The 57,671-nt window shown below is 71.8% G+C and carries 42 protein-coding genes (1 of these 42 running past the window's edge); 9 read left to right on the forward strand and 33 right to left on the reverse strand.

Annotated features, from left to right (window positions below):
* Nucleotides 1-778 precede the first annotated feature (778 nt).
* The 3 genes from ACWER9_RS21565 to ACWER9_RS21575 form a co-directional block, all read right to left on the reverse strand.
* The gene (locus ACWER9_RS21565; RefSeq protein WP_452303536.1) at nucleotides 779-1,408 is read right to left on the reverse strand and encodes a hypothetical protein; all 630 of its coding nucleotides are present in this window, start codon (nucleotides 1,406-1,408) and stop codon (nucleotides 779-781) included.
* Between the two features lie 13 nt (nucleotides 1,409-1,421).
* Nucleotides 1,422-3,200: a DUF4012 domain-containing protein gene (locus ACWER9_RS21570; protein WP_452303537.1), complete on the reverse strand. Its 1,779-nt coding sequence runs from the start codon at nucleotides 3,198-3,200 to the stop codon at nucleotides 1,422-1,424.
* A 102-nt stretch (nucleotides 3,201-3,302) separates the two neighbouring features.
* A complete protein-coding gene (locus ACWER9_RS21575) occupies nucleotides 3,303-4,550 on the reverse strand; it encodes a glycosyltransferase family 4 protein (RefSeq protein ID WP_452303538.1) in 1,248 nt (415 codons plus the stop codon).
* Between the two features lie 168 nt (nucleotides 4,551-4,718).
* Here ACWER9_RS21575 and ACWER9_RS21580 point away from each other — a divergent pair, with 168 nt between their 5' ends.
* Nucleotides 4,719-5,273, forward strand: a complete 555-nt coding sequence (locus ACWER9_RS21580) for an arsenate reductase/protein-tyrosine-phosphatase family protein (RefSeq protein WP_452303539.1) — start codon at nucleotides 4,719-4,721, stop codon at nucleotides 5,271-5,273.
* Here the strand turns inward: ACWER9_RS21580 and ACWER9_RS21585 are convergent.
* Nucleotides 5,254-6,717 (reverse strand): polysaccharide biosynthesis tyrosine autokinase, encoded by a 1,464-nt coding sequence (locus tag ACWER9_RS21585; RefSeq protein ID WP_452303540.1) that lies wholly within the window; start codon nucleotides 6,715-6,717, stop codon nucleotides 5,254-5,256. The genes ACWER9_RS21580 and ACWER9_RS21585 overlap by 20 nt on opposite strands.
* Before the next feature lie 337 nt (nucleotides 6,718-7,054).
* On the opposite strand from ACWER9_RS21585, the gene nhaA reads away from it, so the two are divergent.
* Nucleotides 7,055-8,431, forward strand: a complete 1,377-nt coding sequence (gene nhaA, locus ACWER9_RS21590) for a Na+/H+ antiporter NhaA (protein ID WP_452303541.1) — start codon at nucleotides 7,055-7,057, stop codon at nucleotides 8,429-8,431.
* Between the two features lie 21 nt (nucleotides 8,432-8,452).
* Here the strand turns inward: nhaA and ACWER9_RS21595 are convergent, their stop codons facing one another.
* The 10 genes from ACWER9_RS21595 to ACWER9_RS21640 all read right to left on the reverse strand — a co-directional run bounded on the left by ACWER9_RS21595 (nucleotide 8,453) and on the right by ACWER9_RS21640 (nucleotide 16,304).
* Complete coding sequence (locus ACWER9_RS21595; protein WP_452303542.1) at nucleotides 8,453-8,650, reverse strand: hypothetical protein; 198 nt, start codon at nucleotides 8,648-8,650, stop codon at nucleotides 8,453-8,455.
* Between the two features lie 4 nt (nucleotides 8,651-8,654).
* Complete coding sequence (locus ACWER9_RS21600; protein ID WP_452303543.1) at nucleotides 8,655-8,978, reverse strand: hypothetical protein; 324 nt, start codon at nucleotides 8,976-8,978, stop codon at nucleotides 8,655-8,657.
* On the reverse strand, nucleotides 8,975-9,337 hold the full coding sequence (locus tag ACWER9_RS21605; protein WP_452303544.1) for a DUF1622 domain-containing protein: 363 nt from the start codon (nucleotides 9,335-9,337) through the stop codon (nucleotides 8,975-8,977). The genes ACWER9_RS21600 and ACWER9_RS21605 overlap by 4 nt, the downstream gene beginning before the upstream one ends.
* A 39-nt stretch (nucleotides 9,338-9,376) precedes the next feature.
* Nucleotides 9,377-9,964: a TMEM165/GDT1 family protein gene (locus ACWER9_RS21610; protein WP_452303575.1), complete on the reverse strand. Its 588-nt coding sequence runs from the start codon at nucleotides 9,962-9,964 to the stop codon at nucleotides 9,377-9,379.
* 218 nt (nucleotides 9,965-10,182) lie between these two features.
* Entirely contained in the window at nucleotides 10,183-11,148 is a 966-nt protein-coding gene (gene egtD / locus ACWER9_RS21615; protein WP_452303545.1) for an L-histidine N(alpha)-methyltransferase, read from the reverse strand.
* A 20-nt stretch (nucleotides 11,149-11,168) separates the two neighbouring features.
* Entirely contained in the window at nucleotides 11,169-11,945 is a 777-nt protein-coding gene (gene egtC / locus ACWER9_RS21620) for an ergothioneine biosynthesis protein EgtC (protein ID WP_452303546.1), read from the reverse strand.
* Between the two features lie 43 nt (nucleotides 11,946-11,988).
* The gene (egtB, locus tag ACWER9_RS21625) at nucleotides 11,989-13,326 is read right to left on the reverse strand and encodes an ergothioneine biosynthesis protein EgtB (RefSeq protein ID WP_452303576.1); all 1,338 of its coding nucleotides are present in this window, start codon (nucleotides 13,324-13,326) and stop codon (nucleotides 11,989-11,991) included.
* 140 nt (nucleotides 13,327-13,466) lie between these two features.
* A complete protein-coding gene (gene egtA, locus ACWER9_RS21630; RefSeq protein ID WP_452303547.1) occupies nucleotides 13,467-14,702 on the reverse strand; it encodes an ergothioneine biosynthesis glutamate--cysteine ligase EgtA in 1,236 nt (411 codons plus the stop codon).
* Between the two features lie 155 nt (nucleotides 14,703-14,857).
* Nucleotides 14,858-15,655 (reverse strand): hypothetical protein, encoded by a 798-nt coding sequence (locus ACWER9_RS21635; RefSeq protein WP_452303548.1) that lies wholly within the window; start codon nucleotides 15,653-15,655, stop codon nucleotides 14,858-14,860.
* A gap of 16 nt (nucleotides 15,656-15,671) precedes the next feature.
* A complete protein-coding gene (locus ACWER9_RS21640) occupies nucleotides 15,672-16,304 on the reverse strand; it encodes an RNA polymerase sigma factor (protein ID WP_452303577.1) in 633 nt (210 codons plus the stop codon).
* A gap of 538 nt (nucleotides 16,305-16,842) precedes the next feature.
* On the opposite strand from ACWER9_RS21640, the gene ACWER9_RS21645 reads away from it, so the two are divergent.
* Both ACWER9_RS21645 and ACWER9_RS21650 read left to right on the forward strand, forming a co-directional pair.
* Entirely contained in the window at nucleotides 16,843-18,213 is a 1,371-nt protein-coding gene (locus ACWER9_RS21645; RefSeq protein ID WP_452303549.1) for a protein kinase domain-containing protein, read from the forward strand.
* Between the two features lie 124 nt (nucleotides 18,214-18,337).
* On the forward strand, nucleotides 18,338-19,600 hold the full coding sequence (locus ACWER9_RS21650; RefSeq protein WP_452303550.1) for a nucleotide sugar dehydrogenase: 1,263 nt from the start codon (nucleotides 18,338-18,340) through the stop codon (nucleotides 19,598-19,600).
* A gap of 94 nt (nucleotides 19,601-19,694) precedes the next feature.
* On the opposite strand, the gene ACWER9_RS21655 is transcribed toward ACWER9_RS21650, so the two are convergent.
* The 4 genes from ACWER9_RS21655 to ACWER9_RS21670 all read right to left on the reverse strand — a co-directional run bounded on the left by ACWER9_RS21655 (nucleotide 19,695) and on the right by ACWER9_RS21670 (nucleotide 24,951).
* Nucleotides 19,695-22,169 (reverse strand): ABC transporter permease, encoded by a 2,475-nt coding sequence (locus tag ACWER9_RS21655; RefSeq protein ID WP_452303551.1) that lies wholly within the window; start codon nucleotides 22,167-22,169, stop codon nucleotides 19,695-19,697.
* 145 nt (nucleotides 22,170-22,314) lie between these two features.
* On the reverse strand, nucleotides 22,315-22,980 hold the full coding sequence (locus tag ACWER9_RS21660; protein WP_452303552.1) for a response regulator: 666 nt from the start codon (nucleotides 22,978-22,980) through the stop codon (nucleotides 22,315-22,317).
* Nucleotides 22,977-24,197, reverse strand: coding sequence for a sensor histidine kinase (locus ACWER9_RS21665; protein WP_452303553.1), 1,221 nt, complete (start codon nucleotides 24,195-24,197; stop codon nucleotides 22,977-22,979). The genes ACWER9_RS21660 and ACWER9_RS21665 overlap by 4 nt, the downstream gene beginning before the upstream one ends.
* Before the next feature lie 46 nt (nucleotides 24,198-24,243).
* Nucleotides 24,244-24,951, reverse strand: coding sequence for a DUF305 domain-containing protein (locus ACWER9_RS21670; protein ID WP_452303554.1), 708 nt, complete (start codon nucleotides 24,949-24,951; stop codon nucleotides 24,244-24,246).
* A 138-nt stretch (nucleotides 24,952-25,089) separates the two neighbouring features.
* Here ACWER9_RS21670 and ACWER9_RS21675 point away from each other — a divergent pair, with 138 nt between their 5' ends.
* Both ACWER9_RS21675 and ACWER9_RS21680 read left to right on the forward strand, forming a co-directional pair.
* Nucleotides 25,090-26,535, forward strand: coding sequence for an LVIVD repeat-containing protein (locus tag ACWER9_RS21675; protein WP_452303555.1), 1,446 nt, complete (start codon nucleotides 25,090-25,092; stop codon nucleotides 26,533-26,535).
* Nucleotides 26,536-26,680: 145 nt separating this feature from the next.
* Entirely contained in the window at nucleotides 26,681-27,892 is a 1,212-nt protein-coding gene (locus ACWER9_RS21680) for an SLC13 family permease (protein ID WP_452303556.1), read from the forward strand.
* Between the two features lie 21 nt (nucleotides 27,893-27,913).
* Here the strand turns inward: ACWER9_RS21680 and ACWER9_RS21685 are convergent, their stop codons facing one another.
* The 11 genes from ACWER9_RS21685 to ACWER9_RS21735 all read right to left on the reverse strand — a co-directional run bounded on the left by ACWER9_RS21685 (nucleotide 27,914) and on the right by ACWER9_RS21735 (nucleotide 49,450).
* Complete coding sequence (locus tag ACWER9_RS21685; RefSeq protein WP_452303557.1) at nucleotides 27,914-29,503, reverse strand: asparagine synthetase B family protein; 1,590 nt, start codon at nucleotides 29,501-29,503, stop codon at nucleotides 27,914-27,916.
* 4 nt (nucleotides 29,504-29,507) lie between these two features.
* A complete protein-coding gene (locus ACWER9_RS21690) occupies nucleotides 29,508-30,476 on the reverse strand; it encodes a DUF5715 family protein (protein ID WP_452303558.1) in 969 nt (322 codons plus the stop codon).
* Between the two features lie 361 nt (nucleotides 30,477-30,837).
* Nucleotides 30,838-31,635 carry an isocitrate lyase/PEP mutase family protein gene (locus ACWER9_RS21695; RefSeq protein ID WP_452303559.1) on the reverse strand — a complete coding sequence of 266 codons (798 nt, stop codon included), beginning with the start codon at nucleotides 31,633-31,635 and terminating at the stop codon, nucleotides 30,838-30,840.
* Nucleotides 31,632-32,660 (reverse strand): cytochrome P450, encoded by a 1,029-nt coding sequence (locus ACWER9_RS21700; protein ID WP_452303560.1) that lies wholly within the window; start codon nucleotides 32,658-32,660, stop codon nucleotides 31,632-31,634. Before ACWER9_RS21700 ends, ACWER9_RS21695 begins: the two co-directional genes overlap by 4 nt.
* 61 nt (nucleotides 32,661-32,721) lie before the next feature.
* Complete coding sequence (locus ACWER9_RS21705; RefSeq protein WP_452303561.1) at nucleotides 32,722-33,465, reverse strand: ArsR/SmtB family transcription factor; 744 nt, start codon at nucleotides 33,463-33,465, stop codon at nucleotides 32,722-32,724.
* 96 nt (nucleotides 33,466-33,561) lie between these two features.
* Nucleotides 33,562-35,778, reverse strand: a complete 2,217-nt coding sequence (locus tag ACWER9_RS21710) for a hypothetical protein (RefSeq protein WP_452303562.1) — start codon at nucleotides 35,776-35,778, stop codon at nucleotides 33,562-33,564.
* A 297-nt stretch (nucleotides 35,779-36,075) separates the two neighbouring features.
* Complete coding sequence (locus ACWER9_RS21715) at nucleotides 36,076-36,342, reverse strand: hypothetical protein (RefSeq protein ID WP_452303563.1); 267 nt, start codon at nucleotides 36,340-36,342, stop codon at nucleotides 36,076-36,078.
* A 14-nt stretch (nucleotides 36,343-36,356) separates the two neighbouring features.
* Entirely contained in the window at nucleotides 36,357-46,196 is a 9,840-nt protein-coding gene (locus ACWER9_RS21720; RefSeq protein WP_452303564.1) for an RHS repeat-associated core domain-containing protein, read from the reverse strand.
* Between the two features lie 922 nt (nucleotides 46,197-47,118).
* Entirely contained in the window at nucleotides 47,119-47,637 is a 519-nt protein-coding gene (locus ACWER9_RS21725) for a 2'-5' RNA ligase family protein (RefSeq protein ID WP_452303565.1), read from the reverse strand.
* A 56-nt stretch (nucleotides 47,638-47,693) separates the two neighbouring features.
* Nucleotides 47,694-48,299 (reverse strand): response regulator transcription factor, encoded by a 606-nt coding sequence (locus tag ACWER9_RS21730; RefSeq protein ID WP_452303566.1) that lies wholly within the window; start codon nucleotides 48,297-48,299, stop codon nucleotides 47,694-47,696.
* A complete protein-coding gene (locus tag ACWER9_RS21735) occupies nucleotides 48,296-49,450 on the reverse strand; it encodes a sensor histidine kinase (RefSeq protein ID WP_452303567.1) in 1,155 nt (384 codons plus the stop codon). Before ACWER9_RS21735 ends, ACWER9_RS21730 begins: the two co-directional genes overlap by 4 nt.
* Before the next feature lie 132 nt (nucleotides 49,451-49,582).
* Here ACWER9_RS21735 and ACWER9_RS21740 point away from each other — a divergent pair, with 132 nt between their 5' ends.
* Nucleotides 49,583-50,512 carry a hypothetical protein gene (locus ACWER9_RS21740; protein WP_452303568.1) on the forward strand — a complete coding sequence of 310 codons (930 nt, stop codon included), beginning with the start codon at nucleotides 49,583-49,585 and terminating at the stop codon, nucleotides 50,510-50,512.
* 104 nt (nucleotides 50,513-50,616) lie between these two features.
* Nucleotides 50,617-52,350 (forward strand): DEAD/DEAH box helicase, encoded by a 1,734-nt coding sequence (locus tag ACWER9_RS21745; RefSeq protein ID WP_452303569.1) that lies wholly within the window; start codon nucleotides 50,617-50,619, stop codon nucleotides 52,348-52,350.
* A 53-nt stretch (nucleotides 52,351-52,403) separates the two neighbouring features.
* Here the strand turns inward: ACWER9_RS21745 and ACWER9_RS21750 are convergent, their stop codons facing one another.
* The 4 genes from ACWER9_RS21750 to ACWER9_RS21765 form a co-directional block, all read right to left on the reverse strand.
* Complete coding sequence (locus tag ACWER9_RS21750; protein ID WP_452303578.1) at nucleotides 52,404-52,802, reverse strand: DoxX family protein; 399 nt, start codon at nucleotides 52,800-52,802, stop codon at nucleotides 52,404-52,406.
* Nucleotides 52,803-52,947: 145 nt separating this feature from the next.
* Nucleotides 52,948-55,278, reverse strand: a complete 2,331-nt coding sequence (gene lon, locus ACWER9_RS21755) for an endopeptidase La (protein ID WP_452303571.1) — start codon at nucleotides 55,276-55,278, stop codon at nucleotides 52,948-52,950.
* A 134-nt stretch (nucleotides 55,279-55,412) separates the two neighbouring features.
* Complete coding sequence (locus ACWER9_RS21760; protein WP_452303572.1) at nucleotides 55,413-56,282, reverse strand: manganese catalase family protein; 870 nt, start codon at nucleotides 56,280-56,282, stop codon at nucleotides 55,413-55,415.
* 84 nt (nucleotides 56,283-56,366) lie between these two features.
* Nucleotides 56,367-57,098, reverse strand: coding sequence for a sensor histidine kinase (locus ACWER9_RS21765; protein WP_452303573.1), 732 nt, complete (start codon nucleotides 57,096-57,098; stop codon nucleotides 56,367-56,369).
* A gap of 98 nt (nucleotides 57,099-57,196) precedes the next feature.
* Between ACWER9_RS21765 and ACWER9_RS21770 the strand changes: the two genes are divergently transcribed.
* A protein-coding gene (locus tag ACWER9_RS21770; RefSeq protein WP_452303574.1) for a response regulator crosses the window boundary here: on the forward strand, nucleotides 57,197-57,671 show its 5' portion. 134 nt of this gene lie beyond the right edge of the window; 475 of the gene's 609 nt are visible here — the first part of the coding sequence; the start codon lies at nucleotides 57,197-57,199; the stop codon falls past the right edge of the window.

Here is a 57,671-nt window from a genome sequence, read left to right on the forward strand (position 1 = left end):
GGGTAAGGACACCCGCACACCTGTTACGGGTGTGAGCACCTCGTCCGGCGCTGCAGAAAAGGTTTGAGGGGGTTGGCGACCTGACGAGCGGGGGGCTCGTGGCGCCGGGTCCCTGTGTAACGACCGGGGGGCCGGGGGTCATTCCGGGGTTGGCCCTGCGGTCGTTCGTGGGGACGGTAACGACCGGGCGGAGGCCGCCATTCCCACCTACCAGCAGCCCCCACGAGGGCGGCGGGTCGGTGGTGCTGCGATCGTCAGGGTGTGTAACGACCCCGGCCCGGCCACGATTCCAACCCACGAGTGCGCCCGGTCACCACCCAGAGCACCCACAACTGGCCAAACCACCCACACGGCACGCCGCGAGCGACGTCCAGACCACCCGGTCGGGTTTGATCCACTCGGGTTCACGGAAATCGGGGCATCCGGGACGCTGGGACACCCCGATTTCCTGAAACCCGAGTTGGTCATGGCTGCATTGACCAGGCGCCAACCGGGCCAACCGGGCCAACCGGGCCGACCGGGCTAACCGGGTCGACCGGGCCAACCGGGCCGACCGGGCCAACCGGGCCGACCGGGCCGACCGGGCCGACCGTGGCCGACCGTGGCCGACCGGGGGCCGACCGGGCCGACCGGGCCGACCGGGCCGACCGGCCGGATGAAGTTCTCAGAACGTGCGCAGTCCTGGGATTCGGGGTCGGCGTGAACGGGCTGGCGCCCGTCGGAGTGTTCCGACGGGCGCCAGCTTCCGTGCGATCCGGGCGTTTGGCCCGGTGGTGGATCAGTGTGCCGCACTACCGAAGCGCTGGCGGCGACGCCAGGCCAGGGTCAGCAGCAGCATGATCGCTCCGGCGCCGACCAGGCCGCCGCCGAGCTTCATGGGCGTGCCGATGCTGTCGCCCGTGACGGGCAGCGGCTGCTTCTTGTGCAGCACCCGCAGTTCGGTGCTGGCGGTACGACCGGACTCCCGGCCCGTGGCGGTGAAGGTCAGCAGACCCGTCACCGACGGCTTGTAGCTCTTGGTGAAGCGGCCCTGGCCGTTGGTGTACGCCGTGAAGTGCAGGGGCGCGCTCGCCTGGTAGGCCACCGGAGCCATGGCCACGGTGCTGCCGTCGCTGCGGCGAGCCGGAGCCGGACCGCCGGCCGGAGCGGCCAGCGGCGTGACCGTCACGGTGATGTCGACGGTCTCGGTCGGACCGAAGTTGGCGCCGGTCAGCACGACCGTCTCGCCGAGGAAGATCGTCGGCCGGTTGACGGTCAGGGCCGGGGGTTGCGGCGCGTACGGCGGCGGTTGGGTCGGGCCGGTGGTCGCGCTGGGCGTCGGCTGCGGCTGCGCCGCCCCCGCTGCCGTCGGCACAGCCACCACGGCCAGACCGACCGTGAGCGCCATGATGATGCGGGATAGCCGCATGATTGGTTCCCTCCTACTGTTCACAGCTTGGTGCGGAATGAACTTGGGTGGTCCACGGGCTTGCGGTGGGGGTCAGCCACAGCTCGGCCTGCCCGACGCCGGTCTTGGCCGTCAGCACGGTGACCTCCAGCGCCCTCTCGGCGCCGGGGCCGACGTCCACGCTGGCCGTCGCCACCTGGCGGCGGCGTTCGGTGCCGCTGCCAAGCGCCGTCTCGGCCCCATCGAGGCGGCCTTCGAGCACCGCTCCGCCAGCGGGACTGAAGATCGAAACCAAGGTGCGGACGGTGTACGGATCACCAGCCATACCGAGGCCGAGGATGGACTCGCTGAGTCCGGTCTTCGGTGCCGTCGAGCGCAGAGTCACCCTCAGCCGGAGCTCACGACGGCCGTCCGACCGGCATTCGCCGACCGTCAGGTTCGCCGTCGGCTTCAGGTAGTAGCCGAGCTTCGCGCCGCTGCCGTCGTTGAGGAACACGCCGACAGTCGGCACGGTGTCCTGTTCCGGAAGCGTCCCGGCCATCCGGCTGTCGCCGAATGTCCGCTGTTCCTCAGGTCGGGCACTCCAGAACAATATCCGGCGTTCGGTGATAGCACGGTCAAATGCGGACAACAACACCCGCGGGTTGACATTCTTCTTGAAGAAGGTGTCAAACACCGAAGCCGCCGACGCCGCGAAGAACTCGTCCTGCTGTTTGACGTCGAGGCGCTGGTAGCTGTCGTTGAGCAGGGTCTGCACGACCTTCTCGCTGGCGAGCGGAACCCCGCCGGGCACCAGCACCGGACCCGTCGCCTTGAGCAGGTACGACAGCACCACCGGGTCGACGGCGAGCACGCCGTCGACGGTGGTGCCGGTCTTGCGCCGGAACATCTCGCGGTACAACGTCGCGGCGGTCGGGAAGTGCGGGGACAGGTTGACGTCGGCGGGGTAGATGCCGGGTAGGTCCGTCCAGATGGCCCGGGTCTCGGCGGGCACCTTCAGCGCCGGCACGAAGCGGCCGAGCGAGGCAGTGCTGCCCTGCTTGCCCATCTCCACCCGGCCGTCCTCGGCCTCGATCATCGCGTACGCGCCGAACATGCCGCCGGTGGCGCGCAACTCGGCGAGGTTCTGCGAGACGAGCAGGTAGCGGCGCGGGCCGTTGGCGCCGAGTAGCGGCGGGAGCAGGCGGGCTCCCTGGTCGGCAGCCGTGGTGAGGCTGGCCAGCCGGTCGATCTCGTCGCGCAGGTCACCGAGCGCCTGCCGGACCTGGCTGACCAGGCTGCCGGCCGGCACCGCCGCCAGGTTCCGGCGCGTCCGCTGCACCGACTCGTGCACCTCGGTCAACTGGGTGGAGACGGCGGTGAGTCGGGCGAGGTCCACCCGGCCGCCGGTCGGCACCAGGCTGGTCAGGTCCGCCCGGAGCAGGGTGGGGAACGCGTGCCGCGCCAGTTCGTCGATGGCGACGGCGATCTGCGCGACCGCGTCGAGGTCGTCGCCGGCGATGGGCGTACGCCGTCCGAGCTGCCAACTCGGGTCGGCAGTTGCCGCTCGGGCCGCGCCGGCCTGCTCCTGGAGGGCGGCGAGCGTCCGCAGGGCACGGTCGGTGTCGCCGCCGACGACCTGGGCGCTCAGCTCGCGCGCCAGGCCGGCCGCGTTGAGCAGGTGAGTGCGCGCCTGCCAGCCGCGGAAGCCGACCCATCCAGCGGTCGCCAGCAGCAGCGAGCCGACCACCAGGGCGCCCAGGAGGGCCCGTCGCAGTCGGGCGCGCCGACGACGCCGCGACCGGCTCCGCCGCCGGATCGGTCGTTCACTCACCGTCACACCACACTCCCGCTCGCGGAACCGGACAAGAGGTCGATTCCTGACGTTCTTAGCACGTCTCTGAGAACTTCGTACCGTTATTGCGCTTGACGCCCTTTAAGCGAATTTCCCTCGTGGTTCCGCGGCCGGCTGCGCGACTCGCCCGGCCGCCTCGTGCAACAGCCGTTCGATCTGGTCCACGCCGGCCGGCAGGGACATCTCCCGCAGGTACGCGGCCCGCCCCCGTCGACCCATCTCGATGCGGGTCGGCGGCGGAATGGTGGCCGCCAACCAGAACCGGTCGGCAAGCGCCGCCCAGTCCTCAGGTGGGCAGGACAGCCCGGCGCGAGCCCGTTCGACCAGCTCGGCCGTGTCCCCGCCGGTCGACGCGATCACCGGCGCGGCACAGGAGAGCGCGGCCTGGAGCTTGCCGGGCACCGTGCCGCGCAGCTCCGGAAGGTCGCGCGACATGACCAACTGGTAGTCGGCGGCGGCGTACAGCTCGGGCATGTCGACAGGCGAGCGCCGCTCCAGGAAGCGGACGTTCTCCGCACCCAGCTCGGCGGCGAGCCCCCGCACCCGCCGCTCCGCCGCACCCGAACCCACCAGGACCAGATCCATCGTCCGGTCCAGCGCCGCGGCCGCCCGGACCGCGGTCTCCAGCCCCTGGCGCGCGCCGATGGTCCCGGCGTGCATCACCACGCACCGGCCATCCCGGCGGACCAGTTGACGGGCCGCCGCGCCGGGCGTCGCCGGGTGGAAGATCCGCTCGTCGGTCCAGTTCAGCACGGTTCGGACCCGCGCCGGGTCGGCGCCGGCCGCGACCACCAGATCCCGCATCGACGGCGCGGCGACCGCGATTCGCGCCGCGGTCCGGTAGATCCGGGTCATCGTGCTGCCCAGCCGCGCCGCCCAGCGCCCCTCGTCCCCCTCGTCCGCGCCGTCGCGGGCCCAGACGTCCTGCACGTGCAGCACCGCCGGCACCCGTCCGAGCAGCCGGAGCACCCCGGCAGCGGCGAACGTCGTCGCCGGCAGTTGGAAGACGTAGAGCGCGTCCACGTCGCCGAGGTACCGGCGGGCGACGAGCCCCGCGCTACCGGCGAAGGAGAGGTAGCTGGCCATCCGACCGCCGATCGAGGCCGCGCCTCCGGGGTACCGGGGCACCCGTCGGACGCTCAACCGTTGGCTGTGCGTCTCGTGGTGCCACCGCTGTCGCCAGCCGGGATAGACGTGCCCGCCGGGGTAGTCCGGAAAGCCGGTGAGGACCCGCACCTCGTGTCCGCGTGCGGCCAGCTCCTCGGCGAGGCTCCCGGGGATGAACGCCGGCTCGGGCGGAAAGTGGTACGACAGGATGCCGATCTTCATCGGTCCACTCCCGTTCCGCAGCGATCGCCGGCGGCCGGCGCGGCACCACGACCGGCGCGCGTGCCGCCCGCGTACGATGCCGACAACCCCTCCCCGCGCGGCCACCGGCGTCGACGCACCGCCCTCGCGGTGCGCGCGTCCGTGTCCGTACCGACGAGAGGGGCCCCGATGGCTGATCGCGTGTTGTTCGTCTGCCACGCCAACCTGTGCCGGTCGCCGATGGCCGAGTACCTGGCCCGTCGGCTACTTGCCGACCGACCCGTCGAGGTCGCCAGTGCCGGCACGGACACGGTCGACGGGCTGGCCATGCACCCGTACGCCATGGAGGTCGCGACCGAGAGCGGCGCGGACCCGGCGGTGTTCCGGACCCGGGCGTTGCGCCCCGAGTACCTGGTCGAGGCCACGCTCGTGCTGACCGCGACGCGGCGCCAGCGCTCGGTCTGCACGGCGCTGGCACCGGGGGCGCTGCACCGGACGTTCACGCTGCGCCAGTTCGGCCGGCTGGCCGCGGCGGCCGAACCGCCCGCCGACTCGGCCGACGACCCGTTGCGGGCGGCGATCGCCGCCGCCGCCCAGGCCCGGGGACGGCTGCAACCCGCCGCTCCGGACGAGGACGACCTCCGGGACCCGATCGGCGGTACCGCGGCCGACTTCCGACGCTGCGCCGAGGAGATCGAACGGTCCCTGCGACCCCTCGCCGCGCTCATCGGGGCAGCCGGGTGAGTTCCTGGGTGTGGTCGGGGACGCCGTTGACCCCGTCGGCGGTCGCGCTGTGCCGGCCGGACGTGGCCCGGTCGGCCGGCAGCGACGCCTCGGCCGTCGAGGCGACCACCCGGTAGGCCTCGTACTGGTACGCCTCGGCCTTGGCGACCTTGGCCATGTTCAGCACACAGCCGAGGAGCCGAACGGAGACCGAGTGCAGTGACCGGGCCGCCGCGGCGACCTGGGTCCGGGAGGTACGGCCCTGCTGCGTCACCAGCAGCGCGCCGTCGGCCTGCACGGCCACCACCACACCGTCGGTCACCGCGAGTAGCGGCGCGGTGTCGATGATGACGATGTCCGCCGACTCGCGCAACGCCAGCAGCAGGTCCGACATGGCCTTGGAGCCGAGCAGCTCGCTCGGGTTCGGCGGGGCCGAGCCGCTGGGCAGCACCAGCAGCGACTTGTCGCCCCAGCGCTGCACGACGTCGCCCACCTTCACGTCGCCGACCAGCACGTCGGTGAGGCCGACGCCGGCGTCCAGGCCCAGGTAGTCGTCGACCTTCGGGCGGCGCAGGTCCGCGTCGACGAGCAGGACCCGCCAGCCCGCCTCGGCAAGCGCGATGGCCAGGTTGCAGGAGAGCGTGGTCTTGCCCTCGCCCTGCAGGGCGCTGGTCACCGCGATCACCCGGGCCGGCTCGTGCACGTCCACGAAGCGCAGGTTGGTCCGCAGCTTGCGGACCGCCTCGGCGCGCGCCGAGGTCGCCGCGTCGCCCACGATCAGCGGGGCGCTGCGGGCGTTGGCCTCGAACGGGATCTCCCCGAGCAGCGGGCTGCCGGTGGCGCGTTGCAGGCCGGCGGAGTCACGCAGCCGAACGTCGGCGACGCCCCGCAGGATCGCCAGACCGATGCCGAGGAGCAGGCCCACCAGGCCACCCAGGGTGAGGTTGCGGACCGGCTGCGGCGAGACGGGGTCGGCGCTGACCCGCGGGCCACTCACCACTTCGATCTTGATGGGCGCCTTGCCCTCCGGCGTCGTCTCGACCTTCTGAACGAGTTCGACGAACTTGCTGGAGAGGGTCTCCGTCACGCGCAACGCGCGGGTCTGGTCGGTGTCGGTGACCGACGCCCGCAGCAGGACGGTGCCCGTCTCGGTGGAGGTGCTCACCCGGCGCTGCACCTCGTCCGCGGTGAGGCCGACGGGGGTCTCGGCCACCACGCTCTGCGCCAGCCGGTCGCTGGTGAGCAGGTCGGCGTACGACTTGACGCGCTGCTGGAGGAAGAGCCCACCCTGGTAGGCATCGGTCACACCAGTGTTGGGGGTGGTGACGAAGAAGGTCACCGAGGCGACGTACCGAGGTTGGGCCCGGACGGTCAGAAACGCCGACACGCCGAGAGCCACCATGACCGTGACCAGCGCGACCCACCAGTGCCGACGCACGTGGCGCAATTGGCGGAGCAGGTCCATCAGGAGCGCCCCCGTGCCGGTCCGGTTACGGCAAAGAACTTCACAAAAACCCCCAAGGTCGTCTTTAAACTCGTGAAACCATTAAAGCGGCTCATACGGCTTATGTCCGGAGTTATCTATTTTCCGGAGGCGAGATGTGCACCCGCATGACCAACCCGACAAACGGCCATTCGGCAGCGGCGACAACGGGGAAAAAGTCGAACGCTGATCAGACGGCGTCCGATCGGCCCGGCACTCGCGCCCGCCGCACCGCCGGATAGGGTCGACAACGGTGTGCCGGGAAGTCTGGTCGGCGAGTGGATTCCTGCCGTCCCGACTCCCGTAGGTGAGCCCGCACATGACCCCCCGCACCCCACCGGCCGGACCACGTCCCGCGAAGACCCGGCTGTTCTCCCGGTCGTCCTGGCCGCAGGCGCGTCACCTGGCCGACGTGCTGCGCACCGAGACCGTCGGTGGGGCGCTGCTGCTGTCGGGTGCCGTGATCGCGCTGATCTGGGCCAACTCCCCGTGGTCGGACTCGTACGCCCGACTCGGGGGCCTCGTGCCCTGGCCCGGCGGCGCACCCTGGCACCTCCACCTGGACGTGGCCACCTGGGCGGCGGACGGCCTGCTGGCGATCTTCTTCTTCGTGGTGGGCCTGGAACTCAAACGGGAGTTCGTCGCCGGTGAGCTCCGCGACCCGCGCCGGGCCGCGCTGCCGGTGGTGGCCGCGTTCGGTGGAATGCTGCTACCGGCGCTGATCTACGTGGCGGTCGTCCTCGGCACGGGCGGAACGGGCCTGCGGGGCTGGGCCATTCCGACCGCCACCGACATCGCTTTCGCACTCGCCGTGCTGGCGGTGGTCAGCTCACACCTGCCGCAGGGGCTCCGCGCATTCCTGCTCACCCTCGCGGTGGTCGACGACCTGTTCGCGATCACCATCATCGCGATCTTCTACACCGCCGACTTCCAGCCCGTCGCGCTGCTCGCCGCGGTGGCGCCGATCGGGCTCTTCGCGGTGCTGGTGCAGCGGGGGCGTACCTGGTGGTGGGCGCTGATCCCCCTCGCGGTCACCGCCTGGGCACTGGTGCACGCCTCGGGTGTGCACGCCACGGTGGCCGGTGTCCTGCTCGGCTTCACGGTCCCGGTGCTCGCCCGCCGACAGGTACGCGGCGACCAGCCGGTCACCGGTGACGCGGGGGCGGGCGCGGTGGACGCGGGCGAGGGTGGGCTCGCCGCGCGCCTGGAGCATCGCTGGCGGCCGGTGTCGGCCGGCTTCGCGGTGCCGATCTTCGCCCTGTTCGCCGCCGGGGTCACGGTGCGCGGCACCGACCCGGGCGCCCTGCTGACCGACCCGATCGTGATCGCCATCGTCGCCGCACTGGTGTTCGGCAAGAGCATCGGCATCTTCGGCGCGACGTTCCTGCTGGCCCGGTACACCCGCGCCGAGCTGGACGAGGACATCACCTGGGCCGACCTGCTCGGCATCGCCCTGCTGGCCGGCGTCGGGTTCACCGTCTCGCTGCTCATCGGCGACCTGGCGTTCGGGGCGGGCAGCGCGGCCGACGACCGGGTCAAGGCGGCCGTGCTGCTCGGCTCGCTGATCTCCGCCGGGCTGGCCGCCACGGTGCTCTCCCGCCGCAACGCCGCGTACCGGAGGGTAGCGGAGCGGGAACGGCGCGACGCCGACGGAGACGGCGTACCCGACGTCTACCAGCACCCCGACGCCCGCTGAACGCCCTCGCGCCGACCCCGGTCAGTCTCGACGGTCGGCGGGCGGCAGGTCCTCGGTCTCCTCGACGAGCGCGTCGGCCGTCGGCCCGGTCAGGTCGTCGCCCGGCACCGCCACCGCCTCGACGCGGTCCTGCTCGTCGGGCTTCCCGCCGGGCGGCGGTTCCGGGGCGGTGGCACCGCCGGCGTAGCCGTACTCGTTCGGTTCGTCGTGCCGGCCCATGTGCTCATCCCCCCGTGCTTCCCGTTTCACCTGTCGAGGCCAACGGTAGGTGGTGATCGTCCCCGGCGCAGCGCGCCGGGGATTGTCGGCCGGACCATGGCGGTGGCCTGCTCAGCGCCGCCCCGAGCAGCTGACGCAGGGCGATGATCGCCACCGCGCCGGCCAGACCGTTCCAACCCGGGTCACCGGCGAGCCGGAGCAGGCCGGCCGCGGTGAGCAGGTCCAGCAGCACCCGGACGCCGCTGCGCAGTGCCCCGGTGCTGAGCGTGGTGACCACCCCGGCGACCAGCGCCAGGGCGGTGACCGCGGTGACCAGGGCTGGCGTCACGGTCGGCGCTCCCCCTCGGCCACCTGACGCTGCTCCTGACGGATCTCGCGGCCCAGGAAGTAGTTCAACGCCGTTCGGATCGTCGCGATGGCGGCCAGTTGGCCGATCTGCGTGAACGACGGGGACACCGCCGTGCGCAGCACGTCGGCCGCGAGTTGGAACTCCAGGCCGAGGGTCAGGAAGCGGCCCAGCGCGAGCCGGATCGGCGTGAAGCGGGCGGCGGTACGGTGTCGCAGCCCCTCGACCACGAACCGCACCGCCGCCCACACCGCACCCACGAAGATCACCAGTGCGCCGGCCACCTCCACCACGGCAACCAGCACCTGGTCGCCCTGGCGCAACACCTCGGCCGGGTCCACCCCGGGCCGTTACCCGCCCTCGGCGCAGCTAGTCGGCGCTCAGGTCAGCTCGTTCACCGCCTCCAGGATCAGCCAGAGACCGGAGATGGCGAACAGGATCGCGGCACCGTACTTGATGGTCTTCTCCGGCAGCCGCCGACCGAGCATCCGACCGACCAGGATGGCCAACGCGTCCGCGGCCACCATGCCGACGGTGGAGCCGAGCCAGACGCCGAACCAGCCGTACTTGGTGGCGAGCGTGATCGTGGCCAGCATCGTCTTGTCGCCGAGCTCGGCGAGGAAGAACGCCACCGACACCGCCACCAGGGCGGTCTTGTTGGTCTTCTCCGCCTTGCGCTTCTCCTCCTCGGTGAGCTTGTCCCCGCGGAGCGTCCACGCCCCGAACCCGAGGAACGCCACGCCGGCCACCAGGGAGATCCACTCGGTCGGCAGCACCGCCCCGAGACCCGCGCCGATGGCGACCGACGCCAGGTGCACCACGGCGGTGGCGACCGTGATGCCGATCAGCACCGGAATCGTCTTGAACCGCGTGGCGAAGGTCAGCGCCATCAGCTGGGACTTGTCCCCCAGCTCGGCGACGAAGATGACGCCGAAGCTGACGACCAACGCGGCGAAAAATCCCTCCATGACGTCCTTCCCGTTCACGCCGGGAGGAGGAGACAGGGGCGCCCTCGACCCGGCTGCAACAGCCTGAGTCGAAGGTCTCGCCCGCCCCGGCGGAACCGGGGCCGCGTGGCCGGATGCGGAACGCACCAGTATGTCGACCACGACATTGGGGGCTACTCCCCTTCGCGTGGTCAGCCTATCGGATCACCACCCGGCCCGACCGCGCCGGGTGAACAGGCTCACCGCGCCCGCGCCAGCGTGACGCCGAAGAGCGCGTCCGGGTCGGTCCAGAACTCCTCCGTGGCGAAGCCGGCGGTGGCCAGCTCGGCAGCGATCCCCTCCCGGCGGAACTTCGCCGAAACCTCGGTACGCAGCTCCTCCCCCGCCGCGAAACCGACGGTCAGCCCGAGCACCCGCACGCTCATCGGCCGGGTCGCCCGCAACCGCATCTCGATCCACTCCTGCTCGGGATCCCAGACGGCGACGTGCGCGAACGCGTCCGGGTCGAAGTCGGCGCCCAACTCGCGATTGATCACGTGCAGCACGTTGCGGTTGAACTCCGCGGTCACCCCGGCGGCGTCGTCGTACGCGGGCACGATCACCGACGGATCCTTGACCAGGTCCGTGCCGAGCAGCAGCCAGTCGCCGACCTCGAGCGCGGCGCGCATCGCCGTGAGGAACTCGGCCCGCTCGGCGGGCAACAAATTGCCGATGGTGCCACCGAGGAACACCACCAACCGCCGACCGCCGGTGGGCAGCCGATCCAGTTGACGGGTGAAGTCCCCCACGATGCCCCGGACCCGCAGGCGCGGATAGTCGGCGGCGATCTGGGCGGTGGAGCCGCGCAGCGCACTTACCGACACGTCGAGCGGGACGAACGTGCCCAGCCCACCCCGCCGGGTGAAGGCGTCCAGCAACAGTCGGGTCTTCTCCGACGAGCCGGAGCCCAACTCGATGAGCGTCTTGGCCCCGGTCAGCGCCGCGATGTCGGGAGCGTGCGCGGCCAGCACGGCCCGCTCGGCCCGGGTCGGGTAGTACTCGGGCAGCCGGGTGATCTCCTCGAACAACTCACTGCCCCGGGCGTCGTAGAACCACTTCGGCGGCAGCCACTTCTGCCCCGCGCTCAGCCCGGCCCGGACGTCGTCACGCAGGCCGCGCTCCAGGTCACCCTCTTCGAGGTAGATCTCCAGGGGTTCCGCAGTCATGGGTTCGCTCCTCTGTTCGATCAACCGTTACCGGCCCGCCCGGCGTCGCGCACCGGGGCCGGCAGTGGACGTACCCGCACCTCGCCCGCGGTGGCGACGACCAGGTGCCCCTCCGGCACCGACCGCCACCCGGGATCGTCGTCGTGAGGCTCGGAGGCGAGCAGCACCGAATCGGGCGTCTCGCGGACCGACAACGCGTGCCCCACCACGCTTGCCACCACCTGATGCCCGTCGGTGAGCAGCAGGTTGAGCCGTGACCCGGGCGCGGCGGCGGCGACGTCGGTCACCGTCCGCGCGACCGCCTCGGCCGGGTCGGCGCCAGCGCGCAACCGATGGCGCACCAGCGCCCAGAGCAGCGCCGAGTCGGTGGCCGCGTCCAGGGTGAGCAGGTCCCGCACCGGAAGGTCGGCGGCGAGCGGCACCACGGCGTCGGGCCAGCCGCGGACCACACCGTTGTGGCTGAACAGCCACCGCCCCTCGGCGAACGGCGCCGCCGCGCCGTCGAGCACCGCCATCCCGACCGTGGCCGAGCGGACCGCCGCCACCACCGCCGCGCTGCGGGTCACCGCCGCGAGCTGGGCGATTGTCGGATCACCCCAGATCGGCTGGGCCCGCCGGTACCGCACCGGCTCACCCTCGCCCGGGTACCAGCCGACACCGAACCCGTCGGCGTTGATCGTGCCGCCGCCGCGCATGTCGCGGGGCGCCCAGGACTGCCGCACCAACGAGTACGCCGGGTCGAACAACAGCTCGGCGAGGGTGACCGGCGGCCCCAGGTAGGCCAGGTGGCGACACATCAGTGCCCCCGGCCCGCCGCCGGGCCGCCGGTCGTGCCACGACTCACCGGTACGACTCGTCCGGTCGCGCGTCCCGGGCGCAGCGGAAACCGCTGAAGATCTGCCGGCGGATCGGATAGTCCCAGTTGCGGAAGGTGCCCCGACAGGCAGAACGGTCGGTGCCGAACGAGCCACCCCGCAGCACCCGGTAGTCGTCGCCGAAGAAGACCTCCGAGTATTCGCGGTAGGGGAACGGGGCAAACCCCGGATGCCCGCCGAACGCGGTCGACGTCCACTCCCAGACGTCGCCGATGAGCTGGTGCACACCCAACGGCGAGGCGCCGCCCGGGTACGCGCCCACCGGCGCCGGCCGCAGGTGGCGCTGGTCGACGTTGGCGTGCGCCTCGGTCGGGTCGTCGTCCCCCCAGGGGTAACGGCGCGACCGCCCGGTGGTCGGATCCCACCGGGCCGCCTTCTCCCACTCCGCCTCGGTCGGCAGCCGCTTGCCGGCCCACGCCGCGTACGCCTGCGCCTCGTACCAGCACACGTGCACCACCGGCTCGTCGGCGCGAACCCGCGCCCACTGACCGAAGCGCCGATACGACCAGTCGTCACCATCGCGACGCCAGTGCATCGGCGCGCTGAGCTGCTCCCGAACCCGATGGTCCCAGCCGGCCGGGCTCCACCAGCGCTGCTCGGTGTAGCCGCCGTCGGCGATGAAGGCCGCGTACTGACCGTTGGTCACCGGGGCGGCGTCGATGACGTACGCCGGAAGGTCGACCCGGTGCGCCGGACGCTCGTTGTCCAACGCCCACGGATCGGTGTCGGTGCCCATGGTGAACTCGCCCGCCGGCACCAGCACCTCCGCGCCGACCCGGACCGACGGCTCGGGCGGCGCCGGGGCATGCAACACCGCCGGACCCGCGCGCAGCTGGTGGGTGGCGAGCATGGTCTCGTCGTGCTGCTGCTCGTGCTGCACGATCATGCCGAAGGCGAACCCGTCGGCGACCAATGGCCGCTCGGTGAAGGCCACCGCGTCCAGCAGGTCGTGCACCTTGTCGCGAACCGTCGCCAGGTAGGCGCGCGCCTCCCCGGGCGGCAACAGGGGCAGCGTCGGGCGGTCCCGACGCGGCTGCTTGAACGCGTCGTACAGCTCGTCGATGTCACACCGGACCGGCTCCCGGCCCCCGACGTCACGGACCAACCAGAGCTCCTCCTGGTTGCCCACATGGGCGAGGTCCCAGACCAGCGGCGACATCAACGGTGAGTGCTGGCGCGTCAGGTCGTCGTCGTCGACCACCTCGGTCAACAACGTGGTGCGGGCGCGGGCCCGCGCCAACTCCACCGCGATCCGGTCGCGCAACCGCTCGCCGCCCTCCGTTCGCGACTGCGAGGCTCGCAACCCCGGCTCACTCCTCGCGCTCACTGGGCCGCCCTCCGTTCGCGACTGCGAGGCTCGCAACCCCGGCTCACTCCTCGCGCTCACTGGGCCGCCCTCCGTTCGCGACTGCGAGGCTCGCAACCCCGGCTCACTCCTCGCGCTCACTGGTCTCTCCTCTCTGTGGCGGCCAGCCGCCCACGTACGCCTCGCTGGATCTCGTCATGGGTGTCGGCCGGCAGCTCCAGTCGGGGTAGGGCGGTCAGGGCCAGGTCGAGCAGGGCCGCCGCGGTGGCGGCGAGCGCCGGGTCGGCCAGGCCGTGCCGGGCGGCGACCGACCAGTGGTCCGCCACCGGCATGGCGATCCGGTACGCCTCGCGCACGGTGCCCGGGTCGCCGAAGAGGGCGGTCAGCACCGCCAGCGGCAGCCGCCAGTCTTGCCCGGATTGGGCGTCGAGGTAGCGCAGCTCCAGGTAGCCGCGCGGCCGCACCGGCGGAAAGAGAGTGCTGACGTGGTAGTCGAGGTCGTCGGTGGTGGGCGGTTGTGGCAGCGCCCCACCGAGCCAGTCCGCGAAGGTCACGCCGGGTGGCGCCGCCCAGTCGGCGCCGTGCCGGCGCAGACAGAGCAGCGGCGCGGCGAGCACGTAGCTGACCCAGGCGTCGGTCGGATCGTCCCCGGCGCAGGTGGGCGACCAGACCGGGCGGGTGCGGGTCGGGTCGATGGCCAGCCAGGCCGCCATCCGGGCGGAGGCCCAACCGGTGCTCCGCCCGGCGTGCCGGGCGGCGCTCGCGAACGCGGCGAGCAGCGGGGGCCCGACCGCGTGGGCCGCGGCCCAGCGGTCGGCGACCTGGCCCGGCTCACCGGCGTCGAGGCAGATCTGCAGGCCGGCGGTGCTGTACATCATCGTGCGGCCGGCCGGGCCACGACTGTCGAAGGCCCCACGCATCGCTCGGTAACGGGGAGTGTCCACCACCGGGCGGGGCCGTCGGTGGGGGTCGATGCCGCTGCGGCCGAGGACCAGCCCGGCGGTGGCCAGCAGGTCGGTGACCTGGGCGATGTCGGCTTCGGTGGCGCTGATCAACGCGCCGACCGAGGGGCGGGGCGGGGTGGAGATCTCCACCTGGCCACCCGGCTCCAGGGTGACCGTGCCGCCGTGTCGCAGCGGCTCGGCCGGGCTGGTGGCATCAAGCGTTGCGGGGCTGTGCCGCCCCAGCGCCGCCCGCAGCCGCGTCGCGTCGACGGGGCGGGCGGGGTCGGCGGCGTCGTGCACGGTCCATTCCAGTTCGACGCCGGTGTGGGTGGGTGGGCCGGTCTTGAAGCAGATCCGGGCCAGGTGCCGGACTGCGGCTGCGGACTCGCGCAGAATGGCGCTGTGGTCCAGGTCGGGTGACGTCACCAAGGGTCAAGCCCCCTCTCCATGTGCCGGGTTCGGCACACTGTGCACCGTAAACCCACCCACCGACACCGTCGGGGGGCGAGCACGGCGCCACCAACCTCTGTCTAACAGACGAATTTCCGATGCAGGGCCGAACCAAACCGCTCCGGCGCGACCGCTCAGCTGTTGGCGGGGTGGCCCGGGCGCGGCGGTGACGGCGGGGCCTTCGCCGATGGGCCCGGCTTGCTCTTCGCCGACTCCGACGGTGTGACCTTGGTCGGCTCGGGCGACTCCGTCTCGGGCACCAGCCGGTGGCAGTAGGCCTCGACCTCGGTGGGGCCGCCGGCGGCGGTCACCAGCTTCTGGAAGCCCGGCGTACGCAAAGCCTTCTCCCGCTGATCGGGCTTCTTGGCCCGCCACGCGCGGCACAGGCCGTGCACGTGCCCGACGGGAGGGCTGGCCGACGGTGTGCCGGTGACGGGCGACGGCGTGCCGGCCGACGGGACGCCGGGCGCCGCTGGGTGGCTGGGCTCGACCGACCGGGAGGCACCGTGGTGGGGCGAGGGTGAGGTGCGCGACGGCGCCGGTGTGACCGGGTCCGGCTCGCGGTCCCGGGTGACCGCGGCGAAGGCGGCTCCCGCGGTGGCGGTGGCTGCCACCCCGGCGATCCAGGCGACCGCGCCGGTGGTCACCCGACGACGACCCGACCGCTGCGGCACGGCCGGCGCCGGGTTGGCCCGGGCGGCCCGGAACGCGGCAAGCGCGGCCTCCTCGCCGGCCAGCTCGCCCTCGCGGGCGGGGCCGGCCGCCGCGGCGAGCAACGCGACCACCGGCTCGGCCGGGGGTACGTCCGGGTGCGCCTGCGGTGGTTGGGGCGGGGCGGTGGCGTCCTGCTCCGGTGTGGCGTCCGCCCGGGTGCGGGCCGAGTCGAGCAGCCGCTCGGTGTCGGTGTGGGCGGCCCGCCGGAACGGGTTCATCGGGAATCCCCTCACGTCAGCCGTCCGCCGGTTCGACGTGCGGTGCCCGCAGGGTGGGGCCGCCGCCCGTACGCGGCGGGAGCACCCCCTCGACCCCGACTGGCGGCCCGACCGGGCTCTGCCGCTCCAACAGGACCGCGAGCCGGCGGAGACCGCGGTGCGCGGCGGTCCGCACGGCGCCGGCGCGACGGCCCAGCACCCGGCCGGCGGACCCCGCGTCCAGTCCGATCACGGCCCGCAGCAGGACCGCCTCGGCTTCCCGGGGCGGCAGGGTGGCGATCAGCGCGAGGGCGGTCTCGGTACCGATCGTCTCGGTGGCTCGCTCGGCGGTGTCCGCGTCGCTGGCCAACTCGACGAGCGCCTGCACCGGGACCGGGAGCGAGGGACGGCGGCGCATCCGGCGCAGGTGGTCCATGGCGCGGTTGCGGGCGATGGTGACCGTCCAGGCCCGGAACTCGCCCCCGGTGAAGCCGGGCAGGTCACGGGAGATCTGGAGCCAGGTCTCGGAGGCGACGTCCTCGGCGTCGGCCCCGACGAGGGCGGTCAGGTACCGCAGCAGCCCGGGTTGGAGGCTGCGGTAGAGGAAGCGGAACGCCTCCTCGTCGCCGGCCTGCGCGGCGCTCACGACCTCCGACAGGTCGGCGGTCATCCGCAGCCCACGCATCGCTGTGAGCGGGCCGGCCCGACCTGCCGCGCTGGGGCAGGCCACGCGGCACGAGGCGTCCGCCCGATCAGCACCCGCACCGCACCGCCCTTCGCCGCTCTGATTGTGCCCGCGACCATGATTGTCGGGGCGGCGTGTCCGGGGCCGACGCCAGGGTGGTCGATCGGTGCGCTGCGCACCGAGGTGGCCGGGTGGGCCCGAGCCGGGCTAACGCTAAGAGGGGGTTCACGAGGCGACAAGTCGGCGTCGTGTCACGGAAGAGTGACAATTATCTACCCTGCGCGACGGCGCGTCGCCGTAACGGGCAGTGAGCAGGAGACGCCAACTGCCTCTGAAGGCGATTTCTTGCCACGATCGGGGACCTGAACGACGGAAAATGTCGCTTTTGGTGACGGCGTCGATCCGCAGCGTCACCGAGGGCCGAGCGTCCACACAGGTCAGGCCGGATCGGCCAGCCGGAACCAGCCACCCGGTGGCCCGGCCGCGGCGCGCCGCGCCGCGCCGCTCTAGGTACGGTAATGCCGTGCTGTCATCGGAGGTCGTGCTCAGCGGTCGCTACCGCTTGGACGAACGTGTCGCCACGGGCGGCATGGGCGACGTGTGGCGTGCCTCCGACCTGATCCTCGGCCGGCAGGTCGCGGTCAAGGTCCTGTTGCCGGCGCTGGTCTCCGACCCCGACTTCATCGCGCGGTTCCGCGCCGAGGCCCGGATCATGGCGGCGTTGCGCCACCCCGGCATCGTGCAGGTCTTCGACTGCGGGGCGGACGACCTCGCCGACGGCGGCCGGGCGGACTACCTCGTCATGGAGTTCGTCGCCGGCGAGCCGTTGTCCAAGCGGATCGAGGCGGCCGGGCGACTCGACGTGGCCGAGACGATGTCGATCGTGGCCCAGGCGGCGGCGGCGCTCAACGCGGCGCACCGCGGCGGCATCGTGCACCGCGACGTCAAGCCCAGCAACCTGCTGGTGCAGGAGGACGGCACGGTCGTCCTGGTGGACTTCGGCGTGGCCCGCTCCACCGACATCACCAGCATCACCAGCACCAACGCGGTGCCGGGCACCGCCCTCTACATGGCTCCCGAGCAGGCCGCCGGCCGCCCGGTCAGCGGTGCCACCGACATCTACGCGCTGGGCGCGGTCACCTACTGCTGCCTCACCGGCAGTCCGCCGTTCACCGGGGACAACCCGCTCCAGGTCGCCGTGCGCCACCTCGACGACGAGCCGCCGGAGCTTCCGCACGACATTCCGGAGGCGGTCCGCGCCCTGGTGTCGCGGGCCCTCGCGAAGGATCCGCTGGAGCGTTTCACCAGCGGAGCGGCGATGGCCGAGGCCGCTCGGACGGCAGTCACCGGCGGCGAGCCGCCGACGGCGATGGCCACGCCCGTCGCGCTACGCGACGGCGGGCCGGGCACCCGCACGGACGTGCCGGCCGGCGCGGCGGTGGCGAGCAGGTCGCGGGCCGAGCGACGGCGGGGTCCGCTCGTCGGCGCGGCCGCGGCCATGATGGTCGCGCTTGTCGGGCTCGGCGCGGCACTTGCCGCGACGCGCGACGCCGGCGAGAACCCGGCGGTGCGCCTGCCGACCACCTCGCCGACGGTGGCACCGAGCGGCCCCGTCGACCTGCCCGCGGCGAACGAGCAGATCACCAGCGTCGAGCCGGGCCGGCCGGACCGCCCGCGCGCCCCCGGCACCACCCCGTCGGCGTCGCTCTCGGCGACGCCGAGCGTGCAGCCGAGCCAGACCGTCAACTCGCCGACGCCGACGGCGGCCGTCACCACGGGGGCGCCCACGAGCGCGCCGCCGACAAGTGCGGCGCCGAGTGACCCGCCGACGCCGTCCGACCCGCCCACCACCACGAGCGCGCCGGCGGACCCGGAGGTGCCGGCGGGCGGCTGAACCCGACCGCCGCCGCCGACCCCGGGAGCCCCAGCAGCACCGATATCCCCAAAACGGACTTACGTCGCCGAAGACGCCTCTAGGCTCTCAGCAGGCCATTTACACATCTGCTGCGGGAGCCTGGGTGAGCGCTGAAAAGCTGGTCGTCATCGGTCAGGGGTATGTCGGGCTGCCACTGGCCATGCGGGCCGTCGAGGCGGGGCTCGACGTGGTGGGTCTCGACGTCGACGCCGACCGGGTGAAGCGTCTCGCCTCCGGCGAGTCGTTCGTCGAGGACATCCCGGCCGACCGGCTGGGCCGCGCGTTGGGCAGCGGCCGGTACCACCCCAGCACGGAGTACACCGACGCCGACGGGTTCGACATCTGCGTCATCACGGTGCCGACTCCGCTGCGTGACGGCACCCCGGACCTGAGCTACGTCGAGCAGGCCGGAAACGGTATCGGCCCGTACGTGCGCGCGGGCTGCACGGTGATCCTGGAGTCGACGACGTACCCGGGCACCACCGAGGAGCTGCTGCGCCCGCTGTTGGAGTCGGCGAGTGGGCTGACCAGCCCCGGCGACTTCCACCTCGGCTACAGCCCGGAGCGGATCGACCCGGGCAACCCGACCTGGCGGTTGGAGAACACCCCGAAGGTGGTCTCCGGTGTGGACCAGGCGTCGCTGGCCCGGGTGGACGATTTCTACCGGCGCCTCGTGGAGCGCACCGTGCCGGTGGACTCCACCCGCGTCGCCGAGCTGACCAAGCTGATCGAGAACACCTTCCGTCAGGTCAACATCGCGTTGATCAACGAGCTGACCATGCTCTCGCACCACCTCGACATCGACGTCTGGCAGGCGATCGACGCCGCCTCGAGCAAGCCGTTCGGTTTCCTGCCGTTCCGGCCCGGCCCCGGCGTCGGTGGGCACTGCCTGCCGATCGACCCGTGCTACCTGTCGTGGCAGGTCAAGCGTCGCCTCGGTCGGCAGTTCCGGTTCATCGAGCTGGCCAACGACGTCAACCACGAGATGCCCGAACACGTCACGCAGCGGATCATGGGAGGGCTGAACCGGGACGGCCGTGCCGTCAGCGGCGCCCGCCTCCTGTTGCTCGGTCTGGCGTACAAGAAGAACACCGGCGACATGCGCGACTCCCCCGCCGTCGACGTGGCGCGCCGGCTGCAGGCCCTCGGCGCGGAGGTCCACGCCGTCGAGCCGTACGCGGAGGCGCACCATCTCCCGGCCGGCGTCACCATGGTCGGGCTCACCGAACGGGAGGTGCGCGCGGCCGACGCGGTGGTGGTGGTCACCGACCATGACACGTTCGACTACGACCTCGTGGTCAAGCACGCCCGCTACGTCTTCGACACCCGCAACAGGTGCGTCGGCCCGATGGTCGAACGCCTCTAGACCCGGCACCGCTGGCCGGTCCCGCCGCCGGGGAAGATGGCGGGACCGGCCGGCGGATGTCCGTCCGGCGGCGCGGAGGTGACACCCGGTCCGGTCACGTGTCGGCGAGCGCCTCGACGACCGGGCGGGACAGCGCCCGGCGGGCCGGCAGCACCGAGGCGAGCAGGGCGGCCAGCACCGCGACACCGAGGACCAGGCCGAGCTGGCCCAGCGGAAGCACCAGGTGGAAGTCGCCGCCGAGACGGTCCAGCAGGGCCATCGCGGACGCGCTGACCCCGGTGCCGAGGCCGACGCCGAGCACCGCGCCGACGAGCGCCATCAGCACCGCCTCGACGGCGAGCACCACCCGCATCCGCCCCCGGGTGAGCCCGACCGCTCGCAGCACCGCGTTCTCCCTGGTCCGCTCGACCACCGACAGGCTCAGGGTGTTCGCCACGCCGACCAGTGCGATCACCACGGCCAGGCCGAGGAGCGCGGTGACGAAGGCGAGCAGCATGTCCACCGTGCCGGTGAGCATCTTCTTGTACGCGCCCTGGTCCAACAGGTTCACCGTCGGGTACTGGCCCAGCACCGCGGCGACGGCGTCGCGGGCCTGCTCGGGGCTCACCCCGGCGGCGGGGTCGACCTCGGCCAGGTAACCGCGCTGCTTCGGAAAGAGCGTGGCGAAGTCCTGGTCGGACAGGTCGATGACGTGACCCGCGGGCACCTCGCCGCCGGGAGTGTCGTCGGTGACCACGGCGGCCACCCGGAACGGCCTCCCTGCGACGGTCACCGGGGACCCGACCTGCCAACCGCGTGCCCGTGCCAGCTCGCTGTGCACCAGCACCTGTCCCGGCCCGACCCGGTCGGCGTCGCCGGCCAGCACCCCGCTCAGTGTCCGGCCGACAAGCGCGGGGTGGGCCGCGCGGATCTCGACGTCGTCGACGACGGTGCTGCGCTGCTCGTGCACCACCCCCAGCTCGGGGCGGGCGGCCAGCTCGCCGACAAGCGCGGCCGGCAGGCTCTGACCGATTCCGCTGACCACGAAGTCGGTGCCGATCTGTGCGTCCACGCTGCGTTCGATGCCGTCCTTGGTGCTGCGCGCGCCGACCATGAACGCGGAGACCAGTCCAATCCCGATCACCAGCGCCGTCGCCGTCGCGGCGACCCGCCGCGGGTTGCGCACCGTGTTGGCGACCGCCAGTTCGCCGGTGGCGCCGAGCACGCGACGTACCGGCCAGCCGAACACCCGGGCCAGCGCCGGGACGAGCACCGGCCCGAACAGCACGATCCCGAAGAAGGTGAGCACCCCGCCGAGCGCCACCAGCAGGAGCTGACCGGCGCTCGCCGCGCCGGCAAGCGCGGCGACACCGACCGCGAGGAAGACCGCGCCGACGGTTAACCGAACCCGACCGGCACTGCGGCTGGGCTGCACCGCGGCGTCGGTGAGCGCGGCCACCGGGGCGATCCGCGTTCCGCGCCAGGCCGGCAGCAGGGCGGCGCACACAGTGAGCCCGGTGCCCAGCAGCAGGGCGGTCAGCACGGTCGAGCCGGTCACGGTCAGCCCACCGCTGACCGGCATGTCCAGTCGGGACAGCAGCAGCCGCATCCCGCCGGCGAGGGCCACCCCGAGCAGTACGCCGAGCGCGGAGGCGACGAGCCCCAGCACGGCCGACTCCAGCAGGGTGGATCGGAAGACCTGTCCCCGGGTGGCGCCGACCAGGCGCAGCAGCGCGGTTCGTCGGGTGCGCTGCGCCAGCACGATCGCGAAGGTGTTGGCGATCACGAAGCCGGCCACCACGATCGCGACTCCCACGAAGATCAGCAGCAGCATGCGGAACTGGTCGACGTTGCGGACCGCTTCCGCCACGGCCTCGTCGAGGATCTGCTGGCGACTCTTCACGGTGGCCTCGGAGCCGGCCACGGCGCGTACCTTCCCGCTCAGCGCCGCGACGTCGACGCCCGGTCGGGCCGCCACCATGATCCGGCCGTAGCCCCGCTCGCCGGTGAGGGCCAACGCGTCCGGCCCGACCAGGCCGACGAACGGACCGCCGATGTCGCGGACGGTGCCGGCCACGTCGACCGTGCCGACCAGGGTGTACGGGCGGGCCGCCCCGCCGGTCGCGCCGACCCGGACCGTTGCGCCGAGCCCGAAGCCCTGCTCGGCGGCCGTCGGCGCGTCGAGCACCACCTCCCCGGCCCGGTCCGGCAACCGGCCGGCCACCACGTCGTACGAGCGCAGGGCGCCATCGGTGGGGATGGCGACGAGCATGGTGAAGCCGAGCACCGGCCGACCATCGGCACCGACGATGCCTGCGGTGTTGGTCAGCTCACCGCCGGCGGCGGCCACCCCGTCGACCGCCCGCACCCGGTCGACGAGGCTGGGCGGCAACGTCTCGCGGCCGGCCGAGTAGACACCCAGGTCGGTGTGACGGTCGAAGGTGCCGGCCCGCTCGTACGCCCCGGCCCGCATCCCGTCAACGAAGATCATCGTGCCGGCGACGAACGCGACGCCGAGAACGACGGCGAGCGCCGAGAGCAGCATGCGCAGCGCCTCGGCGCGTAACGAGCGCAGGGTCAGGCGGATCATGCGGGCTCCCGGTGCAGACGGCGGATCGGACCCCTCCGACGCTATGGCCGGCACCGGGCTGTCGATCTCCACCTGCGCGCTCGACAGGCGTGCGCCCCAGGTCGCGGTGCCCCGTCGAGCGCTACGACCCAGGTCGTACGCGGCATCACCCGCCGGGAGTGACAAGCCCACTCTCGTACGCCAGAACCACCGCCTGGACCCGGTCGCGGAGCTGGAGCTTCGCCAGGATCCGCCCGACGTGGGTCTTCACCGTCGCCTCGGCCACGTGCACCCGGGCGGCGATCTCCGCGTTGGAGAGCCCCTGGGCGACGAGCAGCAGCACCTCCCGTTCCCGGTCGGTGAGTTGCGCGAGTCGGGGGTCGGCGCTCGGGGCGGCGCCGAGCTGCCCGGCGAACCGGTCCAGCAGCCGCCGGGTGATCGACGGGGCGACGACCGAGTCGCCCTGGGCCACCACCCGGATCGCGGCCAGCAACTCCTCCGGTGGGACGTTCTTGAGCAGGAAGCCACTCGCCCCGGCCTGCAGCGCCGCGAACGCGTCCGCCTCGGTGTCGAAGGTGGTCAGCACCAGCACCCGGGGACCGCCCTCGGGCCGCTCGGCGCAGAGCCGCCGCGTCGCCTCCACCCCGTCCATGGTGGGCATCCGGATGTCCATCACCACGACGTCGGCCTCGGTGCGGGCGAGCACCCGCAGGGCGTCCGCGCCGTCGATCGCCTCCCCGACGACCTCCAGGTCGGGCTGGGAGTCCAACACCATTCGGAACCCGGCGCGGACCAGCGCCTGGTCGTCCACGATCACCACCCGGACCGTCATGCCGCGATCACCTCCGTTGCCGGCTCTGACGGTAGCGGCAGCCGAACCGCGACCTGCCAGCCCCCGGTCAGCCGCGGACCGGCGGTGAGGCTGCCGTCGTACACCGTCACCCGCTCCCGCATGCCGAGCAGGCCGTGACCCCCGGACGGCGTCGGGCTGACCAGCGGGCGGCCGCGACCGTCGTCGACCACCCGGACCACGACGGCCTCGGCGGTGTACGCCAGGACGACCTCGACGCCGGCGCCCACCCCGGCGTGTTTGAGCGCGTTGGTCAGCGCCTCCTGCACCACTCGGTAGACGGTCAGCTCCAGGCCGGGCGGCAGCGCCGGTGGCGTGCCGGTGACGGTGCTGCGGACGCGCAGCCCGGCGTCGTCGAACCGGGCCAGCAGGTCGGGCAGCTCGGCCAGGGCGAGCCGTCGGTGCTCGGGGTCGGCCGCCACCGCCAGCCCGTCGGCCCCGTCCGCGCCGGCGGGGTCGGCGTCGCGAAGGACGCCCACCAGCCGGCGCATCTCCTCGAGCGCCTGCCGGCCGGTGTCCGCGACCACCTTGACGGCCGCACGCGCCTGGGCGGGGTCCCGGTCGAACATGAACCGGGCGCCGTCCGCCTGGACGATCATCACGGCCATGCTGTGGGCGACCACGTCGTGCAGCTCGCGGGCGATGCGGGTGCGCTCCTGGGCGACCGCCGCCCGGGACTCGGCCTCCCGCTCGCGTTCAAGCGTGGCGGCCCGCTCCTCCAGGCTGAGCACGTAGAGCCGGCGGGTCCGCACGTTCAGCGCCACCAACCACACCGCGCCGGTGACAAGCGCGTACCACAGCGCGGTCACCCACCACTGGATGACGCCCGGGGTCTGCGCGGCGGCCAGCAGCACGCCGACGGCCGCGACCGCGCCGGCAAGGACGCCGTCGCGCAGCCGCCGGCCGTACTTCACCACGCTGTAGAGCGCGATCAGGACGGCCACGTCGTAGACGAGCGGACCCCACCGGGCGATCACCTGGACCAGGGCGAGCACCGCGACCGCCACCGCCACCGCCCCCGGGTGGGTGCGGCGGAACAGCAGCGCCACCGCCATGGCCACGCCGACCGCCGTGGCCGCCCAACCGTCCGGCTGGTTCACCGCCGCGGTCAGGGAGACGAGCACCACCAGGGCGGCAACGGCCACGTCGAAGGCGACGCCGCGCAGCGGGCGACCGAACAGGGTGCGTCTCACGGTCACCCAGCGTACGTGCCGGAACTCCCGGCCTTCGTGCCCCGCGCCCGGCTCAGGAGGCGAGAAGCTCGCGCATACGCTCGATCTCGACGGTCTGCTCGGTGGCGACGGCGTTGGCGAACTCGTTGAGCGTCAGGTCGGAGCCCACCGTGAGCAGCTTGGTGGCCATCTCGATGGCGCCCTGGTGGTGCTCGGTCATCATCCGCACGAAGAGCCGGTCGAAGTCCGCGCCCCGGGTGGCGGCCAGCTGCCGCATCGCCTCGGGCGACTGCATCCCGCGCATGCTGCCGTGGTCGTGCCCCTGGACCTCCGCCGGGAGGCCACGGGTCTGCAGCCAGCCGCGCATCATGCCCATCTCCGGCCCCTGGCTGGCCCGGATCCGCTCGGCGATGGCCCGGACGTCGGGGTCGGCGGCCCGGTCCGGGGCGAGCTCCGCCATCGCCAGGGCCTGCGCGTGGTGCGGGATCATCATCTGGACGAACACGACGTCGAGCGAGTTGTGCGGGGCGGGGCCGGCGTCGCGGACCTCGTGCGCCGGGCGGGTGGCGGCCGTCTCGCCCGGGCGACCGGGAGCGATGACGGTCAGGTCGGTGGGGACGGGGCTGACGGTCGGCGACGCGGCGGAGGTGGCGGGCGCGGAGACCGGCTGCGCGGTGCCCGTGCCGGCGTCGCCGTCAAGATGGATCACCAGGAACACCACGAGTGACAACGTGAGACTCAGTGTGACGACCGCGAGGGTGCGTGCGCGCCGCTTGGTCATGGGCCACTCCCTGCAGTCGAGGTCATCGCGATGCTATCCATTGAAGAACTCACTTTGATGTGATCCAGGTCACATCGACGATCTTCGTCTGACGGTAACGTGTCAACCATCGTCTCCCCCTTGCGAAGGGCCCCGCCGATGATCAGACTCCACAAGCCACGGTTACGACAACTGCGCATCGTGGCGCTCGCCACGACCGGCCTCCTCGTCGCCAGCGCCCTCGTCTCCCCGGCGAGCAACGCCCAGGCGGTGCCGCAGGCGGCCCCGGCGCCCGCGCTGACCAACACGATCCCCGGCGTCGACGAGATCGTGAGCAGCCCCAACCTGCGCCAGATCGCGAACGTGCCGAAGGTCGCCCCGCTCGACGCGACCAACAGCGACATCGCCTTCCAGGGCAAGTACGCGTTCGCCGGCAACTACAACGGCTTCGTCATCTACGACATCTCGCGGCCCAGCGCCCCGACGGTCAAGGCCCGGGTGCTCTGCCCGGGGTCGCAGAACGACATCTCCGTCCACGGTGACCTGCTCTTCCTCTCCACCGACTCGTCCCGCAGCGACGACTCCTGCAACAGCACCACGCAGGGAGCGAACGTGAAGGACTCGTGGGAGGGCATCAAGGTCTTCGACATCAAGGACAAGGCCAACCCGCGCTACATCAAGTCCGTCGAGACGGCCTGCGGCTCACACACCCACACGTTGGTGCCGGGCAAGGACCGCAAGGCCGTCTACCTGTACGTCTCCTCGTACAGCCCGCGGGCCGAATTCCCGGACTGCCAGCCGCCGCACGACTCCATCTCCATCATCAAGGTGCCGGTGAAGAAGCCGACCGACGCGGCAGTGGTCGCGACGCCGAACCTCTTCCCGGACGGTGGCTTCCCCGGCAGCGAGACCGGCTCGGCGACCACCGGTTGCCACGACATCACCGCCTACCCGTCGAAGGACCTGGCCGCCGGCGCCTGCATGGGTGACGGCATCCTGCTCGACATCAAGAACCGCGAGGCACCCCGCGTCATCAACCGGGTCCGGGACGAGGTCAACTTCGCGTTCTGGCACTCGGCCACCTTCAACAACTCCGGCACCAAGGTGATCTTCACCGACGAGCTGGGTGGTGGCGGGGCGGCGACCTGCAACGAGGCCGTCGGCCCGAACCGCGGCGCGGACGCCATCTACGACATCGCCGGCCGTGGCAACGCCCGGACGATGGCCTTCCGCAGCTACTACAAGATCCCGCGGGCGAACGCCGACACCGAGAACTGCGTGGCGCACAACGGCTCGCTGATCCCGGTGCTCGGCAAGGACATCATGGTCCAGGCGTGGTACCAGGGTGGCATCTCGGTGTTCGACTTCACCGACTCGGCCAACCCGAAGGAGATCGCCTTCTGGGAGCGCGGCCCGCTCTCCGCCGACACGCCCGTCGGCGGTGGCACCTGGTCCGCGTACTACTACAACGGCCACATCTACTCCAACGACATGGTGAAGGGCCTGGACGTCCTGGAGCTGAACGACTGGCGTACCTGGACGGCCAAGCTGACCCGTTACCAGGAGCTCAACGTGCAGACCCAGCCCAGCTACCTGGGCTGGTAGGCACCGCGTACGACACCGGGCCCGGTCCCCGATCCACGGGGGCCGGGCCCGGCCCGCGCCTGGGCCCGGCCCTAAACGGTGGGGCCCGTCACCAGGACGGGGGTTGCGGACCGGCTGGCCAGGGGCTGTGCCACCGTGAACAGATGTGACAGTCGCCGCCCCGCCCGAACCGACCACGCGCTGGCGGCCCCACCCGCTGGACGTGGTGGCGGCCGTCCTCGCCATTGTCGGCGCGGCCTGCGCGCTGAGCGGGCTGCTCCCCCGCGCCGAGACCACCGCCACCCTGCACCGGATCCTGCCGCTGCTGCTGTTCCTCGGCACCGTGATCGTGCTCGCCGAGCTGACCGCCGTGGCCGGCGTGTTCGACGTGCTGGCCAGCCGACTGGCCATCGCCTCCCGGGGCAGTTGGGCCGCACTCTTCCTGCTCTGCGGTGGCCTGGCCACGCTGACCACCCTCGTGCTCAACCTCGACACCACCGCCGTGCTGCTCACCCCGGTGCTGCTCGCGCTGGCCCGCAACCTGCGGATCCCCGCCGCCCCGCTCGCCGTCACCACGGTCTGGTTGGCGAACACCGCGAGCCTGCTGTTGCCGGTGTCGAACCTGACCAACCTGCTCGCCGCCGACCGGGTCGGGCTGGCGCCCCTGGCGTACGCGGCCCGGATGGCGTTGCCGCAGGTCGCCGCCGTGGCGGTCACCATGGCCCTGCTCTGGTTCGGGTGGTGGCGGCGGGAGCGGCCGGCCGGTGGGCGTTTCGTCCCGCCGACCCGGCACCAGCCCGCCGACCCGGTGCTGCACCGTACGGCGCTCGCCGGCTGTTTGATCTTCGTCGCCGGCATCCTCGCCGGCGTGGAGATCGGGCTCGCCTCCACCGTCGCGGCCGCGTTGGTGGTCGTCGGTTTCCTCGTCCGCTCCCCCGCCACGCTGCGCCCCGGGCTGGTCCCGGTACGCCTGCTGTTCTTCGTGACCGGCCTGTTCCTGGTGGTGCAGACCCTCGGCCGGCACGGGCTGGACGACGTGGTCGGCACCCTGCTCGGCGTCGACGGTGGCGCGCTGGGCGCCCTCCGCGCGGGGGGCACCGGAGCCCTGCTCGCCAACGCGGTGAACAACCTGCCCGCCTACCTGGCCGGCGAGTCGGTGCTGCCCACCGCCGACCACACCCGCCTGCTGGCCCTGCTGATCGGCACCAACGTCGGCCCGCTGGCCGCTCCCTGGGCGTCGCTTGCCACCCTGCTGTGGTTCGAGCGCTGCCGGGCTGCCGGGGTGGCGGTGCCGGTGACCCGGTTCGTGCTGACCAGCACCCTGCTCGCGGTCACCGGAACGCTCGCCGCGGTCGGCGCGCTGCTGCTGGTGACCTGACACCTCCCGGGCGCGCGGCCGTCAGCGGCGGGCCGGGCGCGGGCCGACCAGCCGGCGGACCATCGGGGCGGCGTTCCACTTGGCCGCGCCGACCAGGTCACGGGCGTGTTCCAGGACCGTGTAGTCCGGTCGGGTCAGCCCATCGGCGATGGCCCGGTCCAGGTCGTTGCCGCAGCGGCTCAGCACGGTGTCGAAGTCCCGGCGCACCGGCTCCTGCAGTTCGTAGCCGAAGGAGCGGTGCAGCCGGGCGAAGAGCGGCTTGTACAGCCGGACCCGCTCGTGCAGCCCCGAGGAGTACGACATCGGGTTCTTCGGACGACGGACGACGTAGTCGGGCAGCACGTCGGCGAACGCCCGCCGGACGATCCACTTCTCCTGCCCGTGGCGCAGCTTCAGGTCCACCGGCAGCCGCATCGCCAGCTCCACCACGCTGAGGTCGAGGAACGGCACCCGGGCCTCCACGCCGTGCGCCATGGCGGCCCGGTCGACCCGCTGCAACTCGGTGCGGCACAGGTTACGGATCCGGTGCAGGAACAGCCGGCGGGCCGCCGCCGGGCCGACCTGGTGGTACATCCGGTACCCGCCGAACAGTTCGTCGGAGCCGTCGCCGGTCAGCACCACCTTGATGCCCAGGTCGCGGAGCCGCCGGAAGATCGGCACCGAGACGACGGCGTTGATGATGTCGCCGTACTCGGTCAACTCGGAGATCCGGATGGCCTCGCGGACGTCGGCGAGCCGGATGTCGCGCGGACGCAACTCGACCACCACGTGCGGCACGTCGAGGTCCGCGGCGAGCCGCCGGGCGTACGCCACGTCGGGGCTGTCCGCCACGCCGACCGTCACCGCGACGCAGTCCGGGTGGATGTCCCGCACCTGCCGCAGCGTCAAGGAGCTGTCCAGGCCACCGGAGAGCACCACCCCGACGGTCAGGTCGGTCTCCACCCGCATCCGGATCGCGTCGCTGAGCGCGGCGCGGACCAGCAGCGCCGCCTCGTCCGGGTCGTCGATGACCGGCAGGCCGTCGCCGATGGTGAGCAGGTCGACGTACGGGCTCAGTCGCACGTGCCCGTCCGCCTCCGCCCAGCCGTGGTGCCCGGGCGGCACCTCGGCGATCGGGGTGCCGTGCCCGACGAGCGCCTTGACCTCGGATGCGAGGTGCAGGCAGCCGGGCCGACGCGACCAGTAGAGCGGCTTCACACCGAGCGGGTCGCGGGCCAGGTACGCCCGGCCGGTGGCCCGTTCGACGATGGCGAAGGCGTACTCGCCGCGGAGCCGGGTCACCGCCGTCTCGCCCCACTGCTGGAACGCGGCGAGCAGCACCTCGGTGTCGCTCTCGGTGCGGAAGGCCTGCCCCAGGCGGGTCAGCTGCGCCCGCAACTCCCGGTAGTTGAAGATCTCACCGTTGAAGCAGAGCAGCCAGCGCTCGTCGGTCGACGTCCACGGTTGCACCGCCCGGTCCCGGTCCACGATCCGCAGCCGGCGGGTGCCGGTGAGCAGCCCGTTCTCGGACCGGGTCTCGGTGACCTCACCGCGCGGGGCCAGCGCGGCGAGCATGCGCCGGAAGGTCGCCGGGTCCGCCTCGGGGCCGATGCTCAACGCGATGCCGCACACCGGCTCACACCCCCATCTCAGCCTCGTACGCCCGGCGTAGGCGTCGCCGGGCGGTGGGTGCGAGACACAGGTGCCAGGCCTGCCCCTCGTCGATCACGTTCAGCTCACCGGCCTCCTGCCGGCTCAGCAGCAGCTCCGCCAGGGCGTCTCGCGCGCCGAAACGCTCGAACCAGGCCAGTTCGACATCGACGGAGTAGCCGAGGCAGTGCCCACTGGGCAGCATCGCCGCGTAGCCCAGGCGGCGCAGCCGGTACTGGTGTTCGGCGCTGCGGACCAGGCTGGTCACCCAGAGCGGCGGGGTGGCCGGCGGCGCGACGGCGGCGAACTCGCGTCCGATGTCGTTGAGCAGCGCCACCACCTCGCGCCGGGCGCGACGGAACAGCAGCCCCGCGGTGTGCGGGGTGGCGTCGGGCCGCAGCCGGCGCCGCAACCCCCGCGCGGCCCGGCCCAGCATCGTGGCGGGCTGCTCCTGGTAGCGGAACCGCAGCAGGTCGCGGCGACGCAGCCACTCCAGGTCGACAAGATCGGCACTGCCGTTGACCTGGTCGTCGGTGACGAAGGTCGGGGCGTCCTGCCACCACAGCACGTCGATGCGGGAGAGCAGGTAGATCCGGACCAGCGCGCTGAGGTCCCGCGCCGAGGTGCGGTCGTTCGGCTGGTAGCGGGCCATCTCCAGCAGCAGCGTCTCGCGCGCGCCGATCAGCCCTTGCGGGGTGGCGTCGAGGACCGCGGCGAGCGCCGGCTCGCGCAGCCGCTGGTCGATGAGCACCTGCCGTGCCCGGGTGCTCGCCGCGTCGGCCAGGGCGCCGACCTCGACCAGCAGCTCGGCGACGGCCGCGCGGTACGCGGGCAGGTCGGGTGCGGGGGCGGGGACGCGACGAGGAGTCGTGCCGGAGGGTCGACGGCGGGCCGGAGCGGTGCGCGACGGAGGCGAGCCGGGCTGCTGTCCCGGGCTACGGCTGGGCACTCGCATGACGGGTCCCTTTCTCCGGTCACGGCACGGGGTGGTTCGCCCTGAAACACACCGTAATCATCCTGACCGGAACGGACCGAACATTCCTCCTATCTCCCCTCGAAGGGTGCGGGACGTCGGCTACGCGCGGTGCTGGGGCAGCCGCCAGCGGTCACGCTGGTGTGCCGCCGAGGCGGCAGGGACCGAAGGGTGGACGCGCTGCCTTTGGAGCTGATGTCGTGAACGATTCAGCTCCATAGGCACCGAACAGCAGATGGCGCCGGCCGACAGCCCTCGTTGACGCACGCCCTCCCACCCGGCTCGGGCCCGCCGCCGAGGGCGGCCGGGAGCAGATCAGTCGCCGATGGCGGCCGGGAGCACGTCAGTCGCCGTCCGCCGGTACCAGGGCCTGCACCTCGGCGTACGACGGCAGTCCCGTCGGTGCGGCGAGCCCGCCGAGGCGGACGGCGTCGGCTGCGGCGAGGGCGGCGCCCAGCGCGACCCGGAACAGCAGCGAGCCGGTGCTGACCCGGGCCACCCCGGCCCTGCCCAGCTCGGTCAGCCCCGGCCCGCCCGGCTGGTACAGCGCGTTCACCGGAGCGTCGATCCGCTCGGTGAGGACGCGCAGGATGGCCAGGTCGACGGTCCCGGGCACGAAGATCCCGTCGGCACCGGCCAGCCGGTAGGCGTGAGCGCGAGCGAGGGTCTGCGGCAGCGGGTCGTCCACCCCGAGCCACCATGTGTCGGTGCGGGCGTTGACGAACAGCTCCGGCACCGCCGCCTTCACCGCTGCGACCTTGGCAGCGATGACCTCGGTGTCGGCGAGGGTCCCATCGGCGCGACCGTCCTCCAGGTTGACCCCGACCACGCCGAGACCGGCCAACTCCGCCACGTACTCGGCGACCTCCGCCGGGTCGTCGCTGAACCCGCCCTCCACGTCCACGCTGAGCAGCACCGGCAGCCCAGCCAGTCGGCGGGCCAGGGCGAGGGTCTCCCCCGCGGTGGCCGCCACGCCGTCGGGCAGGCCGGCGGTCGCGGCGACCCCGAGGCTTGTGGTGCCGAGGGCCGGATACCCACCTGCGGCGAGCGCTGCGGCCGAGGCGTGGTCCCACGCGTTGGGCAACAGCAGTGGGCGGCCGGCGCGGTGCAGGGCGTGGAACGCGGCACGACTGTCGGTCATCGGGCGCTCACCTCCAGACTCGTCGGCACCCGCAGGGTCGGGTGCGGTTCGTGCCGCAACGGGTTCGGGCCGCGCCGGCAGCGCTCCCGCAGCACGTCGAGCACCCCGCTGGCCAGCGCCAGGGCGTGCCGGTCGCCGGGGCAGCCCCGCTCCCCCGTCCCGAAGGTCAACAGCCCGGCACCGGGCCGACCGGGCTGGAACGTCGCCGGCTCGGGAAACACCTGCGGGTCACGGTTGGCCGCGTCGAAGCGCAGCAGCACCGGGCTACCCTTCGGGAGGTTGCGCCCGCCCAGGCGCACCCGGTCGACGGTGACCCGTCGGGTGGCCCGGACCGGCGGGTCGAGGCGCAGCACCTCGGCCAGCAGGTCGGCGGTTCGTGCCGTGGTCGGCGCGCCACCCGGGGGCAGCAGGTGATGGGCGGCGGCGCCGATCAGGCCGGCCGTCGCGTCGCACGCCTGGACCAGCAGGCCGATCAGGTTCGCCCGTACCTCCGGCGGACCCGGCGGCGCGAGCGCCAGCAGCGCCGCGACCGCCTGGTCGGCCCGCGTGGCCGACGCCGGTTCCACCCCCGGGAGGTACGCCGCAGCGACGACCGCGGCCGCCGTCCCGGCGGCTGCCGGATCAGCGAAGCCGAGGCGATCGGCCAACACCCGCAGCGGCACCGGCCGGGCCAGGTCCCGCATCACGTCGACGCGGTCGCCGGCGCGGTCGAGGACGGCCCCGGTCAGCTGTGCCGCGTCATCTCGCAGCTCGTCAGGATCGAGCGGGACCAGCGCCGCCACCGCGACCGCCCGACGCTCGGCGTGCCGCTCGGGCGGGCTGAACCGGCTGACCGTGGCGCGCAGCCACGCGAGGGTGCCAGGCGGACCATTGTGGACGGACGCCACCTGGAACGCCGGGTTGGTCAGCGCCGCCAGCACGTCGGCGTGCCGGGTCACCCACCAACCGCGCTCCGGCTCGAACGAGGGCGGCCCACACGTGGGTGTTCCCGGGGCGGGCGCGATAACGGGCCAGTTGTCAGTCACCGCCCGACGGTAGGGCGCGAACCGTTCGCCCCGGACCGAACGATCCCGCCGTGATCGCTGGTCAGGCGCGGCCGCTCGTGGCCGCAGGCGCCGCCGGCGGGTCGAGGGTGTGCTCGGGGATGGCCAGGGCGGCGGCCAGCCCAGGGCGGCCGTGGGCGGTGAGACGGACGGCGCGGCCGGTGCCCTGGCTGATCCAACCCAGGTCGGTGAAGTGGCGGCACAGCGCCGCGCCGAGCGCCCCGGCGAGGTGCGGGCGGCGTTCGGTCCAGTCGAGGCAGTCGCGGACCACCGGGCGGCGGGCGGCACGCAGCACCGCCACGGGTACGCCCAACCCGGTCACCCAGGCCCACCCGTCGGGCGTCAGCGTCAACCCGCCGGACCTGTCGAGCCGGCGCTCGCGCAGCAGCGCGTCGTACATCAGCACACCGAGCCGTCCGGCGAGGTGGTCGTAGCAGGTCCTGGCGTACGCCAGGGAGGCGGTGACGGTCGCCGCGCGCAGCGACCCGGTCGGGGTGGGCGTGGGCGGGGCGTACCCGGCCAGGTCCTCGATCAGCTGGGCCACCGACGGCCCGGCCAGCCGCAGGTAGCGGTGCCGGCCCTGCCGTTCCTCGACGAGCAGCCCGCCCTGGACGAGCCGGGTGAGGTGGTCGCTCGCCGTCGACGGGGCGACCCCGGCGCGCCGGGCCAGTTCGCCGGCGGTCCAGGCCCGACCGTCGAGCAGCGCCACGCACATCCCGGCGCGGGTGCCGTCGGCCAACAGGGCCGCCAGCTCGGCCATCCCCCGACCGTCGGCGCCAACGCTCATCGGCCCAGTCTAGGGAGGCTGACGCCGAGCCGGTGAACGACGACCCGGGGGCCTCCGTCACGTGGACGAGGGCCCCCGGGCTGACGGTGCCGAGGCTCAGGACTTCGGCGTGGGGATCAGGTGTGCGGTGAAGCTGACCGCCGACGGGCTGACCTTCGCTGCCGCCATTCCGCCGGGGGCGGCGAACCGCCGGTCCAGCGCGATGGTGGTGTTGTTCCGGTTGCGGTAGACCACCACGAACCCGATTCCGGCGGAGTTCTGGATCGGCGCGATGGTCGGATCGGTGGCGGCCGTGGCAGCGGTCGGGTCGCTGGGGTTCTCGTACAGGCGCAGCCACTCACCCCAGGTGCCCGAGCCCTGCTCGGCCTCGTACACCCGGTACATCTCGTTGTCGCTGCCGCGAGCGACGACAACGATCCGGCCCAGAGCCGGGTCGACGATGGCGGCCGGCGATCCGGCGGCGGTGAACGTCCCCACCGTCTGCCAGGCGGTCGGCCAGGCCCCGCCCAGTTCCTGCTTCTTCAGGACCAGGGAACCATCGGCCGCACGCGCCACCACCGCGCTACGCGGGCCCTGGATGAGGAACGCGGCAGGCACGCCTGTCACGTTCCCGCCCAGGTCGGTCCACCCGGTGAGGGCGCCATCGGTCGAGTAGACAGCGGTCTTGATGGTGCCGGTGCTGGTGGTGGCGACCAACTGGATCCCCCCGGTGCCAAGGTCGACAGTGGCGAGCCCACCGGCGAGGTCGACGTCACCCAGGCTCTTCCACGACGCGGTGGTTCCGGTCTGGCGGTAGTGCCACAGAACACCATCGACGTCCACGCCGAAGATCACGCTCACGCCGTTGGCGAGGGTGACAGCGGTCGGCGGTGCCGCCATGGTCGCGCCGAGGCTTCCGGTCGTCCCCCAGGTCGCGGCGTTCGCCGCCGTCTGGGCACCGGCCCAGACCGTGCCCGTGGTGTGCAGGGCGCTGATCTGCATCTGCTTGGTGGCGCTCAACACGTTGAGCGAGGGCTGCCCGGTAAAGGCCTCCGCGCCGAACAGCGGGATGTGCTGGAAGCTGCTGAAGTCATCGGGGTTCGACTGGTGGACGACCCGCACCTGACCGGTGTTGTCGGTGTGGGCGTAGACGACGGTCCCTACCGCACTGCCTTCGCTCGGCTGTCCCTGCAGTGCCGCCGAGCGAGAGAAGGACGCCACCGGCAGGAACGGCATCGGGTCGGCGAACCAGCCCTGCAGGTCGACCACGACGTGCACGGTCCCACTGCTGGCGTTCTTGATCCGTACCTTCCCCTCGGTGCCCAGCTTGGTCACCATGATGCTGGAGCGGGCGACGTGCCCGGCGGTGAAGTTGGTGGTCGACATGATGTTCGCGGCGCTGCCCAGCGGCGTGACGGTGAAGTATCCGCCGGACGTCGGGGCGACCGCGTGCACGTTGAGGACGGCGGCGGCGATGCCCCGGGTCGGCAGGCCGTTGGTGCCCGCCACCGCGACGTCGACGGTGCCGCCAGCGGGCACCGGCTGGGCGCCGCTGGGAAGACGGCTGTCGTGCAGGGTGGTCGCCGGCACCGGGCGCAGACCGGCACCGGTGGTGGGGTTGCCGGTCCAGTAGCCCTGGACGGTGATGGCGACATGCACGGCCGGCCCGCGATTCTCCAGTATCACCGCGCCCCCGCCGCCGGGGTTCAGCTTGACCACCGCCCCCATCGACGTGTTGCCCTTGGCATAGTCGATGCCGGTCTCCGCGGTCGCGCTCGACCCGACGGTCAACCAACCGTTACCTGTCGCGCCGATCACCACGACGTCCAGCATGACCGCCGTCGCGGATGCGGGCACCAGCCCACCGCCGGAGATGTTCGCGGTACGCGTTCCCCGCGTCGGCATGGTGCCGGCGGCGATCCCCAGCCCGCTCCGGCTGTCGACCACCCGGATGGCGTCCACCGGCACGAAGCCGGAGCCCGTGCTACCGGTGGCGCTGGTGAAGTAGCCGACCAGGTCCACCCGGATGTGCACGTTGCCGCCCGCGTTGGACACCGCGAGCTTGCCGTTGGTACCGGGCTTGACCACCGCCGAGTTGGTCATGACCTCGCCGATCGAGGCGTTCATGGCCGAGGCGCTGACCGTCGTCAGGTCCGGGTAGATGCTCAGAAAGGTGTTGGCGGTCGGCTGGATCGCCGTCACGTCCACCATCAACGCGCTGACCCCGCTGCTCGGGACACCACCGACGCCGATTGCGTTGAACGTGGTGACGGACTTGGCACCCCGAACACCTGTGGTGCCGCCGGTGCCGTCGCGGGTGTCCAGCAGGGTCACGCTGTCAACCGGTACGAAGTCACCACCTCGGCCGGCAGCGTCAGCGCGCGCGGTCGAATCCGTCCCGAGCAGCATGATTCCGGTCGATGAAACAATAAGCAGCACGGCCAGTATGGCCCGCAGTGCTTGTCGCTCATTTCTCAATGTATACCCCGTTCTTGATTCACGATTATCCGAACAGCCAGCACCGCATCAACTCATTACCGAAAGGCCCTCCACCGAATCTTAGTTGTCAAAGCACGGACAAGGAGTTCGGTTGGGGCTAGCACCCCTGCGGGGGCACCAATTCACGGGCGGTTAGATACCCCCCGAGAAATCCGTTCCGAATCCAGCTTCTTGAGCAGTCCGGTTATTCCCTCCCCCACCTTCACCACGAATCGTTCCCTTCTTCCCGCGACGCTTTTTGGCCATCTCTTCGATAGCCCTGCGCGCCTCGCGTTGCCGAGCTTTCGGGTCATTGGCGAACCGCGCTTTGCGCCTACGCGCGCGCCACTGCAATCCGCCGGCAACCAGACCAGCAACAACAACCACCACCGCAAGCACCAACAGAATCGACTCGCTCATGACCACCTCGCCCCCTAAAGGCTGCTCTTAATCCTCGCCCAAACGCCAACAACAAGAATCAGGCCAGCACCTATCGGATCCGTTCCCGCTATCTTGACCGCGTCCACCACTCCCTTGAAACCATTGGCGATCGCCGCGTGATTCGACTGCCGCCTGGTCAACTCATCGGCGAACGTGATACGCCTATTAGCCGTCTCAGGTGCACCCTCGTCAAGCCCAGCGGCAAGATCGCCTGAGGGCTCTCGCCCCCCTGGACAGGTGCATTGCTGCGGCTCGCGGAGATTTCGGTTCGGTATGCTCGTCGGCCCACCGTGTACCGCACAGGTAGAGCCGGCGTTGTGAACGAGGACTGGGGTACTACCAGCCAGAACATGGTAGGTATGGAGGCTGTCGACGGTGAGGTTGTAGACCTGGTGGTACGCGGTCCACTTTCGAGTGGTAACGACAGACGCTGGCCGGTGATCAGCAGTCTCGAAGACGTAGCCGCTCACCAAATCGGCGGCCTCGACCCAACGCTTCTGATCAGCGATCCAGAACGGGTGCCCGCCCGTCGAGGTCAGCTTCGCCTCGCTGTCACCCTGCCTGCCGTCGGTGTCGACGGTGATCTCCACCAGATTCTTGCTGCCTGTTCCGACGATGAGCGCGGTAACGGCGTGTTCCTCGACGCGGCCGCTCGTCGGATCAGTGGCGAGAACCTTGTCGCCGATGCGTACCTGATCAATTCGCTTGGAACTGCCGTCCGCCATGAGAACCCGGGTCTCACCGACGAAGCTGTTGGTGCACCCTCCAAGAAGCTTTCGCCCAACGTCCCGGGCTCCGGTAGCGATCGCGCGTGCCTCATCCAGACCCGCGCCCAGCGCCTTGTTGCCGGCTGAGCGCAGGCCGCCGCCCAAACCACGAATACCGGCACCCAACGCCTGGCCGCCGATCGAGCCAAGTGCCCCACCGATGGCACCGGTGAGCCCGCCCATCGCGGTGGCGCCGGCGAGGTCCCAGCCGCGCTTGCCGTCCATGTAGCCGGTGACCGCCGAGCCGACCGCTCCGGCGAGTGCTCCGCAGGCCACCGCTCCGACGCCGGTCCAGCCGATTGCCGCGCCGCAGCCCAGGCCGACGACGGCACCGACGGCGAAGCCGGCGATCTCGGCGGCGTGTTCGTCGACGAACTGGGTGGCCTTGTCCCATATCTTCTCGGCGCCCTCGACGAGCGGCGCCAGTTTCTGGGCGGCCGCCAGCCAGAGGTTCTGTTTGAACTTCTGTGGGTCTTGAATGGCCATTGTGGTGACCGCGACGACGCTCGCCGCCATCTTGAAGCCGGTGGAGACCACCTTGCCGAGCGTGATGAGCGGCTTCGTCAGGGCCTGGATCACCGGCAGCTTGGTGAACTTGACCGCTTGTTTGATGGCCGACTTCGCGGCGTTGGTCACCGCGACCTTCGCCTGGTAGATACGTTGCGCGACGACTCTTGCCTGCTGTTTCGCCCAGTCGGCAGCGCGGGAGAGTTGGTTGAGCCCGGACTGGATCTTCGAGCCGACGTAGCGGACGGCGTTCATGGTCTTCTCGCCGATCCACTTCGCGGTGCTGGAGATCGCTCGGCCGACAGCCTTGAGGCCGGACCAGGCGTAGTGAGCAACGGTGGACACGAAGTTCCTGGCGTAGTTGAACGCCGTGCTCGCGCCGCTGACCACGTTGGAGACGGTGTTGCTCACCGCGCTCGCGGCGCGCTTCATCCAACGCGGCCAGTGGCCGTCCGGGTCGTCGAAGTCCAGCGGGGCGCCAGCACCGTAGGTGTAGCGGTTGGCCAGGATCGAGTCGCCGGTGGTGTAGTTGACGCTGTCGCGCGAGGTGAACGTGCCGGTGCCGGGTTGGTACCACCGGGCGCCCATGTCGACCTGCCCGGTGGCCGGGTCGGTCCAGTCCCCCTGGAAGCCCAACCGGCTGGTGCTGCCGGTGCTGGTTATCTTCTTGCCGAACGGGTCGTACGCGGTCGAGTCGTTGAGCGTGGACAGCTGGGTGTCGGCCGGGTTGATGGCCGCCACCACGTCACCGTGGGCGTCGGTCAACGACAGTCGCTTGTCCGCGCCCTGGGCGGTGGCGAGCAGTTCGTCGTTCGGGCCCCGGCCGTAGTACTCGTACCCGTCGTGCACCACCTCGTCGCCCAGGCCGGCGTAGACGAAGGAGTTGCCGGTGCGGGACGCCACCCGGTCCAGGCCGTCGTAGGTGTAGGTCTGGTCCTGCGCCCCGGTGAGCCGGTCGAACGCGTCGAACGAGAACTGCTCCGCAAGCCCCGAGCTGGTGCGGGTCCTCAGCGTTCCCCGCGCGGTGTACGCGTAGGTGTAGTCGCCGTCGGAGAGCAGCCGGTTGCGTTCGTCGAAGGTCGCCGTCTTGGACCCGGCCCGGACCCGGTTGCCGCTGGCGTCCCAGGCGTACGTGACGGTCCCGGCCGGGCTGGTCCAGGACTTCAGCCTTCCGGCCTTGTCGTAGTCGTAGGTGTTGGCGCCGGCGCCGGCGGTGCCGGTGGTGTTCTTGCTGGTGAGGTGGCCGTTCAGGTCGAAGCCGTAGGTGACCGACGCCACCGTCTGACCACCGGCGTTGCGCAGCACGTCGCTGGCGACCCGCCCGTAGTCGTCGTACCCGAAGGTGCGGACTCGGCCGGCGCCGTAGTCGACGGTCTTGACGTCACCGGCGGCGTCGTAGTCCAACTTCTGCTGCTGGCCCGTGATGCTGTCGGTGAGCGTGTCGAGGCGGCCCTTGACGTAGGCGAAGGTGGCCGTGCCGGTCAGGTCCGTACGGGTGGCCACCTGGCCGTCGTCGTCGTAGCCAAAGCTCGCCGTGCCGGACGGGCCGGCGGTGGACAGCAGACCACCCCTGTCGTTCCAGTTGTACGTGTTGCTGCCGCCGGGGGCGTTGACGCTTGTCAACCGACCGTCCTGGTCGTAGTCCAGGGTGCGGGTCGCGGTCGGGGTGTCGCCCCCGGAGCCGGTCTCCACGGTCAGTCGACCTGCCGCGTCGTAGGTCCGCGTGCGGCTCACCCCACCCGGGGCGCTGAGCCGCACCGCGTTGCCGTCGGCGTCGTACGCGACGGTCCAGGTCCGGTCCGCGGCGCTCGGGTGGCTCGCCGTGGACGGCTCGATAGCCGACTCCGGCAGGCCCAGGGTGTTGTACGTGTAGATGGTGGAGTTGTTGCGGCCGTCGGTGTAGCGGGTCCGGTTGCCGGCGGCGTCGTACCCGAACGTGGTGGTGATCGGGTCGGCGTCGGTCGGCTCGACCTGCTTGACGAGTTGGTCCGCCGCGTCGTACTCGTAGGTGGTGACGGTGTTGTAGGGGTCCTTCGACGAGGTCATGTTGCCGGCCACGTCGTAGCCGTAGCTCTGGGTGCGCAGGACCGTGCCGTCGGCCTTGAGGTTCATCGTGCTGGTGCGGTTGCCGAACTGGTCGTACCCGATGCGGGTGGTGCGGCCGAGGCCGTCGGAGACCCGGACCTGGCGGCCGGCGAAGTCGTACCCGAAGATCGTGGCCACGCCGGTCGGCGCGGTGCTGCGGGTGATGTCGCCGGCCCCGTTGAAGGTGTTGACGGTGGTCGCGCCGGTCGGGGACGACGACGATGTCAGGTTGCCCGCGTCGTCGTAGGCGAGCCTGCTGACCAGGTTGCGGGTGGTCGGCCGGCGCTCGACGACGGTCTGGGTGACCTGCCGGTCGAGGTCGTCGTAGGTCGACTCGACCCGGGCGCCGGTCGGGCCGGTGACCGAGAGGACCTCGCCGGTACGGGTGTACGTGTAGCGGGTGAGCGCGCGGTCGTCGTTGGTCTTCGACGGCTCGTCCCGGACGGTGAGCCGGTTGAGCTGGTCGTACGTGTAGCTGGTGGTGCCCGCCGGGTCGGTCTCCTCCAGCACGTTGCCCAGGGCGTCGTAGCGGCGCTTGTGCTCGGGTGTCACCGTCTGGGACACCCCGGGAGCCTGGTACGTCGGCGCGAGGCTGCGCACCACCCGGCCGAGCTTGTCGTACTCCGAGGTGGAGACCCGCCCGAGCGGGTCCCTGACGGCGACCTGCTCGCCGAAGGTGTTGTAGCCGACCGAGCTGGTCGGGTTGGTGGAGACGGCCGTGGTGCCGCCGCTCTCGGCCAGCACGGTCGGGCCGCTCTGCCCGATCTGGCGTCCGAGTTCGTCGTAGCGGAAGGTGCTGGTGAACGTGGCCTTGTCGGCGCCGGAGACGTTGCCGCGCGGGTCGGTGACCGAGGTACGCAGGCCGCGCCTGTCGTACGTGTAGCTCGTCACCCGGGTGTTGCTGCTGCCGGTGACCTTCTCGGTGAGCACGTTGCCGGCGTCGTCGTAGGTGTAGTCGACGACCTCGGAGGAAGCCAGCACCTCCCAGTTCAGGTTCGACGAGTTGCCGGAGCGGACGACCTGCTTGACGTTGCCGTTGTAGTCGTAGGTGAAGGTGCTGGACCGACGCACCCCGGTGGGGTCCAGCACGGTGCTCTTCACCTTGCCGGTCTTGTCCGGCGTGTGGTCGGTGACCTGGGTGCCGTTGGCGCCGACCTTGCGGGTCACGTTGCCGGCGCCGTCGTAGGTGTTCTCCTCCACGACGTAGTCGCGCTTGGAGCCGTCGGGATTACGGAAGTCCTTCAGGGTGATCTTGTGAAGGAGGTCGTCGCGGTAGTACAGGTACTCCAGTCGCCGGCCCATGGCGTCGGTGTCGCTGGCGAGCCGCCCGGCGAAGTCGTACGAGTAGGAGTGCAGGACCAGGTAGTCGCCGGTGCCCGTGCCGGGGGTGCCGGCCGGGTCGCTACGCCAGTCCCGCAGCCGCACCTCGGCCACCTTGTTCTGCGCGGTGTACGCCCAGTCGTAGCGGTTGCCGTTGGCGTCGGTCATGGTCGTCTTGTTGCCGAACCGGTCGTACCCGTAGCTGGTCTCGTTGCCCTCCGGGTCGACGACCCGGACCGGCCGGCCCTCGTCGTCGTAATCGGTGCTGGTGACCCGCTCGGGGTCGCCACCGAGCAGGTCGGAGACGGTGACCTTGGTGGGGTTGCCGTCGGCGTCGTACTCGTTGACCGTCCGGCTCTGGTGCTGCTTGCCGCCGACGGCGTCGGTGGTGACCGGGCCGGTGACGGTGGCGACCCGGGAGTGCCCGTCGTAGGTGATCGTGGTGGTGACGCCTGCGGGATAGGTGTCGGAGGTGACCTTCTCGGTGATCCGTCGGCCGAGCGCGTCGTAGGTGTACTCGGTCACCAGCCCGGACGGCTCGGTCACCCGGTACAGGTCACCGTTGGCGTAGTACGTGTAGGTGGTGGCCTTGGTCTGCGCGTTGGTGATGCTGCTGGCCAGCAACCCGGACGGGGGGATGCCGTTGACGGTGGCCTCACCGCCGCTGGTGTAGGTGTGGGTGACCTTGCTGCCGTCCGGGTTGGTCTGGGTGAGCAGCTGACCGGTGCGCGGGCGGTAGGTGAAGGTGGTCAGGAAGTTGGTGTCGGTCGGGCCGGTGGAGCGGCCGTCGCGCTGCTCCACCGCCAGGTCGATCAACGGGTCGAACGGGTCGGTGATGGAGGCCGGGTAGGTGTAGTAGTTCGTGAAGCACTGGGTGGGGGTACGGCAGCTCTTGCGGGTGGCGAGACGGCCCCTGCTGTCGTACGTCATCTCCACCGAGTCACCGTTCTCGTTGGTGACCTTGCTCTGCTGGCCGTCGTCGTCGTAGGAGAACGAGCGGATGGCCATGCCGTCCAACGGGTGCCGCACGAAGATCGGCCCACCGGCGTCGCCGGGGATCACGGTGCAGAAGGCCGGGTCGTTCGGGTCGGGCTGGGTGCAGACCTCGGTCGGCGGAGGGGTCGGCGTCGGGCTGGCCTGCCCGGGCCGGTCCTCCTCGCGGGTCTCCAGCCCGAGCGGGGTGCCGGAGCGCAGCAGCCGACCGGCGAGCGCGTCGTACTCGTACAGGTAGGGGCGGTTGGCCGGGTCGAGGACCTGGACGCTGCGGCGCAGGTCGGTGTCGCCGCCGTAGACGGTGGGCTGGCCCACCTTCCAGGTTCCGCCGTTGTCGTCGGTGTACTCCTTGACCCGGTCGGTGGCCGTGTCGTACTCGACCTCGGTGGCGACCCGGCCGCTGGGCAGGGTGACCCGGGTCAGCTGCTGGGCGGCCGGCTTGGCGTACTGGAAGTGCGCCTTGGCGGTGTCCGGGCCGATGGGGTGGGAGTAGACGGCGATCTCGTCGATCGTTCCGGCGAAGTAGCGCTGGACGGTGCTGCCCCAGGCCGGCCATGAGGTGGGCGATGTCGCCGAGGCGAGGCCGGCCTGGTTGAAGGTCAGCAGCGAGTGCTCGATCGGCTGCCCGGCCAGGTCACCGACCTTGACCCCGTCGAGGTACATGGTCTGGGTGTTGGCCATCGCGGAGAGCACCACGTGGTGCCACTTGTTGTCGTTGACGGTGACGCCCGAGGTGATCGGCGCGATCGTGCCGGTGGCGAACTGGCCGCGCAGTCTGCCGTCGGTGCCGGTGTAGAGCAGCGGGACGCCGCTGGTGGCGGCGGTGCCGACGGCCGTGTCCTGGTAGCCGACGAGTGGGCCACCGGTCTGGGTCAGGCCGATCTTGAACCACAGCTCGACGGAGACGTCGCGGCTCTTCTTCACCAAACCCTTGGGCAGTTCCAGGTACGCCGAGGTGCCGTTGAAGGCGGCGGCGGTGCCGTTGGTGCCCTCCAGCACGCCGGGCTGGCCCAGGGTGACGTTGTTGCGGTACGTGCCGGCGTCCTTGCCCAGGTTGATCGCCACGTCGCTGGCCGCGCCGGTGCCCTCGGCCTCACCGAGGTGGTAGTACGAGTCGGGCTTGGCGTCGAGGACGGCGGTGCGGTAGTGCGACCCGGCCGCGTAGTCGTAGTTGGTGCAGGCGGACTCCGGGCCGCAGACCCTGGTCAGCAGGTCACCGTTGTAGGTGTAGTTCCAGGTCAGCTTCGCACCGTTGACCGCGTCGGTGCTGACCGAGGCGATGTGGTTGCCGTTCCAGGTGAAGGTCAGCGCACGGCCTGCGGTGTTGGTCTGGCTGTTGGAGACCTGCGCTCGGGCGAGCTTGCCGGTCATCGGGTCGAAGGTCAGGTTGACCGCGCGCCCGGCGTTGTCGGTGATCTTCTGGAGTTTGTTGAGCAGGGAGAACTGGTAGGTGTTCCCGGTGCGGTCGACCAACTTCCAGTTGCTGCTGTCGACGGTGAGCTTGGCGACCCGGCCCGGCGGTGGCGCGTACGTGCCGTCCGGGTTCTTGCCGAACCGCACCTCCTGGCCGTCCGGGTAGCGGACCACCACGTTGCCGGTGCCGTCGTTGTCGGGGACCAGCGTCATGTCGTACCGGCTGGACCAGCCGGCGCCGAAGACACCTGTCGTGCGGGGGTCGAGGCTGTTGTAGGTGCGGACGAGGTTCAGCTCCGGACCGACGGTCACCACGGTGGCGTCCACGGCCGAGGTGGCGAAGTTGCCGGTCTGAGCGTCGAACTCGCGGCCCTGCTCGGCGTTGGGCGAGGTGGCGATCCGGGACAGCAGGTCCGGTTGCGGCACCGAGCTGATGATCGTCGAGTACGGCGAGATGACCTCGTTGGCGCTGTCCTTGACGAAGGACCGCCACAGGTAGCTCTTGCCCCAGACCAACCGGCCAGCCGGCACCACCCAGGACTGCTTGGCCTGGTAACCGGAGGTGGTGCAGTTGGTCGCCGCGCCGGCGTCGGTGCGGTCGCAGACCTCGAACTTGAACGACAGGGTCGCGCCGGGTGCGGCGTCGGTGTCCACGGCCCGGGCCCAGAGCAACGGGGTGAGCGTCGGGGACTGGTACCCGTTCTCCGGGTAGAGCTCCTGCACGACAGGCGGAACGTCGAACACCTGGAGCACGATCCGACCGGGTGGCACCTGGTGGTCGGTGAAGACGGCGCCACCGGTACGCACCATCGTGAAGTCCAGGAAGTAGGTGCCCGGCTCCAGCCGCTTGACCGTCGCGTCGAGGGTGACCTTCGCGCCCCGGGCCAGGGTGGCGGGCAGGTTGGCCGCCCGCTGCTGGGTGACCGCGGCGCCGGTCTGCGCGTTGTAGACGCGGTACGCGAGGTAGTAGTTGGCAGGCGTCCACGCCTCGGCGCCGAGGTTGGTGACGGTCACCTTGACCTTGCCGTCCTGGTTGCGCAGGACGGCCGGCTCCGGGGTGGGCTTCGGGATCGCGTACCCGGCGTTGTACGGGCTGTGCGTGACGTACAGTGCCGGCGGGTTGGCGGTGCCGGTACCCGCGAACTTCTTCCACGCGGAACTGTCGGTGGTGGACGCACGGAGCGAGAGCCCGTTGTTGGCCTGTTGGCCGTTGGCCCAGCGCTGCACCAGGTTACGACCGGCGACGCCGAGGTCGAACATCTCACCGGCCGCCGGGCAGGCGGACTGGGACTGACCGAGGGCGACGTACCCGTGGGCGAACGAGCGGCTGACAAGCGAGCCACCCACCGACGGCCCCGGGTACGAGTAGCCGGTGCCGGCCGACCACGACTCGGTGACCGGGTGGACGGTGACGGCGCGCGCCTTGCAGGAGGCCGCGTCGAAGTTGACAGCGGAGAGCGCCGCACCGTGGATGGTGTGGTTCTGCAGGCGACTCACGAGGGTGCCGAACTTCAGGTAGGCCGCGGCGTTGGATCCGCCGGAGCGACCGACCAGCAACTCGTCCTTACCCAGCGTGGAGCTGCTTCCGTGCACGTACATGCTGCTGTCGGCGGTGACCGCGGCGACCGGAGGGCCGACTGTCGGGTCGACCTCGACCGGGTAGTGCCGGGCCGGGTCGGTCAGCCAGGCCCGGTCGGGGGTTACCTTCAGCGCCGTCTGCCCACCCGTGGTGACCAGCTCGTACGCCACCTTGGTGGAGGTGGCGGGGCCGACAGCGCCCGAGCCGGCGTCGATCATGTAGCCGGGTGGGATGACCCCCCGGGCGTTGCCGGCGCGGTCGCTGAGGACGACCTGACCGTCGACCAGCTTCGCGGTGAGGTTGCGCAGGTTCAGCGGGAACACGTACGACGCGGGTGCCTTGGCCGAGTGCAGGACCAGAGTCTCCTTCACGCCACCGGCCCGGGGCTCCAGGCGCAGGTCGACGTCGGGCCGGATACCGGGGTAGGTCACGGTGGTCCCGTCCACCCGGGCCGCGGTGTTGGTCGCTCCGGACAGCCGGAAGCCGAACTCGGTCTCCCCGTCGAAGCTCAGCCGGGCCACCTCGGCGGCGGTGCCGTTGCCGGCGAGGCGCAGGCCGACCGAGTCGGCGGTGGTCGTCCACCCGCCGGCCGCCGGCACCAGCGTGTGGTCGATGGGCGCCAGGGTGCCGTCCGGCTTGCGGTAGTTGATCGGTGCGGACGAGAACTCGGTGGTCTGGGTGCCGTCGGCGTTGTCGAACACCCGCTGGTTGACGTCGCGTTCGCCCGGCCGTTCGCGGCTGGTCCGCTTGTCGAAACCGCGGGTGTCGTCGACGGGAGCGGTGGCCACCGACGCCTTGTTGCGTCCGGGGGCCGGCTTGTCGGCGAACCTGTGCAGCGGGTACTGCCCGCGCAGCGACTTGGGCACGTCCCGGTTGGGTCGTCCGGTCGTCAGGTGCGCCTTGCCCGCCGCCGAGCCCCAGGCCTGGCTCGGCTTCTTGCCGCCGCCCTGGCTGGTGGAGGTGGCACCGTCGCGGTCCCGGGCACCACCCGCCGGCAGCGCGGTCACCCCGCTGCCGCCCAGGTTGAGCATCAACACGCCGGCCAGGGCGGCCGCCAGGATGGACCGGCTGGTGCCGGAGCCGAAGACCGAGCGTTGCCGGGGCAGCCGACCACGCAGATCGGTCAGCCGACCGCGAGGGTCGGGCAGACGCCGAATGCTGAAGGACATGGTCACCCCTGGATCGAGGAGGACGGAGAAACCGGGAGAGGCACGCGATGGTCGCGGGACCGGCGACGGTCACGCGAAACCGTGTGTGGACGCCGTCTCCTTCACAGGGCACGGCGATACGTCGTCGACCGATCGGTCGACGGAAATCTCAGAAGAACTGAAGAGGACGATCGAGTGGACGAAAGTCACGCCAGAGCGGGTCGTCCAATAAGTCCGGTATCGCCTCGGTACGGCACAATGCCGCCAGGTGAGCGGTCACAGCTTCACACCCCCGTGTGCTGCTACTCATCGATATGCCGCTGAAGGTTGCAGCACGTTCAGTCGGCTGTCAAGGCATGACCGCAGAGAGTTAGATGATCAGCGTCGCAGGCTGGGATGATTACTTTCCGTTACGCGACTGCATTTTTTGCGGCTTAAGTCCATTTGCTGACCCACGTCAAACCAGGCCAAGCGTCCACCATGGACAACTCCAGAGTGGACAGCCTGGATCGCACCGACGACCGCCCGCCAAGCTTGGTAAATCGAGTCAAGCACAATCTGAACCCGTTCAGGACGCGCCGGAGAAAACCCTCAGACTATCTACGGTCGTCTATCGGCCATTCTCGGCAGAGAATGACACAATCATGTCCCCTTGGACCAGATAATCCACACCCATGGACGCTTTCTCGGCGTCGATTTATGGTGATCACCGCTGCGGTCCTCAGCCCCAACACCGGCCGCGTCTCGGTGTTCACCCGTGCCGCCGGCGACATCATCCCGCACAGCCGACAGACCACCGCCGGCTCCACCAGTCCGGCTCTACGACAGGGACGAGTCGGCCTCCTCGCTCGCCACCCACAACGGCGCAGCCGGGGACGTCTCGTTCACCCGGCAGGAGATCCCGCAACCGCACGACAACTGACAGACAACGGGTCGGCGGCGGCTATCCGCGCCGGGTCAACGCGGTCACCGTCCGGTCCGTACCGTCGTAGCTGCGTGCGGCGTCGAACTCGCCGGTCGGTCGGTGCCCACCGGCGACGGCACGGGCAAGCCTCAGGTCCGCGTTGCGGAACCGCAGGGCCAGGCTCAGGTGCGGCACCCACCCGTCGGGCGCGTGCCACGGGCGCTGACCCTCGGCCTGGGCGAGGATGTCCCAGGCGGCGGCGTGCAGCTCGGTCAGCGCCAGGGTGGGTCGGACGAGCCAGACCAGCGGGGCGCTGCCGTCGAGGACAACGACCCGGTCGAGCGTCACCGGCACCGGCAGCGCCGCGTCGAACAGCTCGGCCAGGCGGCGCTCGACCCCCGGCGGGAACTCGTCGACGGCGGCGAGGGTGAGGTGCGGCCGGTTGGTCGGGTGGATGGTGCGGGCCAGGCTGGGCAACCCGGCGGCGGCCAGTCGGCCCCAGACCGCCCGGACCGCGACCTCCAGACCGGGCGAGCAGACCAACTCCACCGTACGCACCCCGACACGCTACCGGCGCACACCGTCGCCCCTCTCCCGATCGACCCGGCAGGTCGTCACAGCCAGCCGTTGTCCCGGGCGGTGCGCACCGCCTCGGCCCGGTCGGCGGCGCCGAGCTTCTGCGCGGCGGCGGAGAGGTGGTTGCGGACGGTGCCGGTGGACAGGTGCACCCGTCGGGCGATCACCGCGACCGGGGCACCGACCTCGGCCAGCCGTAGCGTCTCCAGTTCCCGTGGGGTCAGCGGGCACGGGGGCAGGGTCAACGCGTCGGCGGCGAGCGACGGGTCGACGTAGCGACCTCCGGCGTGCACCCGGCGGATCACGTCGGCGAGCGCCCAACCCGGAGAGCCCTTGGGCAGGAACCCGCGGGCACCGGCGGTCAGCGCCTGGCGCAGGTGCCCGGGGCGACCGTGCCCGGTCAGCACGACAACCGCGCAGTCGGGTCGGACCCGGGTCAGCTCGGCGGCGACCGCGATGCCGTCCAGGCCGGGCATCTCCAGGTCCACCACCGCCACGTCCGGGCGGTGCGCCAGGGCCGCGGTGACCGCTGTCGGCCCGTCGGCGGCGTGTGCCACCACCTCGATGTCCGGTTCCAGGCTGAGCAGCGCGGCGACGGCGACCCGGATCAGGTCCTCGTCGTCGGCGAGCAGGACGCGGATCACGACCGCGCCGGCACGGTGGCTTCGAGGGTGAAGATCGTGTCCTCCCGGTGTACCCGCAACTCGCCCCCGGCGGCGGCGAGCCGGTCGGCCAAGCCCCGCAGGCCGTGGCTGTGCGCGTCCGGGCCACGGCCGTCGGCGCCGTCGTTGGCGACAGTCATCCTGGCCACGTCAGCCTCCCGATCGATCTGGATCCGGCACCAGTCGGCCCGGCTGTGCCGCAGCACGTTGGTGCTCGCCTCACGCAGCACCGCCGCCAGTTCGACGGCCGCGGGTTGCGGCAGGTCCGCCGGTGGCGGCTCCACTGTGCACCGCACTCCGCAGGAGCGCAGCACCCCCACCACCGCGGTGAGCTGTTCGTCGAGGTCGACGGCCCGATAGCCGTGCACGGTCTCGCGTACCTCGCTCAGCGCGGACGCCGCCAACCGTTGCACCTCGGCGGCCTCCCGGCCAGCCCGTTGCGGGTCGACCGGGGCGAGCCGCGCGGCGAGTTCGGCCTTCAACGCGATCACCGTGAGGTTGTGCCCCAGCACGTCGTGCACCTCGCGGGCGAAGCGCAGCCGCTCCTCGGCGGCGGCCAGTCGGGCCTGGGCGGCCTGGCCCTGTCGGGCCTCCACGAGCAGGTCCCAGAACCAGACCTGGAACCCGTTGACGGCGGCGACGGCCACGCCGATCCCACCGGTCACGGCGAGGTGGCGCGGGACGGAACCGCCGGTCCACCAGGCCACCGCGACCGCCACCGCCAGGACACCGGCCGCGACTGCGAGCGCGGCCCGCCACCGCACCAGCAGCGGCGCCATGCCGATCAGGGCCGCACCGAGCCAGGCCCAGGTCGGCCACCTGCCGGCCGCCACCGGACCCACCAGGGGAACGGTGAGCACCGCCGCCCCGACCAGGCCCAGTTCGGCCCGACGCCGCCAGCGCGGGTCGAGCCACGGCGTCACGGCCGCGTACAGGACGACGGTCTGGGCGATGACGAAGGCGAGGATGCCGACCGCGCCGAGGGCCACCCGGCGCGGGTCGGGCTCGCGGGTCAGGCCGACCGCCGGTAGCAGGACGCTCGCCCAGACGCCGGTGGCCAGCGACACCAGCGTCGCCTGCCGGGCGCGACGCAACCGGCGGTCCGCCCGGGGGGTCAGCGCCTCGCTCGCCACGCACCGATCCTAGGACCGCGCCGCGCGCGGTCCACCCCTGCGAATCGTCATGGTCCGACCGTGCGGCCCGCACGGTTTCTCCGTGACGAAGAGGTCTGCCGGCCACACCGGGGACACCGGCAGGGTCGAGGCATGACAAACACCCGGATGTACGCGGACAGCCTCACCCCCGTACCGTCGCCCGCGCGCCTGCCCACCGACGACCCGGCGCCCCCGGACCCGACGTCGACCACTGCGGCCCGGACCGTCGCGGCACTCACCAGCAGCACGCGGCGGCTGCTGTGGCACCTGGGCGAGATGGCCCTGGCGATGGTCGCCGGGATGCTGCTGCTCGGGCCGTTGTGGGAGCTGGCCGGCACCGTCCTGGGGGTCGCCGACGCGCTGACCCGGCCGGACGTCGCCGCACTGGTGATGGCCACGAACATGACCGTCGGTATGACGGTGTGGATGCGCTACCGGGCGCACCACTGGCGTGGGGTCGTCGAGATGGCCGCCGCGATGTACCTGCCGTTCCTGCTGCTGCTCGTGCCATGGTGGGCGGGCCTGCTCGCCGCCGACGCCCTGATGCTCGGCGGTCACCTGCTGATGGTGCCGGCCATGGTGCTGGTGGCGGTGCGTCATCGGCACGAGACGCCGGTGCCGATCCGCCGGCATCCGGCCGTGGTGGCGCTCGCCCGCCGCTGGCCGACCGGGCTGGCGCTGCTGATGACCGCGGACATGTGGGTCGACCCGAGCGTGCTCAGCCCGTGGACGATGCTGGTGCTGCCCGGCGGTTACCTGCTGATCGGCGTGGCCCGCCGCACGCTCGGCGGGCGGGGCGTGCTCGCCACCCAACTCGCCGGTCTGGCCGTCTGGGTCACCCTGACCCTGGTCGCGGTCGTGGCCGGCGGGCGGACGGCCGCCTGGCTGGTGGCGCTCGGGTGGTTGGCGCACGCCGGTTGGGACCTGGCACACCACCGCGGCGGCCGGGTGGTGCCGCGCGGCTACGCCGAGTTCTGCGTGGTGCTCGACGTGGCCCTCGCCGCGGTGATGGTGCTGGCAATCCTGACCACCGGGGCCTGACCGGGGCCGCCACCGGGTCGTGGAACGGCAGTGGCACGGGCTCGCGGACAGCTCTTGTGGCAGTCGCCGCAACGGCCCGGACGGCGTGATGAAAGGCTTGGCACATGAGTTCCGCACCTGCACAGCACGACGCACCGATTGACGCCACCCCCGACGGCACCGACGAGGTGAGCGCCTTCACCGAGCTGGGGCTGCGCGCCGAGCTGCTGGGCGCGCTCGCCGCCCTCGGGTACGAGGAGCCGACCCCCATCCAGCGGGAGGCTATCCCACCGCTGTTGCAGGGGCGGGACCTGCTGGGTCAGGCGGCGACCGGCACCGGCAAGACGGCTGCGTTCGCGCTGCCGCTGCTGAACCTCATGGAGCCGCACCGCCGGGGCGGCGACCCGGTGGCGCTGGTGCTGGTGCCGACCCGGGAGTTGGCGGTGCAGGTCTCCGAGGCGTTCCACCGCTACGGCAAGGACCTGGGCGCGCGGGTGTTGCCGATCTACGGTGGGCAGCCGATCGGCCGGCAGCTGCGGGCACTCGACAGCGGTGTGGACGTGGTGGTGGCCACCCCGGGGCGGGCCCTCGACCACATCGCCCGGGGCACCCTGCGCCTCGGTGGCCTGGCCACGGTGGTGCTCGACGAGGCCGACGAGATGCTCGACATGGGCTTCGCCGAGGACATCGAGGCGATCCTGGAGCACGCTCCGGCGCAGCGTCAGACGGTGCTCTTCTCGGCCACCATGCCGTCGCGCATCGACGGTATGGCCCGCCAGCACCTGCGCGAACCGGTCCGGATCGAGATCGGCCGGGAGCAGCCGGTCGCGGGTGAGGCGCCCCGGGTGCGGCAGAGCGCGTACATCGTGACCCGGGCGCACAAGCCGGCCGCGCTGGGTCGCGTGCTGGACGTGGAGTCGCCGACCGCGGCGATCGTGTTCTGCCGCAGCCGGGAGGAGGTCGACCGGTTGACCGAGACGATGAACGGTCGGGGCTACCGCTCGGAGGCGCTGCACGGTGGCATGAGTCAGGAACAGCGCGACCGGGTCATGGGTCGGCTGCGGGCGGGCACCGCCGACCTGCTGGTGGCCACCGACGTGGCGGCCCGTGGGCTGGACGTCGAGCAGCTGACCCACGTCGTCAACTACGACGTGCCGTCCGCCCCGGAGTCGTACGTGCACCGGATCGGTCGGGTGGGTCGGGCCGGCCGCGAGGGCGTGGCGATCACCCTCGCCGAGCCGCGCGAGCACCGGATGCTCAAGACCATCGAGCGGGTCACCGGCCAGCGGATCACCATCGACAAGATCCCCACCGTGGCCGACATGCGTACCCGTCGGTTGGAGATGACGCAGGCGGCTCTGCGGGAGAGCCTGCTGGAGGACGACCTCGACCCGTTCCGGGTGATCGTGGAGACGTTGACCGACGAGTTCGACCTGATGGAGGTCGCCCTCGCCGCCGTGAAGCTGGCCCACGAGGTGACGTCGCCGGGCTCCGACGACGAGGAGGAGATCCCGCAGGCTCCGGTCCGTGGGCCGCGCGAGGGTCGATCCGACTCCGGTGGCCGGGGCGGCGACCGGCGGGGCGGGGGCCGGCCCCGCTCCGGCGGCGGCAACACCGTGCAGGTCTTCGTCGGCCTGGGCCGACGCGCCGGAGTGCGCCCGCAGGATCTGGTCGGCGCGATCACCGGGGAGACCGGCATCCGTGGCCGGGACATCGGCTCGATCGAGATCGCCGACCGGTTCTCGCTCGTGGAGGTGCCGCAGGGGGTGGCCGACGAGGTCATCTCCGGCCTGCGCTCCAGCACGATCAAGGGCCGCAAGGCCACCGTGCGCCGGGACCGCGGCGGCGACGAGCGCTGAGCGCGTCGTCGGCGACCGCCCGGGTACGACGGTCGCCGACGACGCGACTCCGATCAGAGGGAGTACGGCCCGAAGCGGCCCCAGACCACCAGCGCGGCGAGGGCGAGCAGCACCACGCACGTCACGATGCCCTGGATCTCCACCGTGCGTCGCTCCGGCGCGGTGGCCGTCCGCACCCCGTGCAGGTGCACCACGATGCCGCCGATCATGATGATGACCAGCCCGAGCGCGGCGAGCGGGGTGAGCACCGTGGCGATGCCGGTGAGGGCGGGCAGCACCAGCCCGATGCCGGCAAGCAGCTCCAGGGCGCCGATGGCCTTGACCTGGATCGGCGTGGCGGCCTTCGTCCAGCCCATCGTGTCGTGCAGCTTCTCCTTGGGTTGGGTCAGCTTGACCACGCCGATGCCGCCGAAGATGGCGGCGAGCAGGATCTGAACGATCCACAGCACCATGTTCACAGGGGTTTCCTCCGGGGGTACCGCCCTACGGCGGAGAGGTAGTTGACGTCTCAAGCACGACAGTACGGTCCTGTGAAACGCGGGCACAGCGACAGGCCCCCGCCGTCTCGAAAGCGGCGGGGGCCTGTCGTGTGGTACGTCAGACCGCGAAGAGCGCCGGACCGTCAAGCGTCTTCACGTCGGCCGGGCGCAGCGCCAGGGCGAGCACGTCGGCCACGTCGGCCAGGGTGTGCACGGTCAGCGCCTCGCGCACCTCGGTCGGCAGGTCGTCCAGGTCCGGCTCGTTGCGGGCCGGGATGATCACCTCGGTGAGGCCGGCCCGGTGCGCGGCGAGCAGCTTCTGCTTCACCCCGCCGATCGGCAGGACCCGCCCGGAGAGCGTCACCTCACCGGTCATCCCGAACTCGGGGCGGACCGGACGTCCGGTGACAAGCGACGCCAGGGCCGTGACCATGGTGATGCCGGCGCTCGGACCGTCCTTGGGCACCGCGCCCGCCGGGAAGTGGACGTGGATCCGGCGTCCCGCCAGGGCGTTCGGGTCGATGCCGAACCGCCGCCCGTTGGAGCGCAGGTAGGAGAGCGCGATCTGCGCCGACTCCTTCATCACGTCACCGAGCTGGCCGGTCAGGGTCAGCCCCGGCTCGCCCTCCATGCTCGTCGCCTCGATGAAGAGCACGTCCCCACCGGCGCCGGTGACGGCCAGGCCGGTGGCCACGCCGGGCACGGCGGTGCGCTCGGCCGACTCCGGGGTGAACTTCGGCCGACCCAGGTAGCCGGTGAGGTTGTCGGTGTCGACACGTGCCGGCGTCGGGTCCGTGGCCAGCGTCACCGCCACCTTGCGCAGGATCTTGGCCAGGGCCCGCTCGAGCTGCCGGACGCCCGCCTCCCGGGTGTACTCCCCCGCGATCAGCGCGAGAGCCTCGTCGGTGACGGTGACCTCGTCGACGGTCAGCCCGGCCCGCTCCCGCTGCCGGGGCAGCAGGTGGTCGCGGGCGATGGCGACCTTCTCGTCCTCGGTGTACCCGTCCAGGGTGACCAGCTCCATCCGGTCCAGCAGCGGGCCGGGGATGGACTCCACCACGTTCGCGGTGGCCAGGAAGAGCACGTCGGACAGGTCGAGGTCGACCTCCAGGTAGTGGTCCCGGAAGGTGTGGTTCTGGGCCGGGTCGAGCACCTCCAGCAGGGCGGCGGCCGGGTCACCGGCGTAACCGGCGGCCAGCTTGTCCACCTCGTCGAGGAGCACGACCGGGTTCATCGAACCGGCCTCGCGCAGCGCGCGGACGATCCGACCGGGCAGCGCGCCGACGTAGGTGCGCCGGTGCCCACGGATCTCCGCCTCGTCACGGACACCACCGAGGGAGACCCGGACGAAGTTGCGCCCGAGCGCCCGCGCCACCGACTCGCCGAGGCTGGTCTTGCCGACCCCGGGAGGGCCGGCGAGGGCGAGCACGGCGCCGGAGCCGCGACCGCCGACCACGCCGAGGTTGCGCTCGGCCCGCCGGTTGCGCACGGCCAGGTACTCCAGGATGCGGTCCTTCACGTCGGCCAGGCCGGCGTGGTCGGCGTCGAGCACCGCCCGCGCCGCGGCCAGGTCGGTGTTGTCCTCGGTACGCGTGCCCCACGGCATCTCGAGCACGGTGTCCAGCCAGGTACGGATCCAGCCCGCCTCCGGGGAGGCGTCGCTGGCCCCCTCCAGCTTGCCGACCTCGCGCATGGCCGCCTCGCGGACCTTCTCCGGCAGGTCGGCGGACTCGACGCGGGAGCGGTAGTCGGCGGAGCCGTCCGGCTCGTCCTCGCCCAGCTCCTTGCGGATCGCGGCGAGCTGCTGACGCAGCAGGAACTCGCGCTGGGACTTCTCCAGCCCCTCCCGGACGTCACTGTTGATCTGCTCGGTGACCTCCTGCTCGGCCAGGTAGTCCTTCACCCAGCCGACGAGCAGCTCCAGCCGTGCGGTGACGTCCGGCGCGGCGAGCAGCTCGGTCTTCTGCTCCAGCGTCAGCCAGGGCGCGTAACCGGCCGAGTCGGCCAGCTCGGAGAGGTCGGTCATCCGCTCCACCGCGTCGATGACCTGCCAGGCGCCGCGCTGCTGGAGCACGGAGGTCACCAGGGCGCGGTACTCGCGGGCCAGTTCACGGGCCCGACCGGCGTGGGCGGGTTCGTCGAGTTCGGTCGCCTCGACCCAGAGGGCGGCGCCGGGGCCGGGCACGCCGGAGCCGATCCGGGCCCGGGACAGGCCACGGATGACGGCGGCGGGCTCACCCTCGGGCAGCCGGCCGACCTTCTCGATGGTGGCCACCACGCCCACCGGTCCGTACTCGCCGTCGATGCGCGGTACGGCAAGCAGCTTGCGGTCACCTGTCGCCCGTGCCGCGTCGATCGCGGCCTGGGTGGTGGGGTCGAGGGTCACCGGGATGACCATGCCGGGCAGCAGCACGGCGTCGGTCAGGGGAAGTACCGGAAGAGTTGCCATCGAACACCTCGCGTTAGTTGAGCGTGTCTCACTCAAGTAACAAAGCGTTCCCCTTGTTCCAGCCTGTGACCCAGGCCACTTTCCCGGCCCGGTCCGGCGGGTCGCCCGGACCGGCGGGCGACCCGGCAGGCACCTCAGGTGAGCGTGCTCTTCACCGTGTTCACCACCGAACCGGCCACTCCCGGGTTGGTGCCGTAGAGCCGGGGGTCACCCGGGGGCAACACGGGCTCCGGCGCCATCGCCCGTGGGTTGTCGTCGTAGCGGAACTCACCCTTGCCGTCCGGCGACGGCCCGGACGCCCAGCGCCCCTGCGCGGCGTCGGTGCCCGAGGAGAAGCCCAGGTAGGTGTAGCCGTACTCCTCGGTGAACTCGCCCGAGTCCGGGAACGCCTCCGGCACCGGCATCTCCTCCAGCCCGTCCTCCTTGAGCTGCTCGATCGCCGCCAGCCACATGTTCTGGTGCATCGTGTCGCGGGCCAGCAGGAAGCGCAGCATCTGCTTGACGCCCGGGTCGTCGGTCATGTGGAACAGCCGAGCCACCTGGAGCCGCCCCTGCGCCTCGGCGGTGACGTTGAGCTGGAAATCGGCCAACAGGTTGCCGCTGGCGGTGATGAACGCGCCACTCCAGGGCACACCGTTCGAGTCGGCGGGGAGGGCGCCACCACCGCCGTGGATGAAGTGCGCCGGGTTCTCGCCGGCGTAGGTCGCGGCACCCCCGGGATCCTCCGCGATCCCCTCGGTCAGCGACAGCGGCGCGTTGTCCAACAGCCGCGTGATCATCGTGACGATCATCTCGACGTGGCCCATCTCCTCGGTGCCGACATCGAGCAGCAGGTCCTTGTACTTACCGGGTAGCCGGCAGTTCCACCCCTGGAACAGATACTGGTTGGCGACGGTCATCTCGCCCCACTTGCCGCCAAGCACCTCCTGAAGGCGACGGGCGAACGCCGCGTCCGGGCCGTCCGGTTTGGCCTCGAACTGCAGATCCTTGACGTGCCTGAACATCGAACCTCCTCGGTACCCGCAGACAGGTAGCGAGGCGGTTCCCACCCCGGTGACCCGTACGGGCCAACCGGCGTCCCGCGCGGGTCACCGCAGCGGGTGCGCCGTCGGCAGCAGCACCTCCAGCGCCACGCCGCGCGGACGCAGCCGGTGCGCCCGCAACGCTCCCCCGTCCGTCGCGACGAGCTGCCGCGCGATCCACAGGCCCAGGCCGGACATCCCGACGGCCGGCGCCGGACGCCGCAGCGCGACCAGCAGCTCGTCGTCGACCCGGCCCTCGTCGGTGACCAGGATGCTCACGCCAGGGCCGCGCAGGGTGGCGTAGAGCCCGACCTGCCCGTCCGGTGGCCCGTGCCGTAGCGCGTTCTGCACCAGGTTGATCAGCACCTGTCGGGTTCGTCCGGCCGGCACCGGGCAGGAGGCCGCCCGCCGGGTGGCCCGTGCCCGTCGACGACCGACCGGCACCAGCGCGGCGGCCTCCCGCAGGATGCCCGCAAGCGCGACAGCCGGCTCGGGCTGCGGGGTCGGCGTCAGCACGCCGGTGCCGGCGGTCGCGTCGCGCAGCAGGCTCTGCAGGTGGGCGGCCTGGTCGCGGGCCAGGGCACTGATCGCCCGCCGGTCGGCGCTTGTCAGCTCGCGACGCTCGTCGGCAAGCGCCCGGGTCAGCGACGTGAGGGTGCTGACTGGCGTCCGGAACTCGTGGCACAACACCCGCAGCAGCAGCTCCGGGTCGGCCTCCGTCGTTCGTCTCGCGTCGGGTGTCGGCTCGATGGGGTGCAACCCTCGCAGCAGGTCCCGCAAACCGTGCCGTACGCGCATCCACCCGACTCCTCTCGTTCGGTGCCAACCCGCATGATCGGTACCCGCTGGGGAACGGCGCAGACATGCCGGGAGCCTCCACCTTGCGACTCGTCGTCGTGGACGATCACCCCCTCTTCGTCCGCGGCCTGGAGCTGCTGCTCCCGATCACCACCGACGGCCGCGCCGAGGTGGTCGCCTCGACCGGCGACGCCGCCGCGGCGGCGGCGCTGGTCAGCAGCTGCCGCCCCGACCTGGCCCTTGTCGACCTGCACATGCCGCCGCCCGGGGGCATCCGGGCGGTGGCCGCGATCCGACGCACCACCCCCCGGGTACGGGTGGTCGCCATGTCCGGTTCCACCGATCCCGCTCCAGCGGTGGAGGCGCTGCGGGCCGGCGCCGAGGGGTTTCTGCCCAAGACCAGCGAACCGGAGGAGCTGCTGCCCCCGCTGCTGGCAGTTCTCGACGGCTGGGCGGTGCTGCCGGCCGACCTGCTCCGCGCCATGCTGCGACCGGCACGCTTCACGGCCGTCGACCTGGACGGCGAGGAACAGCGGTTGCTGAAGGCGATCGCCAGCGGCCGCAGCACCGTCG

The organism is Micromonospora sp. NPDC003944, assembly GCF_053605225.1.

Coding starts and splice junctions, on each gene's coding strand:
- ACWER9_RS21740 (WP_452303568.1), top strand. CDS start 49,583: ATGACAAACACCCGGATGTACGCGGACAGCCTCACCCCCGTACCGTCG.
- ACWER9_RS21585 (WP_452303540.1), bottom strand. CDS start 6,717: ATGGACCTGCTCCGCCAATTGCGCCACGTGCGTCGGCACTGGTGGGTC.
- ACWER9_RS21635 (WP_452303548.1), bottom strand. CDS start 15,655: ATGAACCCGTTCCGGCGGGCCGCCCACACCGACACCGAGCGGCTGCTC.
- egtC (WP_452303546.1), bottom strand. CDS start 11,945: ATGTGTCGCCACCTGGCCTACCTGGGGCCGCCGGTCACCCTCGCCGAG.
- ACWER9_RS21720 (WP_452303564.1), bottom strand. CDS start 46,196: ATGTCCTTCAGCATTCGGCGTCTGCCCGACCCTCGCGGTCGGCTGACC.
- ACWER9_RS21610 (WP_452303575.1), bottom strand. CDS start 9,964: ATGGAGGGATTTTTCGCCGCGTTGGTCGTCAGCTTCGGCGTCATCTTC.
- ACWER9_RS21565 (WP_452303536.1), bottom strand. CDS start 1,408: ATGCGGCTATCCCGCATCATCATGGCGCTCACGGTCGGTCTGGCCGTG.
- ACWER9_RS21745 (WP_452303569.1), top strand. CDS start 50,617: ATGAGTTCCGCACCTGCACAGCACGACGCACCGATTGACGCCACCCCC.
- nhaA (WP_452303541.1), top strand. CDS start 7,055: ATGACCCCCCGCACCCCACCGGCCGGACCACGTCCCGCGAAGACCCGG.
- ACWER9_RS21760 (WP_452303572.1), bottom strand. CDS start 56,282: ATGTTCAGGCACGTCAAGGATCTGCAGTTCGAGGCCAAACCGGACGGC.
- ACWER9_RS21695 (WP_452303559.1), bottom strand. CDS start 31,635: ATGACCGACAGTCGTGCCGCGTTCCACGCCCTGCACCGCGCCGGCCGC.
- ACWER9_RS21595 (WP_452303542.1), bottom strand. CDS start 8,650: ATGGGCCGGCACGACGAACCGAACGAGTACGGCTACGCCGGCGGTGCC.
- ACWER9_RS21655 (WP_452303551.1), bottom strand. CDS start 22,169: ATGATCCGCCTGACCCTGCGCTCGTTACGCGCCGAGGCGCTGCGCATG.
- ACWER9_RS21675 (WP_452303555.1), top strand. CDS start 25,090: ATGATCAGACTCCACAAGCCACGGTTACGACAACTGCGCATCGTGGCG.
- ACWER9_RS21580 (WP_452303539.1), top strand. CDS start 4,719: ATGGCTGATCGCGTGTTGTTCGTCTGCCACGCCAACCTGTGCCGGTCG.
- ACWER9_RS21690 (WP_452303558.1), bottom strand. CDS start 30,476: ATGCGAGTGCCCAGCCGTAGCCCGGGACAGCAGCCCGGCTCGCCTCCG.
- ACWER9_RS21660 (WP_452303552.1), bottom strand. CDS start 22,980: ATGACGGTCCGGGTGGTGATCGTGGACGACCAGGCGCTGGTCCGCGCC.
- ACWER9_RS21765 (WP_452303573.1), bottom strand. CDS start 57,098: ATGCGCGTACGGCACGGTTTGCGGGACCTGCTGCGAGGGTTGCACCCC.
- ACWER9_RS21715 (WP_452303563.1), bottom strand. CDS start 36,342: ATGAGCGAGTCGATTCTGTTGGTGCTTGCGGTGGTGGTTGTTGTTGCT.
- lon (WP_452303571.1), bottom strand. CDS start 55,278: ATGGCAACTCTTCCGGTACTTCCCCTGACCGACGCCGTGCTGCTGCCC.
- egtD (WP_452303545.1), bottom strand. CDS start 11,148: ATGACTGCGGAACCCCTGGAGATCTACCTCGAAGAGGGTGACCTGGAG.
- ACWER9_RS21575 (WP_452303538.1), bottom strand. CDS start 4,550: ATGAAGATCGGCATCCTGTCGTACCACTTTCCGCCCGAGCCGGCGTTC.
- ACWER9_RS21670 (WP_452303554.1), bottom strand. CDS start 24,951: ATGACCAAGCGGCGCGCACGCACCCTCGCGGTCGTCACACTGAGTCTC.
- ACWER9_RS21705 (WP_452303561.1), bottom strand. CDS start 33,465: ATGAGCGTTGGCGCCGACGGTCGGGGGATGGCCGAGCTGGCGGCCCTG.
- ACWER9_RS21750 (WP_452303578.1), bottom strand. CDS start 52,802: ATGGTGCTGTGGATCGTTCAGATCCTGCTCGCCGCCATCTTCGGCGGC.
- ACWER9_RS21640 (WP_452303577.1), bottom strand. CDS start 16,304: ATGACCGCCGACCTGTCGGAGGTCGTGAGCGCCGCGCAGGCCGGCGAC.